This is a genomic window from Tepidisphaeraceae bacterium (assembly GCA_035998445.1).
Lineage (GTDB): Bacteria > Planctomycetota > Phycisphaerae > Tepidisphaerales > Tepidisphaeraceae > DASYHQ01.
This window is the reverse complement of record DASYHQ010000049.1, coordinates 1-57,671: the sequence shown is the minus strand read 5'-3', so window position 1 is coordinate 57,671 and position 57,671 is coordinate 1. Positions and strand designations below refer to the sequence as shown.

Below are 57,671 nucleotides of genomic sequence, written 5' to 3'. Positions count from 1 at the left end.
CTTGGGTGACAGCAGCTTGCCGTGATACCCCGGGAACAGCTCGATGCTGCCGTTGTCGGTGCTGGCGCCGTCGATCGCGACGCTGACCGACAGGATGTCGTCGGCTGCGCACATTTGCCACCACGACTGATCCTGGTGCATCCCGTAGCCGCTCATGCCCGGCAGCTTGAAGATCAGCTTGTCCTTGAACAGCGCCGGCTCGTCCTTGAAGATCGCGCGCAGCGGTGACAGGATGCGCTCGTCGTTCACCACGCTGTTGAAGACCGACGACACGTCGATGATCGGGTCGTAACGCTCGATCATCGGCTTTCCATTGACGACGCGGAACCCGGTGCGCAGGTTGTCGGGGTTCACCAGGTCCAGGCTAAGCAGCCGCTTGCACTCGGCGTCCCACGCGGCCGCCTCGGTGGCCGTAAACAGCCGGCGCAGCACCAGCCAGCCGTTCTTCCAATAGCCCGCGACGTCCTGCTCGCTCACTTGCGACACGCTTGGTTCGGTCACCATGCTCATTGCAATGCCTCTCATGCGATTCCACGACTGGTCGCCTCCGTCCCTGCGACACGCATCGCTTCAGCGGGCGATCATCTTGATACGGATAAGATAAGTCATAGAATCAGGAATAAAATGGACGCAAATGAACCGATGTATGACCGAATTTAGCACCGAGACTCTTGGGTTGCTGGCCGACGCCATCTACGGTGGCCCGAGGGTGGCCACGCGCCTTATCGTGGCGATGCTGGACGAATGGTCGCTCGCACTGCCCGTAAACGTGATAGCGGTGGATTGGCCCGCCAGCGGCACGCCCGCTCCGCGGCTCGGTCGGCGGTCGCGCGTGTTGCGCGTGCATCCGGGCATAGCCTACGTCCTGGTCGGCGGATCGGTGGACGCGGCGCTCACTCAGTTGCGCGAGCGCGGCGCCGTTACCGGCGACCCACAGCAATGTGCCGCTGCCGACCGGCTCGTCTGGACGATCCAGGAGGCGGTGCTCTCGCTAAGGCGGCGACAGCTCGGCCCAGAGCATCACGAGCTCACGCACCTGGCCGAGGTGCAGGCGCGCGCGCTGGCCCTGCACCGATTGCGCACCGGCCATGCCGCCGCGCCGCAGGCGCTGGACGCGTGGAGCGGCATCGTCCTGTCGCGCCACCGGAACCAGCTCAACACCGTTCGGCGGAAGTTCGTCGAGGCGCTCTGCCTGCTCACGCTCGACTCGGACAACAGCGCGATCGGCTACCCGTTCCAGGCCCGCCTCGCGCAACTGCTTCAAACCTTCAGCTTGCCCGCGACCGCCGACGTGTTTCGCGCCATCGTCGCCGAACTATTGCCCGTGCTGCGCCGCGACTCGGCCCAGCTGCAGGCCGGACTCGTCGGCGACGCCCAGCGGTACATCGCCGAGCACTTCACGCGCGACATTGGGCTGGCGCAGGTGGCCAAGCATCTCGGTTGCTCGCCAACGCACCTCTCCCGCGCGTTCCGCCAGCGGAACGGACAGACCCTCACGCACTACCTGCAATCGCAGCGCGTGTCGCGGGCAAAGGCGTTGTTGCTCGAGACCGACTCACCGCTGCGCGTCATCGCGCCGGCGGCGGGATTTCAGAGCATAAAGCATTACCACCGCACGTTCCTGAAGCAGACCGGCCTGACGCCGCAGGCGTTTCGGGCGTTGTGATTCCCAGGCAGTCGCCCAGCTTGGCATAGTGCTTCTCGCTACTGCCAATGCTCCCATGGGATTAGCGAGAAGAACACGACTGCACCCATGGCGGCAAACCATTCGATACCGGGACCGGAGGCGACGTTCACTCGGACGCGCGACGAAGCGATGTTAATGGATTGCGGAGATCGGCGCGATCAACGCGATTTGGCACTTCGATCCCACCACGGCTGGCGCCACGGTCCGCATCGCCGCCAGGGGGAATGAGCGACTACCTTGGTTTATCGACGCGGCGCACCTCACGGCAGATGAAGTTAGCGATGGCTCTCGATGACTCGGTACCTCAAGGCGTCGATTGGAGGCTACGGTCCTGCGACAACGACGGGGACAGCGTGGGGTCCAACAGGGCGAGCCCCATCGAGTGGCAGGATGTCGTTGATCGATCGCGTTGGCGCGTTCGCGCTGAACCTGGGCGGCACGTGCCCGTCCAGGACGGGTACGAGATGATCCGCCGCGTGCGGGCGCTGGGCAAGGGCAACGGGGGCGACATCCCGGCCATGGCGTTGACGGCCTACGCGCGGGCGGAGGACCGCGTGCGGGCCGTGTCGGCCGGGTTCCAGATGCACGCGGCCAAGCCGGTCGAGCCGGTCGAACTGATCACGAGGGTCGCGGGGGCGGCGGGGCGGACGGGACGTTGAGCCCGGGGTGAAGTCTGAGCAGATGCCCGGAGTGTGGTGCCAACTCCCTCAAGCTGACCACCCGCGCATGAAAATGCCGACGGGTGGAGCGGACGAGCGCGACCAGCGCTCGCGCATCGTACGGCTTGGCCACGTGACAGGGTGGTGCCCTTCACGAAAAAGTCCTGCGCGCCGATCTCGCGGGCCTTTTCCATCGTCTCGTAACGGAAGTTGCCGCTGTATATGACCACAGAGATATCGGCGGTCGACGGACGAGGTACTCTTCCGAGCCCTGATGGTCGTCGGTAACGTAGATCATCTACCAACATCGACGTGCCGCAGCTACTCTCGTTGCCTACGACGGCGGCGTTGATTTGACATGCGGAGGGTCAACGTGATGGTTGACCCTTCAACTTCCAAGACTAACGGCGTGTAGATCCCGTTGCGATTGCCGACCTTTGAAGCAAAGCGAGAGTGATACGTGCTGGCGAAATCTACGGTGTACGTCCCACCTGGATGCCGCACCGTCGCGCGGTCTGGCAGAAGATCGACCTTGGTTTCAACGTTGCCATTCGTGTTGAGGAGCGGCACGAAGAATCGCATTCGCTTGACCGGCTGCGACGCACGCACGTCCGCATCGATGCGCAACATTCCTTCGGTCAGCTGGTAACGCTGCCGAATCCGGCTTCCCGTTGACGCGTGTGTCCAGATCACCTCAAACCGCACGTCTTCTTCGCTCTCGTGTTCGACTCGCGTCGCCGAGTCCAGCCCATTATTCAACGCGGCCAAGGTGTGCCACGCGTCGCCGATCACCCATGCCGGGCCGATGGCGAGGTCGGTCTCGGGCAGTAGCTCGCAAGGAACCCGATAGTTCGGCCGGGCGGGAATCGGCATAGACAGACCCAGTTCGAGCGGGACGCCCGCAACGTGGAAGCGGCCGAGACCCGTGGCGTCATAGTGAAGGTCGGCCGCAGTGTCGATCTCGACCTGCGTTCCGTGGCAGACGGCGAAGACCTTATGAAAGGCGCCCTTCAGGTCGAAGACGTACCCGCCGATTTCGCTCGGGCATGCCGCTTCCTCTACGCGTTCGTCTGCAAATTGATATGCCAACGCGAGGCACGAGGCGGTGAAGAGGCTGTAGACGGAGTACTTAGCATACGACTCGCAGCCGTGCTGCGACGCTGGATGGAAGCCGTTTTTAACGTGCCGCATTGGCGACATGCCGACTAGCCAACGGAGCACCGAACGCGTGTGCAGATGACCTTGTCGTTTGAACGCGCCGGCCAGGCTGGGGTTTTCGGTTCGGTATCGCCGTGCCTCGATCTCGCACAGCGCCGTCAGGATTGCTTCCTGCATGTGCAACTGATTCGATCGGCCGCCGTACGGCGCGTAACCATCCGGCGAAACGTACAGCAACTGTGCCAGCGCGCCCCGCCTGATGAGTTCCTCGAAGCGGGCCACACTTGGCGACCGGAACCCGACGGATAGCGCGGCAGCGATCTGAAGGCGCGTCGTCATGTCGTACGTCATTGGGTCGCCGGGATCGCGATACATGCCGTACTCTGTGAAGTGAGTCATCTGCGGCGGCATGTACTTCTCGAAGAACCGTCGGCCCCACACGATTGAGCCGTCGTCATCGGGGGGGCCCAGGCCCGCGACCTCCCGCATCGCTTCACCGGCGGCGGCGTAAACCGTGTAGTTGTGAAGCTCGTACAAACGCGACCCGTCGCGCGAGATCGCCGTGTACGTCGATTCCGGGTCCACTGAACTTAAGTCCGCGGCCCATCGTGCGCGGCGCGATGGGTCGACGTCGGGCAGGTGCATGTAGGCTGTCATCAACTCTCGCATCCAGAAGTCGGGCGACTGCCCCTGGCCGCTGCTGAGCCTTCTGCAGCACCAGTCCATTCCCAACAAGATGCGATCACGCAAATGCTCACCGCGGCCCGCCGATAGCAACACGGCACCGGGCGCGACGAACCGGCAGGAGGTCTGACCGTGTTCAACGCCTGCCACGGGGTCAATGATGGCGCCGCGCTCGTCCTGCCATGGCGCCGCCGCGTCCAGGATCATTGCGATCAAATCCAGATAGGATCGACGGTCGATCCCCGTGGACTTCGGTGGGGCGATAGATGCGCGTTCCAGTACCGTGTCGACCTGTGCGGCTATCGAGCTCATTGGGTCTCCGAATTCACAGATCTCTTTGTTTGGCTTAGCGCACGATCGCCGTGTGACGAGGGTGCTTCACGTGCACGGTCCTAGTGCGGCGCGCGCAACGCCAGCACCCGCCGAATCCAATCGACGAACGCCGGAAGCGCCTCTGCAGGATCTGGCAACTCAGGGTGCCATCGCTTTTCGTGTTCGAACATCAGCCAGCCATCGAACCCGCGCTCGGTCAAGCTGTGAATCGCCAGTGGCAGGGGCACCAATCCTTCTCCGGGTTGAACGAGCTTCGCTGCTGCGACGGTAGGCTCGGTGTACAGCGCATCCTTTAGATGCACGTAACGCACCCAGTCGCCCGCGTTGCGGAGGGTGACATCGGGGGGTTCCTGAGCTTCAACGACCGTCAGCATTACGTCCCACGTTAGCCCGACGGGCGAGTTCGCTCCAGCGCTGGCGAGTAGCTGGGCGCAATGGGATGAATTGCACCAGTCATCGTGCGTTTCAAGCAGCCATTGCACGTCTGACGCCCCGGGCAGCGACAGGATGGCAGCAAGGCAACTCAATGCCGTCTTAGAGGCGCTCTCGCGATCGGACTGGCCGATTCGCCCACCGAACACACGCACGTAGGGACAGGCCAGGCCGCGCGCGACTTCAATCGTCCGGCGGGCCTCTTCGACGTTGGCAGTCTGCCGATCGGGCTCGCACAAGCAGATGCCGGAGCTGATCCCCGAGGTTGCCAGCCCAGCATCCTCCAGCATGCGGCGGGTCTGGTGCAACTGGGGACCGAACGCGGGCAGCGTCGTGATATCCAAGGCCGGCCCCAACCCTCGAAAATCCACGCCGTAGAAACCGGCGGCGGAGCCCTGCTCGCAAATTTGTGCGAGCGTCCAGTCGGGGCAGCCCAGTGTTGAAAAACTCAGTTTCATGTGTATTCCATTCGAGGCATGCGCGGCGATCATATCAACCGACCCTTCGCGACCCACGCGTGACGCGATACGATAAGAGCGGAAGATCGTTCGGTGCATGCCCACACCCCAAGGCATCCCATTGGGAGCCCCTGGGTGAACGAACACCTCTACGTAGGAAGTGTAACACTTGATTCAAGGTAAACGGCCGGCGGTCGACTTTCCTTACCACTGCGAGACGGGCTGCCCGCTCGGCCGCATCTCCTGGTCGGGGCCATACGTGCGCAGCCCGGGGCAGCCCATGCGGGTCATCCCCGATCTGGTCTTCGTCTACGTCACGCGCGGCGTGTGTGAGTACGAGGATGATGCCGGCAGGCGCCGACTGGGACCAGGGGACATGATGGTCCTGCCACCGGGACTTCGTCACCGCTACGGCGCGCCGTCCGGCAAGGAATGGGACGAACGCTACATCACCTGCGATGGACCGCTCATCGACATGTGGCAGCGTGAGGAATTGGTCAAACGCGATGACGTGATCTGGCGATTGCTGCCGGTGGAATATTGGGTCAATCGAATGATCAACGTAATCGGCGACGTGATCGCGCCTGGGCCGGATGAATCTCTGGCTCAACTGGGGCGGTTGCAGGCCCTGTTGGCAGACATGCGTCTGGCGCGCCGGGCCGGAACCGTGCATGAGGACGACCGCAGTTGGCTGCACCAGGCGCGCATGCTGCTGGAGGCGCGCGAAGGCCAGGCCCGCACCGAGTTGGAGTCCGCCGCCGTCGCGATGAATTGCGGTTACCACACGTTTCGACGGCGGTTCACGCAGTTGGCTGGCATCGGTCCGGCGCAGTATCGCCTGCAGTCGCAGATCAACCTGGCGCAGGCGCTCATGGTGCAGCATCCCTCGATCGGCAACAAGGAACTGGCCGACCGGTGCGGCTTTGCAGACGAGTACCACTTCTCGAAGCAGTTCAAACACGTCACCGAGATGGCTCCCAGCGCATTCCGCGATCAGTGCCGGATCTCGCGGAACCCACCGACCTCGACTGACTCCTGAACACGGATACCGAATTGCCATGACGGCCACGATTGAGATCCAGACCTCAATCGCATGATGTCGCTATCTCGCGATGCTTCCATACGGATAATCACGTCCGTTGATTTACCCATCCCAATCAACGCGCCTTGTTAAATTTGAGCAGTGAACAACGGCAGTCTCCATCTATGAAAATAAGTGAAACGGAAATCGATCTGTTTGCCAAGATCTTCACATGCGGCCATTAAATGCTCAAATTTGACACAACGCAGGCGCTTTTTGACAAGAAATTAAGTGGAAATAGCGGTTGCTTGTATTCAAAGATGATGTAAGTTTCTAACGAGACTTATGGCGAGTGAAGATTTGACAACTGTGAGGGATCTGGGCCGCCTTGCAGGCTGTTCGATCGCCACCGTTTCACGTGTGTTAAACAACAGCGCCGCGGTCAGCGTTAAGAAGCGTGAGGCTATCCTTCAGGCGATTCGCGAGACCGATTTCCATATCAGCCGGGCCCGGCGTGGTGGCCGGCGCAATGCGATGAAGCCCAGCGAGGATCATGGCGTCGTCGAGATCGTTCAGCACCGGCACTCGCCGGTCGAGCGGCTGACCCTCGAGAGCGGTCAGCTGAATGTCGGTCCCCTAGTCTCCGGGTGGGACAAGCGTCCCTCCGCCCGGTCGCAAGCGCTCGGCAACGCGTTTCACCGCGGGATCGTCGATGGCGCAATAGAAGAGTTAGCGACGTGGGGCTATCGCGCCCAGATGCGCATGAACACCGATCTGCTCGATCCAGTACAGCTGGCAGGGATCAATGCGAACGATCGCAGTGGCGTGCTTCTGATCGGCGAGTATAGCGACGATCTCGCCCGCTTCGTCCGCAGTTGCACGCATCCGGTCGTTCTCGTCGACCTCAACGTCAACGGACAGGCCGACGTCGTGACGACGGACAATTTTCATGGCGTGGGCGAAGCGCTGGAACACCTCTTCGCCCTCGGCCATCGCAGGATTGGGTACGTCGGTCGCGGGCAGCACACGGGTGGGCTGCCGGACGAGCGGTTGACGGCCTTCAAGCTGAAGATGACCGAGCGCGGCGTGCCGATCCGGCCCGACTGGTTGTACGACGGGTACGACCACATCGAGGAAACGGCCCGCGGCGTCGAGTTGATCCTGCGTCAAGCGGATCGGCCGACCGCGCTGATGTGCGGCAACGACTGTTACGCGCTGGGCGTCGTGCGCGCCGCGAGCAGGTTGGGCATCTCGATCCCCGACGGGCTGAGCCTTGTGGGCTTCGACGACGTCGACTTCGCGTCGTTGATCACGCCGCCGCTGACGACGGTACGTGTGCCCGTCCAGGAGATGGGCCGGCAGGCCGTGCGACAATTGATGATTCACATGAAGGGCACCATGCGTCCGCGATCGAGCGGGTGCCGCGTGCGCCTGCTGCCCGAATTGGTCGTCCGCGAATCGACGGCTGCGGTGACGATGGGTGGTTAAGAGACATCTCGGCAGGCGTTGGATCGTACGAGAGACAAATGTTGATGAGGTCGCGGCGAACCCGTTCGGTGCGCCGTGGCATGCAATGGACCCGCCGTGTGGCGGGCGACATGGGTTAGCGCACGTCCGTCCAGATCAAGGAGCGAGTATATGGTGGCGAACACGACGACGAACCGGGCAACGTTCAATGGCATCACGATGGCCTGCGTCGTCGCTGCGACCGTGATGGGCGCAGGCATGACGTCCGTCGCTAAGGCGGCGACGGTGCCGTTCACGAACAACTTTGACGGTACCGGCAACAACGTCGACTTTAACGCCGGCACGAACGGTGGTACGGAGGTCTTCACCGGCAGCAGCTCCTCGGGTGGTTGGACCGTCGCGGACGGCGTTTACACCGTCGACGTCAAGTCGACGCCGAACGGTAGTGGCGCCAGCAACACCGCAACTGCGGCTTTGTCCATCACGGGCGTCGACACGGCCGACTGGACCATGTCGAGCCAGTTTACGGTCAACTCCGTAACCTCGCCGGGATTCAACAACCTGGGGCTGACGATCGGATTCGGCGCGTTCGGCTCGACGTCGACGTTCAGCAACGCCAGCCCTAACAAGTACTACCTCGCCGATCTGAGCTACCGCAACTTCACGGCCACCACGCAGGGCACGCTGCGCATACTCGAGATCGGGACGAGCAACACGACGATCGCCACCAACTCCAATGCGGTGGCCGATGCCGACCTCGTTAACGGCACGACGTACACCCTAAAACTGTCGGGCACCTACAGCGGCGCGCCGGGCGCCAGTTCGCTCACGATGACCCTCGGCCTGTACGACGCGACCGGCGCAACTGCGATCGGTTCGAGCGTGACGGGGACGGACACAACGCCGCTGACCGGCACGAACTTCGGCTATCGGCTGAACTACAACGAGAACAACAAGAGCTTCAACGCGTCGTTCGACAACTTCGTCGTCACCAACGCTGCCGCCGTACCCGAACCGGCCGCTGTCTCGCTGCTGGGCCTTGCCGGACTGATCGCGTTGCGTCGCGCCAAGCGGTCGATCTAAGCCGACCAGGCGCGGCATGTCGTCGATTGGTGAGCGATCGGTGCGATCACTTCTTGCTACGGAGCACAAATGAGGACCAAACAATTAAAGCCTTGTTCCCTGGGGTTCACGCTAATCGAACTCCTGGTGGTGATCGGGATCATTGCCCTCCTGATCTCGATGCTCCTGCCGGCGCTGAACCGGGTACGCGTGCAGGCCAAAACCGTGGAATGCGCATCGGGCCTTCGGCAGATCGGCACCGCCTGGCTGCAGTACCAGAACGACAACAAGAGCTGGATCGTGCCGATGGGTGCCCGGTGGAGCGACAGCTGGGCCACCAACATTTCTGGTAAGTACACGGCCCCGGTGCCCACTGCGCCGGTCGCGGAGGGCGACTACGTCTGGTACCACTTCCTGAAGAAGTACACGGCGACGTACAAGATCTTCAACTGCCCGACGGCAAACATCGGCAACCCCGCCTACACCCGTTCAGGATGGGAGACGCAGGTGAAGTCCGGAATTGGCGATGGAACGCCGGACAGCTTCAACATCGGCTACTCACAGGCGGGCGCGTCGTGCAACTATGCCTTTGCCGGCAGCACGTTCGGGGTTAGTTGGCCGCAGCACTTCCCGGCTTGGGTGAGCAGCGACCCGAACTACTCGAAATCGATGGCCCCGAAGAAGTTCGCCACCGCGTCGCGCTACGTGCGGGCATCAGGGGTACAGCCGACCGATGTGGTCGTCATCATGGATGGCACGTGGCGCATCACGACCGCCGGGGCCGATGCGCTCTACGGACTGAATGACCCGAAACGCTACCTGCATGGCAAGCGTACCGCCAATGCGTTGTTCATGGACGGGCACGTCCAGAACGGTCACATGAACGACTTCCAAGGTCGGTGGAGCAACGCGTCGGCGCCCGGTGCGCTCATCGTTCAACTCACCACCGGGAAACATTGACGGTGCGTTGCCTTTCTGCTGTTCCCGAACCGAACGTCCCCAGTGGCTGCCGGTCGCTTCCCTGTTCGTACTAACCGGGTACCCCTGATGATTCGCAACGTGCTGTGCACCGTTGTCCTTTTTGGCTTGTCCGTCGTCACCGCGTCGATCTCGCATGCCGTGGACGTCAAGCTTGGCCTTAACGGCATCGACGTTGATGCCGGTCCGGCCGGCAGCTTCGTGCTGCACTACCCGAAGCTCGCCAAAGGTGAGAAGAAGCTTGCTCCGATCGAAAAGGTGATCGGCGACGCGTCGGCCCTCTTCAAGTACGAGGGCGGCGCGCAACTGACTGTCGAGATTAGAGAAGGCGGCCTTTTGCAACTGCACGTGCAGAACGCAGGGCCGAACGTCGACTCGATTCGTCTCGACATGAACATCACCGGATCGGCGCGCGGGCAACTGAAGTGGGCGGCCAACGGCGGGACGCCCGCAGAGGTACCCGTGACGTACGCGGGTACGCCCTTTCTCTTCAAGGGCGATGCCAAGCGGTTCGAACTCGTCGCCGAGAATGGGGATGGACTCGCGATCATCCAGCCGCACGGGTTCCAACAACTGCAGGACAATCGCGAGTGGAACACCGACACCTGCAGCTGGTTCAGCGTGACCCGCATCCCGTTCAGCCGCCCAGGCGAAGCGTACGTCGTTTACGCGATCGTGAACCCGGGTGACAAGGCCCCGGCGCTCACTGTGAAGCCCTCTGCCGACGACACCACAACGCCGCCGACGGCTACCGCGAAGATCGACCGCTTCGGGCAGTTCATCGCGAAGGACTTCTCGGACAAGGTGAGATCGGTCGAGGAGCTCAAGGCCGACCTCGAGGCCGACGAAGCCTACTACGCCAGCCTCACGTCGCCAGCCACCGACATCTACGGCGGCTTGGCGGACAGTGGCCAGCAGCACGGGCTGCAGAAGACCGGTTTTTTTCACCTCGGAAAGATCGGAGACGCGCAGGTGCTGGTGACGCCGGACGGCAACGCCTTCTTCCAACTGGGCGTCTGCACGGCCCTCATCAACATCGACGACTACACGAAGGTCACCGGCCGCGAGGCCATCTTCGAGCAACTGCCCGACCATCGCGACCTGAAGTACAGGACGGCGTACCGTGATGGCTACAAGGAATATCCTTCGTTCTACATCGCTAACACGATCGAAAAGTTCGACGAGGCATTCTCGCCCGACGCGCACGCACGTCGCATGATCGAACGCTTGCGCAAGTGGGGCTTCAACAGCAGCGGCGCGTTTGGCGTGAACAAGGACAGCGCCGCTGCGGTGAAGGACGCGCAGTTTCCGTACGTCACTTTCCTGCCCCTGGGGGAGGCGCCAAAGCTGCCGTTGAAAGACGTCTGGGACCCGTTCGCTGAGGGTCTGGAAGCGAAGCTTGATGAAAAGTTCGCGCAGCACGTGGCCACGAAGGCGAATGACCCGCTAATCATCGGATATTTCGTCACCAACGAGCCGGTGATCGAAGATGTGCCGAAGATCGTCCCGGGCCTGCCTGCCAGCAAGTACGCCATCAAAGGGCGACTGGTGCAGATGCTGCAGGAGAAGTACCCGACGATCGACGCGTTCAACACGGCTTGGGGCGCAAACTATGGCGCGTTCGACGAGTTGGGCGAGGCCGAGGTGATCATCGCCACGCCCGCAGCCAACGCCGACATGCAGGCGTTCTTCGAGATCTTCCTGGAAGCCCGCTACAGCCTGATTCATCGACTGTTCAAAAAGCACGATCCGAACCACCTGCTTATCGGCGACCGCTGGACGATCGGGTCGGCCAACAACGAGGCGATCGTCCGCATCGCCGGCAGGTACCTCGACGTGATCAGCATCAACTACTACACCTACGGCGCCGATCTCGCGTTCCTCGACCGCGTGCACAAGATGTCGGGCGGGCGGCCGATCTTGCTCAGCGAGTTTCACTACTGCGCTCGCGATCAGGGTCTTACGGGTGGCATTCGCCAGTTGGGCACCCAGCAGGAGCGCGGGCTGGCTTACCGCAATTACGTGGAGCAGGCGGCCGCCACGAATTACGTCGTCGGCGTCCAGTGGTTCTCCGCGATCGACCAGGCCGCCACCGGCCGCTTCTTTGATAACGAGGCAGCGAACATCGGCCTGCTGAACGTCGCCGATCGACCATACAAGGATTTCCTGGCCGAAGTGATGAAGACGAATTACGACGTCTACTCGGTCATTCTCGGGCAGCGGCCGCCGTTCGCTTATGACGACCCGCGTTTCCAGATGAAGGCCGGCGGCAAGAAGATTGTGAACGCGGCCCGCATGGTCAAGCCGTTCGAACTTGATGGCAGCCGCAACGAATGGCCTTTCCTGCCCGCCGAGCGCGTTGGCGCCGAAGGTCTCGTGCTTGGCGAGCATGCTAAGGACTTTGAAGGCACGTTCCGCATCGCATGGGATGAACAGAACCTCTACCTGTACGCCGAGGTGAGCGATCCCACTCCGATGGTCAACAACGGAAGGGCGGACCTCATTTGGGCCAACGATGCAATTGAACTCTTCACCGGAGCCGACGATCTCGACCAGGGGGGCGGCCTGAAGTTCCGCGATCGGCAAGTCGTCATCCGCGGCGCGAAGACGCCAGACGGCATGACACCCGCGAACTTCGTCAACGCCCCCAAGCAGTATGACGTGCGCACGATCGTGTTGCCTAACGCCGACGGGAAGGGCTATACGATCGAGGCCGCGATCCCGATGGAGAGCCTCGGTTTCACGCCACAGGCCGGGCAGGAGATCCTGTTCGACATCGCGTTCGACGACGCGACGATCGGTCGGCGACAGATCGTTTGGAACGGTAGCGATCGCGTGTCGAAAGACCGAAGTGTGTGGGGCAAGCTTGCCTTCACCGAGTGAAGCGGCTGGCGTTGTTGCGGTGTAGGTGTCGCAACGGCGGCGGCAGGGTGTGTTCGTACATTCCAGATCGCTCTTCCCGCTATAATCAAGGTGGACCTGATGTACCGCATTGTAAATCTATCGCTGCTAGCCGCTATCTGTGCCGCAATTTGCGTTGGACATGCCATGGCGCAAACGCCTACGACGTCGCCGGTGGCCGACCCCACGCTGCAGCGTTCGAAGGCATCTCCCAAGAAAAAGGTGCCGGCAAAAGCCTCGGTCACGTCGTTCCCGACCGAGGCGAAGAAGAACACGCCGATCGAGATGGCCGGCGTGCCCAGCACGATCATCTCGCCGCTCGGACGCACAATGACGCTCCGCTTTGCCGACGAGTTCGATGCGGTGACCGATCCGAAGGACGGGCAGCCATACATCGATCGGTCGAAGTGGCAGACCACGTTCTGGCAGGGGTCGAGCGTCCGTACGCTGGGGTCCAATGGCGAGGCCCAGTATTACATGGACAAGGATTACGCGGGCAAGAACAACATCCAGATCGATCAGCGGCCCAACCCGTTCTCGTTTGAACAACCGGGCATCCTCACCATGTCCGCGTTTCGCGTGCCGAAGGAACTGCAGGCGAACTATTGGATGGGGAAGGAGCGTCCCTTCGCGTCGGCACTGCTGATCTCCGACAAAAAGTTTACCTTCCAATATGGCTACGTCGAGGCGCGCTTCAAATTGCCCGCCGTGCGCGGCGCCTGGCCGGCGTTCTGGCTGTTGGGCAACGACCCGCGCATCGGTGATGAGGTGCAGGCCCACTACTGGCCGCCCGAGGCGGACATCCTGGAGTTCTTCGGCCACCGCCCGACCAAGCACAGCGCCGGCATTCACGCGAAGGACGGCAAGAAGGGCAAGACGTTCTGGGGTTTCCATGACGTCGGCTTCGACATCACGCAGGACTTTCACACGTTCGGCTACGAGTGGAACGACAAGGAGACGGTCTTCACCTTCGACGGCAAGATCTGGGGCCGCGGCGAAACGCCACCGTCCCACTGCCGCGAGATGTACATCCTCATCAATCTCGCGGTGGGCGGCAATTGGTACTCCGAGGAGATGAGAGCCGCCGGCACGCCGTACAAGCAGTGGGAAGTCGATGAGTCGACGATGCCGTGGAAGATGCTGGTCGACCACGTGCGCGTCTATCAAGAGTAGATCAAGTTGAACAACGAAAGAAGGCAGTCATGAACCTGAGTTTGCTTCGTAGGCGTTTCGTCCTGCTCTCCGCCTTGTCGCTCGCCATGTTTGCGGCGCCGTTAAGCGCTGCGGACGGTGGTCCCACGCCCTATCCTGATGCGAAGGACGAGGCGGCGTGGCCCGGCAAGGGGCCGATCCGCCTGCACGGGTGGATGGTCGACAACCGCGCGGCCTTCTGGGACCAGCGCGAGAAAGATCAGGGGGCGGTCGTGTTCGCTGGAGATTCGCTGATCGGCGGATGGAAGCCCGAACTGATGAAGAAGGCGTTTCCGAACCTGAAGATCGCGAACCGCGGCGTCGGTGGCGACACCAGCCGTGGCCTGCTGTTTCGGTTTAAGGAGGACGTGCTGGACCTGAACCCCGCTGCCGTGGTGATCTGCATCGGCTCCAACGATCTCAGCGCCCACGGCGATCCGGCGGCGGTCGAAGCCAACATTGCCGAAATGATTGAGATGGCACGCCAACATAGCGCCACAATGCCCATCGTGCTCTGCCTGACGCCGCCGCGTGATTCGAAGGAAGCGCCGACAAAGCCCGGCGCGCATCCCGAACTCAACGAACGCATTGCACAGCTAGCGGAAGGGCGAGAACACGTGGCCCTCGCCGACACCTTCAACCCCATGGCAACCCCCGCAGGCAAGCCGATCCCCGAATATTTCGGAAAGGATCGCGTCCACATCACCGCCGCCGGATTCGAGAAGTGGGGCGAAGTGCTGCGGCCGGTGTTGCATCGTCTAGGCGTCGAGTAAACGAAGTCTGCCACCGCTCATTCGAACCTATCGCCGGAGGCGACGACGCAGGAAGCGCCGCTTGCAACCGTGCCGGCATTGGCCTCGTTATGAAGCAACAGCTGATAAGGGGTCATCGTGCTTTTGCACTGTCGGGAACTGCCGAGCCCGGAAGAGGTGGGAACGCCGACTGGGTGCCCCTGACGATCTGGCACGCGATCGGATCGCGGCATATAAGCCGCCAACGCCATCTTGAGCGTGCGGGGGCATGTTGTGGTGGCGAGCGGGGCATTAGGCCACGTGGCGTCGCGCTCCAATGTGCCCCAACTCGGCGTCGGCATGAACCGGGATGCGGCCGCGCGCTTCTAGATCGCGACTGCGCCTGCACGCCGCCATCGCGGGGCCGATGTGCCGACAATTCCGGGACAGAAGGCAGCCTCATCCACGCTCGCCTCCCAAAAAGCCCTTTTTCACGCAGAGAAAGTCGAAGAGGGTTAGGCACGGGTATCTTCATAACTTATTGTCTGTCAAGGGGTTATATAGTTTATCGCGAACCCTGTTAATTCCAGTTAACAGGGTTCGCTCGTTTTCGGGCTGGTTTTGCGGTATTTTTGTCTCTGAGGCGCTCGGCCGAGAAGGCGAGAGAGAGTGGCCCGGCCGCCACGTCGCACCGTCCCGGCTGTCCGCACCGGGAAACTCTCGGCCTCTCCTCTCTATTTCCGGCTGGCAGTTAGCAACCGCGTCGGGGTCGGGGGGCCGTGCGTGACCCTTCTCAGAAAAGGGTGGGGCGGGTCGCCGCTTGGCTAGTAGGCGGCGGTCTGCAGCGCCTTCCACCGCCAAGACAGCATCGCCACGAGCAGCAGGCACACGATGCCGACCGCCGCGGGGAACAGCACGGTCGTCAGCGAGTAGCGTTCCAGCGCCAGGATGACCAGCCCGTTGCGCAGGGCCGAGAGGGCGAAGTGGCCCGCGTGCTCCTCGCGCGGGTGCCAGTACGCCTTTCGCATGGTGGGCCCGAACCCGAGCAGGTCCACGACCGTCAGCGTCACGACCGCCCACAGCGGGTCGGCCGTCAGGAACCAGACCGGCAGGACGTTCGGTCTCCTCTTCAACGTTGTTTACAACTCTTTGCGGGATCGTACGATTGAGACCTGAATGCCCAGCAGATTTCTTTCCAGAGATTTTATTCGGATGGTGGCCCTGATGGCCTGAGGACACGCCCGTGGAGACGCGAACCTGCCACTCGATCCGGTTGCCCGAGAACGTGCTGAGTTCGGCGACCTCGCGCCGTGCATGGAACGGGGTCAGCGTGGAGGTCACCGAGTTTCATTGCTCGGGGCGCGTAGTGCATCAGCTGCATCAGGGGACCGACGCCCTGCTCAGCGTTGTGCTGGAGGAAATCGGCGGCCGCTCCGAGCCGCGCCTACGCGAGAACCAGCCTTGCCCAATCGGCTACATGCCCAAGCACATGCACTTTGCGCCGGCGGGCATGGAGACGTGGGGCTATACCGACGACATCCGCTACCTGAAGGACGCCAGCCTGACCTTCGACCTCGCAGCGCTGGCCGAGCGGCTGGGCACCGAGTTCGACGCCGATGTGATCGCCACGCCGCGCCTACGCTTCGCGGACGATCGCATCTGGACGCTCGTCAGGCTACTCGCCGACGCGGCGAACGACCCTGACCCGTCGGCGCAACTCTATGGCGACGGTCTGACCGCCGCGATCGCGGCGCAGCTCTTCAACGATGGAACCGCGCCGCCGACCGCGCAGCGCGACCGCGGCCTGGCGCCCTGGCAGCTCCGGCGCGTCGTCGAGTACCTCGATGCGCACCTGCCCCAGCGCATCGAACTGGCGCAATTGGCGACGATCGCGGAACTGTCGCAGTCGCACTTCAGCCGGGCGTTCAAGACCTCGACCGGGATGTCGCCGTACCACTGGCAACTCGACGCGCGCATCCGCCGTGCCCAAACCCTGCTATTCGACACCCACAAGTCGCTCGAACAGGTGGCTCGGTCCACCGGCTTTGCCGACGCCGTCCACTTCGGACGAACGTTCCGCAAGCTCACCGGTGCAACGCCGGCCGCGTGGCGACGCGCCGTCGAAGCGACCGAGCAAGGTCCCGCCGCAGGATCAGACTGACAATCGCAGGATCAGTCAGTGATCTGATAATACCCGACGTCTACTCTCCCTCCAGACAGGCGAATGAACCTCGCGTGTCCGGAGGAAGCAATGACTGACCAGCCCGGCTCGGCCCCCACCGACTATGACAAGCTGATGCGGGCGAACCTTGCGCACGTGTTCAACGAGCGTGATGCCGTGCGGCGCATGGCGGCGATCGGTGAACTGTATGCCGCAGACGCCGTGCTGTTTGACCCGGAGGGCGTAGCGAAGGGGCATGCCGCGATCTCGGAGGCGGTGACGGCGCTGTTGGCACAACTGCCGCCCAGCTTCGTATTCAGCGCGACTGGGACGGCCGTCGGTCATCACGAGGTGGCGCGCCTGCACTGGCGCTCCGGCCCGGCCGAGGGGCCTGTGGCCGTCACGGGGACCGATGTCGCCCATTTCGAGAACGGTCGCATTCGCTCACTTCACGTGTTTCTCGATCCCGCTACCAGATGAGCGTTCATCTGGCCAACGTTTCTTACGTCTCTTTGAGGAGCCCAATCATGACTAAGACTGTAAAGACCGGTCTCGACGCGCTGCTGCGGCCGCAAGACAGCATCGTGGTGTTGATCGATCATCAGCCGTACCAGTTCGCCAATCTGCAGAGCCACGAATCGACGATTATCATCAACAACGTCATCGGCCTGGCGAAGACCGCCAAGGTGTTCGACGTGCCGACGATCCTCACCTCGGTGACTGAGGATCGCGGCGGGTACATCATTAAGGGGCTGACGGACGTCTTTCCCGATCAGAAGCCGATCAACCGCACGTTCATCAACACGTGGGAAGACCCGAATGTGACGGACATCGTGAAGCGGAGCGGGCGCAAGCAGCTCGTGCTCGCGGGGCTGTGGACCGAGATCTGCGTGGCGATGCCGGCGCTCCAGGCGCTGGGCGAAGGATACGACGTGTTCGTCGTCTCCGACGCATGCGGCGGCGTGACGCCCGAAGCGCACGACATAGCCGTCCGCCGGATGGTCGCCGCCGGCGCGGTGCCGATCAACTGGTTGGCCGTTCTGGCCGAATGGCAGCGCGACTGGGCCCGCGAGCGCACGGCGGCGGCCGTCGCCGGCGTCGTCCTCGAACACGGCGGCGCCAGCGCCGTCGCCCTCGCGTGGGAATTACAGCTTCTCGCGGGCCACGCCAAGTAGGACCTTGGACATCACCGCCGCGTCCTCGACGTGATCATCGGCCGGCTCGGGCGGCCCTAGAAGGTCGCCGGGGCTGGCCACATTCCCCGCTTGGCGCCACGCCATGTCGAGAAACCGCTGTCTCCAGCCACCATTCCCGACAACTCGAAGAAAGGACCATGAAGATGTCGATGGAGCATTTTCCCATCGGACAGGCGATGGACGTCACCTATCCGAATTTCAAAGTGAGCTTGACGCTGCTCTCACTCACGCAGCTGACGTTCGAGATCAAGGAAGGTCCGTTCGCTCGGTCCGAAACGGTCCGTATCCAAATCATACCGCTCGGCAACAGCATCTTCGCCGTCAGCTGGCAGGAGAAGGACGGTGCGACCGTGACGAACCTCCAAGACTATGATCGTGGCGTGATCCACTCGTGGGCCACTCTGCCCGATGGGCAGTTCCTGCGAATGACCGGAACGTTTGCGATCACGCGGCCAGCCGATCGCGTTGCTGACGATCGTCCCCACCGCAACAGGGCGCTGGTCTTGGACGCGTTGACGTCGCTGTTCCAGCGCCGCGACGCCTCGTCGGTGGAGCGGCTCTACGCCGACGACTACATCCAGCACAATCCGGACATCCCTCAAGGTCGGGACGCGTTGCAGGGCCTAGTCGAAACCCTGTCGCCATCCGTCTACTACGAGCCGGGCCTGATCATCGCCGAGGGCGATCTCGTCGCCATCCACGGCCGTATCCGCGGCTGGGCGAACGAGCCTCAGGTTGTGGTCGACATCTTCCGGGTCGAGGGCGACAAGCTCGTCGAGCACTGGGACGTGTTGCAGAACGAGTTGCCGGTCACCGCAGGCGTCGCTGGTCTCTCGATGTTCGATCCCGACGAGGGTGCCAACCGCCCCGGAGAGGACTGATGAAGGGCGGGTGGCACAGGTTGGGTATGCTCGCGCGGTGTCATAGATAGAATAACGCTATCACGTCCCTCGCCCGCCATCGTACCGTCTCGGCCGGGAGGGGGGCAGGATGCGGATCGCCAGGCTGGCCATACTGTAAGCGTGTCGCGAAGACGCCTAGGTCCCCACAGTAGCAGGCGCCGGGCCAGACTTGCCGTCCACGCGTGCGGCCGTGGCATCGGCGTCGGCCTTGCGCTTCGCCAGCGTCTCGCGGTACTCCGCCGCCTCGGCGGACTTCACGAACGTGATCTCGCCGTGTAGTTCCTTCACCGCTGCGATGATCTCGTCGAGCGTCACGCGGAAGTACTCGCGGCGGTGGTTGATCAGGTTCACCCGACGGCTCGCGAAGTGCTGGTGCAGCTTGCACTCCAGCCGCGGGGCGTCCTCGCTGTACAGGACGGCGTGGACGTCGAACGGGAACGGCACCGAGGCGTCGCCCAGCTCCTTCACGCGCTCCAGCGGGTCGAGCCGCCGCGTCATGCCGAGCTTGTACATGTCGTCGCCGAACGACCCGACGTTCGACAGCACGTAGATGTAGCCCGACTTCGTCAGCTGCGCCCGCGCGATCGCCTTTGCCTTGCGGTCGATCGCGTCCTTCAACTCGTTCTCCAGCTTGGCGACCTGTACCGCCAGCGCGGCCGTCTGCGCCTGGGCCTGCACGGTCATCGCGACCTGGCCCTGCGTCGCGCGCTCGAACGCCAGCCGCGCGCGGTCCAGCGCTCGCTCGGCGACCTCCTCCTCCTCCTTCGCGGCCCGCTCCTGCGCGTCCTCGATCTCGCGACGCGCCCGTTCTTCCTCGCGCAGCACCTCGCGGATCCGCTGCTGTTCCTCCTTTTCCTGCTGCTGCTTGACGCGGTGCTCGTGCGCCAAGTGCAACTCCTGCAGTTTCAGCTGCAGGAACTCGTCGCTGATCACGGCCGAGTTCGTCTTGCCCAGCTTGTTGATGTGGTCGAACGACCGCTGGATGCGGTTCTCGAGCGTGACCGCGTTGTTGTACCGGACCTTGGCCACCGCGGCGTCGCACTCGCCGTTGAAGGCCCGCAGCATGAGCTTCGTCTGCTCGCGCATCATCTTCCGCCCCTGCGCCTCGCTGCCCTCGACGGTCCAGGACTTTCCTCATCGCACGGCCGCCTCCGCCTTCACCATGGCCGTCTGCCGGTCGCACACCTCGTCGAGCATCTGCTGGTAGCGTGAGGACGAGTCGAAGTCGAAGTGCGGCCGGTAGAAGCCGAACTCCTGCATCTCCAGCGTCTCCTCCACCTGGCGGGCCTGGGCTTGAAGATCCTCCAGCCTCGCCTGCTGGCTTTTGATCCGGGCCTGCAATGCGAACACCGTGTCGGCGCCGCCGAGCACGTCGTGCATCTCGCGGATGCGGGCCTCCAGCACTCGGACCTGCACGCGATAAGCGACAACCGCGGCTTGGGCGGAGCTGCACGTGAGCAGGAGTGCCACGGGCGTAGTCAGACGTTCCATCCATGGACATCTTTTGGACGTGCGCCGCCACAGGTGACTGATCGTGGCTCTCCGCATTCTGCACCACGAGAGCGATCGCGGCAGTATCGGCAATCCTTGCGCGGTGGTTGCTGATAGTCAGCCTTCGAGGTCGATCCCCACCATCCCGGCCAATTTCGCACGCACAGCGGTAGTCCGCTTCTTCACCCTGCGCATCGACGCGCGCGATATGCTGTTCGCTCGGTCGGCCAGCCGCACCGCGTGCATCTCCGTGTACGCGTCGGGCAGCAGCTGCGGGCTGGGGCTGCCAGTCAGGCGGTGGCCCAAGACGGCGTAGCCGAGGTCGCGGGTATACTGGAGGATGGCGTCGGCGGTGGACACAGGGCAAGGTCCTTTCGACGCCGGGCGTGACGCGCGTCAGGAGCAGCTCAATCGCGTACGGCCGCTTGCACCTGCGGCTCGTCGCCGTTGATAGACGTCAGCTATGTCCGCGATACCTCCGTGGACTGAGACCGGTAGCTCTGGTGAACCACGCAGAGAAATGGCTCAATCGCCGAAATCCTTCCCGGTATGCGATTGTCTTGATCGGGTCTGCGGAGTAACGGAGTGCCTCGCGCACGCGCGTGACACGACGCTGCTCTTTGTATCCGCGAGGCGTACACCCTAGCACGTCGCTGAAAAGCCGGTCGAGCTGGCTACGACTGAGCGACAGTCGTCGCGCCAGTTCAGTTATTGACAGGTCTGCACGCTCCAGCAGTGTGAGCGCTGCCTGTACGCGTGAATCAATCGCGTGTTCCACGCCGGCCACGCAGCCCGATTGCTCCAGCGCCGCGGCCCATTCCAAGACAAAAGCGGCAAACACCGTTTCGATGTGCAGGTACTGCCTCGTTGTCACACGCTGGTCCCAAAGCATGTCGCGCACGTCGGCGTGGATGCGGCATGCTTTGATCAGTGCTTCAGCAGAGGTGCGCAATGCGGGAAACTTATTGTCCTCCAAAACGAGAGGAAGGCCCTGGTCGAAGAGTGCCCGTCCGTCGGGCCAGGCATGTACAAAACGTATGGACAGCAGGTGAGTGTCGGGCGCAAATCGTTGCGCGGTTGCGCCGGTTGGTGAAGGGATCATCCATTCCCCTTTGCATGCGCGAAACGTACCGCGTTTGTCGGAAATTTCCGCCCATCCACTGCGAATGTACCACGCGCCGCTACCGCTGAACGGGGCGGGTGAACGGCGGTGTGCCGCGAGTATTGATGCGTCGTACGCCCACCGCAGGCGTCGGTGAAGATGTTGCCACTCTGCAATAACCGGTGGCAGTGAAGGTGTGCGCAAAACAGATAACTCCATGCGGAATGATCATACGCGAAACACCGTGATATTGTGTTGCCCGCCTTTCGGGCGGGGATATATTGAATTGAGCCTTTAGTGAACGTCGCGATGTATCAACAAAACCGGTGGACTGCGATGCTTATCCCGTCTGTCCGGCTGCATTGTGTGTTCAGGATTGTGCCTATCACCTCATTCGCGTCGCGTTCAGTGCCCCAACAGGAGGAATGTCCGTGATCAACTCTTTGTCCGCTAAGCCAGCCGTAGCATTCGCCATTGCCGCCGCATTCGTTTCACTCAATCCAGACGTCAGCAAGGCAGCGACCATTCTGCCCGTGACGATCGATTTTGAAGAATCGACGGACTACGACAGCAATTTTAAAGAGCCTGCGAACGCGGCGAATGATGGAATCTCCTGGATTTCACCGGGTGCAACTCCCGGAAACGGGCGGCTCTCTGTTGGTTCAGGGCTCGTTGCCACGGCTGTCTTCGATACATCGGCAACCGGTGGCGCAGGTGGTGCCGGCGGGTCTGGCGGTGGGGACGTAAACAATGACCTGCTGAATTTCACCGCTTCGGCGACCCTTCGGACCAACGCCCTGAGTTCTAGCAGCCAAGTCGGCTTTTTCGTCCGGCTCGATAGCAATGAAAGCAACGGCTATCTCGCGTTGGCTTCTCTAGACACTAGCAGCGGCATCCGTTTTCGCCTCTTCAGTGCGTCGAGCGCGTCGGCCCCGACGACGGGTACCAACATTTTCGACAATGAATCGACCCGAGGGGCCGGTGGCGACATCGCCGCAAACACGAACTATCGATACCAGTTCACGGCCCAAGGCAACGTGTTCACTTTCAAGCTGCTCAGCGCAGATGGAACGACCACATTGCGCGAGGACATCTTCACTGATACGACCAACGGTGGTGCCGGCTACAAGGTAACCGCGGGCCAGCTCGGGCTGCGCATGCTGAACGATTCCGCCACGCCCGGCTCTGCCACTGTCGTCGATAACTTCAGCGTGCAGGCCGTTCCTGAGCCGACAGCAATCGGCGCTGCGGCCGTTGGCGGGCTGTTCTTGATGCGTCGCCACCGCACGCTCGCCGACTTCAGGTGAGATCGGCATGTCCCATCCAATGAAGCTCGGTGCGACCATGAAGTCGGCCATTCAGAGGGCACCAGATGAAGAAGCATCTCATTTCGCTGACGCTCTGTCGCAGAAGCGTTTGTGGTCTCAAGTCCGCTTTCACGCTCGTCGAGCTCCTGGTCGTCATTGGGATCATCGCCGTCTTAATTTCACTGTTGCTGCCAGCTCTCAATCAGGTTCGCAGCGCAGCACGAACCCTGCAATGCGCCACGAACATGCGTCAGATCGGCATTGCCTTGACGATGTATGCGAACAGCAACAAGGACCTGTACCCGCCGGCACTCATTTCCTTCAACTCCGCCTCGCCAGGTTACGCTCCATTCTACGGAGCGGAGACAGCGGCCGACCTGCCGGGAAAGTGTATGTCGTGGGACGATTTCCTTGCACCTTACCTCGGTCTGAAGGTGCCGGAGGCGGATCTCGTGCGTGGGGCGAACCCTATTCGCTCGCCTTTGATGGAATGTCCTCAAGACTTTGAACGGGGGGGAACCGGGATTGGCGGGAGGTTTGCCATGCGCTCGTATGCGGCGAACCGGAACTACCACAGATCGCTCCCGCCCGGTCAGCAGGTTCTGGGGATGTTCGACGGGCTAATTATTCCGGTTACGGACGGCCATCTCGATAGCTCCGGCGCGACTCCAAAGTGGCCGCAGGCGATCAAGGTGAGCCGTGTGCGGCGATCCAGTGAAGTGCTGTCGATCGTTGAACGTCCTGACCCTAACAATGCCCTCGGCAGCCCGTCAGCCGCCTACGTCGACAATGCACCGGACCAAATTTATTATGCTCCCGCGGCCATTCCTGTGAGGCCGATGCCGGGGAGGCATCGGAAGCGCTACAACTACCTATTCGTAGACGGACACGTTCAATCATACGAACCCATTGAGACCATTGGAGAGATCACTGCCATTTACGGTTGGCCGTACAACCCCCGAAAGTATTGGACACGTCAAGACACCGATTGAGCCGACGGTGCCGGTAAGATCATCGTATCCTCGTCTGCCGACCCCGGCGAGCTAGCGCCGTCGTTTGAAGGAATTCCGCCAAATGTCCATGTGTTTCTCCGCTTGTAGCGTTGCCACTTCATTTCTGTGGCTGCTGTTACTGTTCATTCTCACGGCGCAAAACACCGCCCGAGCAGAGGAATCAGTTACTGTCGGAGCAGCGACCGTGGGTCCTCGCGGTACGTTCCAAGTCGATAACGTGTCGTTCTCGGTGATCCATTTCGACGACACCTGGCGGACATCGGATCAGGCAACCGCTTTGCGTCCTGCCGAAGGTTCAACCGTTTCGTCAGCGCAGCTGTGGACAACGGAGGGACCGTTCGCGGTCAAATCCAGCGTCGTGCCTTTTGCGTTCAAGCAGACTCTTGCCAAAGTAGGTGACGCCGCCACGCGGTTCACCAGCAGCGTATTCCATCCCGAAGGCGTCGCAACGAACGCGATGTGTCTGGCGGTGTCATTGCCGACCTCTTCGCTGGCGGGACGATCTATTCGGTCGGATGACACGGTTGTCGCTTTGCCGGCTCAATTGGCGGCCCAGCGCGTTTATAGCGGACGCGTCAAAAACGATCTTGAGATTCCGACCGCGGCGGGTCGACTAAAGATAGCGGGGCAATTCAACTACCACGTTCAGGATGAGCGGCGGTGGCAGCGCGACGCCTTCACGCTGCGAATTTTCTTCACGTCAACGCAAGCCGACCTGATGAAGGACGGGGCGTTGGATCTCGAAATCAGTTACACCGCCTATGCAAGCCATCCGATCAATCTCGCGCCGGCTGCGAATATGGGATTCCATGACGAAGCGGCCGACGATCAGACCGGCGGCTGGACCGACCAGGGGCCGAGCAACGACCTGCGCGGGATTTCTCCCGGCGCCCTTACCGCCGGCGGCGTTCGGTTCGAAATTATCGACCCTGTGACCAACGGCGGAAAAAGCTGCCTCGCTTTTGCCGTGCCGGATCGGCCGTATCTGCTGAAGTCAGCGACGATTCCACTCGCCGATGCGCCAGCATTTGCTAACCTTTACCTTCTGCACGCCACCGCCTGGACCCCGGTGAAAAACGTGCCCGTCGCGACACTCATGGCAGTTTACGTAGACGGCTCCTCGACGCGACATGAGATTGTCGCTCATCGCGACGTCGACAATTGGTGGCAACCTGAGCCCGTCATCAACGCAGCCGTGGCTTGGCGCGGCGAGAACAAGAGCAGCGAGATCGGGTTGTATGTCTCGCGATTCGCCATCGAGCGGAAACCCCTCAAGGAACTACGGCTCGAGGGCAACGGCCAAGCCGTATGGCTAGTCGCGGGGATATCAGGCTCACCCGATGACATTCAGTTGCCGATAGCCATTCCCAATGCGCCGGTCGTCTCGGCGGCAGATGATCAGTGGCGACCTTACGAACACAAGATCGACGTCATACCCGGCGGACCGCTCGATTTCTCCTTCCTGCTCGACGCTCCGGCTGGAAAATATGGACCGATTCGCATCACCCCCGCAGGACACTTTGAATTCGCAAACCGGCCAGGCTCACGCGTGCGATTCTGGGGCACGAATATCTGCTTCTCTGCAAACTTCCTTGCTCACGAACAAGCGGACGCCTTGGCCGACCGTCTCGCACGTAGCGGCTACAACTCAGTTCGCCTTCACCATTACGACGAGATGCTGATTCGAAGGGGCGGCAAATCATACGAATTTGATGCCGAGCAATTGGATCGTCTCGATTACTTATTCTCTGCGCTGAAGAATCGCGGAATGTACATCAGCATCGACCTGTTTACGACACGTCCATTTGGAGTTGATGAAGTACCCGATCTTGGCGAGACGGTGCGACCGTCGCCTTTCAAGGCGCTATTGCCATTCTCAGACGCGGCCTTTGAGTCATGGCGGAAATTTGCGCGAAATTTGCTGACGCACAAAAATCCCTATACCAATCTGGCTTGGGGTGAGGACCCTGCACTGGTCGGCATCTGCCCCGTTAACGAAGACACCTTGTTCGACATCATCAGTGGTAATCCTGCTATCCGTAAGTTGTACGATGAGCGTTTTCAACAATGGCTCACAACAAACAAGATCGCACCGCCTGCAGGAGCGGAACGGACCGCAGCCTTCAATCGATTCGTGACCGAAACCCAGATCCGCAACGACGATCGCATGCGCCAGTTCCTGCACTCGATCGGCGTTACCGTGCCCCTCACCGGCGTGAATCGCCGAACAACCCAAGCGCAGGCCATCATCCGTGCGCGATATGACTATGTCGACGATCACGGCTATTGGGATCATCCATCGTTTCCCGTCAATGATTGGGCATTGCCCTACAAGTTTCATGGCAAGAGTGTCCTTGGGGCGGCCGCGGAGATGCCTCGACGCCAGATGCCCGGCCGCATCGTGGGCAAGCCGTATACATTTACCGAGTTCAATTATGTTTACCCGAATCCTTATCGAGCTGAGGGCGGTCCGGTGATGGGTGCCTACGCGGCGCTGCAAGACTGGGATGCCGTCTACAACTTTGACTTTGCCCATACGCAGGGAACCTCTACGGGCATTGCGCCCACCGGCCTTTTCGATGCGAACGCCGACCCCGTCGCCCGCCATGCGGACCGCATCAGCGCATTGCTGTTCCTCCGCGGCGACGTGACGGCGGCACCGGGCTTCGTTCCCTTTGCCGTTTCTAATCAAGATGCGTACATGGGTCCGCGCGCAAGTCCTGTCGATTTCCCTGACGCTTATTCACGGTTAGGCCTCATCACCCGCGTCGGCAGCGTTACTGAGGCATCGGTCGCTGCGTCGCCGCCTGGACTATCGCAACAGCTGGGTGTTCGAGCTGTTGTCGCGTCCGACCCGTCAGCCAGGAATCTTTGGCCGGACCTGACTGCCTACGCGCCTGCCGACGACCTTCTGCTTCGCCTCGTGAAGGACAAGATCCTGCCGCCCGCCGTAATTGATGTCGCACAGAAACGATTTCGCAGTGAGACGGGCCAGATCGAACTATTTACCGATCAACGTTTGTTCAAGGTGGTTACTGACCGGAGCGAGTGCTTTGTGCTTCCCGCTAACGGTAAGGCCTCTGGAAAATTCGCCACCGTGTCGAATGGGTCGGACGGACCCGCTGTGATCTTCCTGACCGCATTGGATGACCAGCCCTTATCGCACAGCCGTCGCATGCTGGTGCTGCACTTGTCCGATTCGCAGAACACCGGCGGCCGCTTCGGCAATCGCGATCGCACGCTGATTGAATCATTTGGTTCGCTTCCACACCTACTTCGCCGCGGTACGGCCACGTTGTCTCTCACTGGTGCAGCCCCTGTAGAACTAAAGGCGTCGGCACTCGACGCAACAGGTGCACGCATAGTGGATATCACCCCTACGGCCGAGGGGGACGCCGTCATTATCCCGCTCTCAACCCTCCACATTCAAGGTGGATGCGTGGCATATGAACTGAGCCGCGCCGTCCCAGCATCACCAGCCAAAGCCCTGTAGAAGATTGCGGGCTTCGGAAGCAGACGAACGTCCTGGAAGGTCAGAGCAAGTCCTTCCTGAACATCTGTAGCAACGTCGCGTAAAGGTCACCACGCCGATGGTTGAAGCGGGAGTTGGTTTACTTCAGGTGCAGGTAAAACGCAGGCACGTTGTTGAACTTGGCCCGGCAGCGTTTCGCGTAGCCCCAGAAGCTCTCGATGGCGTTGATGTGGTGGTCGCCCCGCGACAAGTGGTTGCCGGGGCTCCTCACGTCGCGCGTGATGAAGGCGGGCGTTCCGCAACTGGCAAGGCGTGCGGCGTGGCTGGGCTGAACTGAAGAGCAAGAAGTTCGAGTGGGCGATGACCCACCGGACATTCCTGGGCATCACGCGGATCCGCGGCCACTACTAGTCTAGCTGCGCACGCCGCGCCACGAGACTTCCTCAGCTGGTGCCGGCGGGGGTGGGGGCGGTGGTGGCTTTCCAAGGACGCGGTCCCGTAACAGTACGCATCCGCGCCGGATGCGACGTCAAAGACCGAATCAAAGCCGCGGCCAGCACCGCGCCCGCTTCATGTACCGGCAATGCTGGCCCTTCCGCAGCGAGGCTGCCCGTTCCAGGCACAGCTCCCGCGTCGCCCGCAGGTGCTCTGGCGTCCTGAGGAGCGTGCGGCCGTCGGCCGGGAGCCTTGTCCGCATCCGCGCGTACGCCAGCTCGAGGCACCACGAAAAACCTTGGCGCAGTCGAAGGAGGGGAGGGCCACGAAACGGTGTAGTTGCCCCAACGGTGCCGGCCGGATGGATGCAGCCGCTGGCAAGGTGATGCTACCGTCTCACTCGCTATGAAAACTCTTGTGAAGTTAGCGATGCAAGGTGTCGAGCATGGACCGGAGCGCTGCATCGATCTCTCCATTCAGAGCCACTGGCACGTCCCAGGTCATCGCGCCACCCTGCTCATTGATGAGCGCTGTGTAACCGCCCGCCAGCGTCGCTGACATGCGCGGCGGTCCTTCGCCCCACCAAGTGCCCATGTAGGACAAAACGTGCAGGCGCGCGTCCCCCCGCTGTCGAGACCATGGTCCGTACTTGAATGGCATGGCCAAGGAGTCCGTCTCGCCGGCCGTATAGTCGTCGAATGGATTGTCGCTGACCATGTGGGTCCGCACGCCGGTGTTGAACGTCAACGCCGATTGAGGATTACCGGCGCGTAGCGCCTCGGCCAGCGACCGGAAGTTCGGGCCTTCCGCGTGGCGGTACATGCGGTCGGCGAAGTAGCAGCCGTCGACCCACCAGCCGCTGACCGAATCGCCCCAGCGGACGGACCACTCGCGCAAGACCGCCGCCCAGCGACGCTGAAACTCCGACAGCCGATCGTCCACTGGCTCGGTCCGGAGGTAGGTGCCGGGGCGCAACTGCCAGCGGCTGGCGTCCCACTCGGGCGTGCAGCGGAGTGCCTCGACGGCCGCACGGTCGTTGGCCGGGGCGGCCGACGAAACGTATGCGATCAGCCGCACGCCCGCCCGACGCAGCGCCGTGCCGAGCTCGCCGACGAGGTCGCGGCGCGACAACCGGCTGTGCGCGGTGCCCACGATCTCGTCGTACGTCGCGTTCGGCGAGCAGTAGAAGCCGCTGTTCTGCCCGAGCGTGAACATCACGTATTGAGCGCCCGCGCTGGTCACCTGCGTGGTAAAACGCGGGACGTCGAATCCGTCCACGCGGCGGTTCCAGTCGTCGCTCGTGATCCTGACGGCTGACTTGCTGCTGGCCGCGTCAGCAAGGTAGTGGCACATGATGCCAAAGCCCGTCATCCATCTCGCGTCGACCCGTTGCCAGCCTTCGTGGCCGGCATGATCCGTTGTCGTTGTACCCACCGGATTGCTCACCTTTCTGAAACAGGGTGCGGCGGTCCCGTGAGCCGCGGGCCCGAACCGTTGTATCTGGGATGCGTGCGGTCAAGAATTCTCCTGCCCCGCACGTGTCGAGCATAAGGTGACGGGTTGCTGCGCGACCGCTAGGCGGACGCGTGGCGTTGCCGCCGACGAAGGAACGCCGACGAGCCTGCGACCAGCAGGACACCGATTGCACCGGGCTCGGGCACCTGGGCCGGCACGTCGACGATCTGCAGCGCGTTGAACGTCCAGCGGGATTGAGGCGAGTTCGTGGTCGGGACGCCGTTCACGTCTGCGACGCCAAGGTCGGTGCGGTCGACTGTAATGTTGATGACCCCGCTCGCGTTGCTGACCGCCTCGATCAGCACGTAATCGCGACCCTCAACGAGGCTCGTCCGGGCGTAGTTCGCCCCGGTAGTGGACTTCGTGACTGCGCCGACCGTGAACTTGGCGTTGCCGCCGAACGCTTCGTACTGGTCGTGGTTCGCTGCGCCGTACAGGTAGAGCGCGTACGTCGCGTTGACCTGTAGCCCACCGACGCTAAATGTCCGTGGGCGGTCGGGCGACTCAAGGCTGCTGCGCGTCAGCGCGTCGTACGCATCGTCGCTAACCCCGCTGGGGCCGATGCCAAACGACGACCCGGTTCGGTAGGGCGAGAGGAAGTAACCGACGCTCGACGCCGAGAAGTCGACGGTGGTCGTTGCGCCGGTCGAGTCGACGAGGTCGTTCACCCCACCGCCCCCGCCGAAGGCTTGCCCGTCGCCGCCACGGCTGGTGCCGCCGAAGAAGTTCCAGGTCGTCCCCGTGTCGGGCGCCGCGCCCGTGCCAGTATAGCGGGGCGACTGCTCGGGGTCGCCGAACTGCAAGTTGACGACGGCGGTGCGCGCGGCCGCTGCGGTCGTGGCCACGGTCGCAACGACGATCGCGATGGCGCTGCGGACATACGGATGACGCATAATTTCTCTTTCTTTGTGCGATGGTTGCAATTGTAACCAGATGTACGAGCGGTGCGTTACTCCATCCCTCCGAGGGATGATCGGCCCTGCCGTCTCAGTCGAGTAGACGTAAGTTCTATCGTCGCGCTGCCCTCACGATCGGTCCGTGGTTGCGTCGCGCCCGACCGCGCGTTAGCGCGGCCGGGCGGCAGCCACCGCCGCCGTGACCTAACGTGCCATCCCCGCTGGCGCCTCGGGCGCGAGCGGCAACGGTCCGACCGTGTCACCCTCGAAAAGCGAGAATGGAAGGGACACTGAGGGCACGGAGGCTGTCGGGTTTGCAATCCGATCGACCAACATTTGCGCAGCGGCCTCGCCCATCTCGCGGACCGGGATCTCCAGCATGGTCATGGCGATTCCCACGGCCGATGGCTCGTACGACCCAATGCCGACCACCGACAGGTCGCGCGGCACCCGCAGCCCAGCCCGCATGCCCGCGAGCATGGCAGTGGCACCCTCGAAAAAGCTATAACCCACGATCGCGGTCGGTCGGTCGCCGGGCGTCGATGCCGTCAGCAACTGCTCGAGCCGCGGCGCAGCCAGTTGCCACTGCTGCGGCAGGGTGATGTTCCGCGGCGAGAAACCCGCCCCGGCCATCGCCGCCTGATAACCGGCCAAGCGGTCGACCTTGCTGTAGTGAGGTTCGCTGAACGGGACCGCCTCGGTGCTTGCATAGGCGATGCGCTGGTGCCCCATGCGCAGCAGCAGTTCTGTTGCCCGCCGGCCGGCGTTGAGGTCGTCGGGGTAAACGCTGTTGAACCGACGCTTGCTGTTGGGCCACACGACGGGCAAGCGGTGCTCGTCGATCAGCGTCGCCATGTGTCGCGGTAGGTTGTGCGTGTAGTTGATGATCAGTCCGTCGCTGGACAGTTCGCGCAGCAATTGCGGAACGTACGCGACGTCGTCGAGCTGCCGGTCGTCCATTGTGCCAATCAACACGCCGAAGCCTCGTCGGCTCAACGTCTGCTCGATGTGCCAAGTCAGGCGACCGCCGAAGTCGTGCGAGGTACAGTCGTTCGTCCCGCGGATCAAGCCGATCGAATTGAATCGCCCGTTGGCCATGTTGCGAGCGGATATGTTTGGGCGGTAGCCCAACTCGTCGGCGATACGATGGATCTCGGCGATCCGCTGCGCGCTGCCAGGGCGGCTGCCCTTGATCTTGCCGTTCAGCACGCGCGACACCGTGACGGCCGACACGCCAGCGCGTTTGGCGATCAAATGGATACTCGGTCGTTGCCCAACCATTCCACAGCCTCTCCAGGCGGCCAACCAGCCACTAATATGTTACCGATTAACTATCGCTCATAAATGCACGCGTGTCAAACCTCAAAATATTCCGTCATTGGGCTGGCATTTTACGGATTATGGGGTATACGTTAACCGGTAACACATCGGTGGCGGCGAATTGGAGTAGTTATGTCTCGTCTGCGTTTATTGCGTGGGTTCACGCTCGTCGAACTATTAGTCGTGGTTGGGATCATCGCATTGTTGATATCAATGCTCCTGCCCGCGCTGAACAAGGCGCGTCAGTCGGCGAACACCGTCGCGTGCGCCAGCAACCTCAGGCAGATCATGCAGGCGAACATGCTATACGCGAACGATAACCGAGGGTACGTGATCGCCACGTGGCTCCCCGAGCCGATGTGGAAGTGGCGCGAGGCGTTGTCGAAGCTGTACATGGGTAAGAAGGATTCCAGCGACCCGATCAGCAAGGTGTTCACCTGCCCGTCGGCCAACGAGAACGAGAGCAGCTACGCTAAGAATCAGTCGATCAACCCCGACTTCCGTTACCCCAACGCCACCCCCGCCAGCCCCGGCAACGAGAAGTATTACATGGTCTCGCACTGGTGGAAGATCGGTCAGCTCAAGGGACAGGTCATCTTCGCCGCCGACTTTGATAAGGGCGAGGAGCTTTGGCCCAATCCCGCACCGAACGGCCTAACGTTGCGGCACAGTAAGAAGACGAACATCGCCTATTACGACGCCCACGTCGAGCTTACCGACGTCTCCGCGAAGACGCCGAAGCTGTGGCTCGGCAACGCGTACTTCGAGATGCCCTGGCAGCCGCACAACCGGACTTGGATCACCCCGTAGATCGGCCAGTCGGGTTCGAAGGGTGTACGGCCTCACGACGGCCCCGGGGTCGTGATCAACCAAACTCGCGGCCCCCTATCCGCAACCCCTCATTGTCTGTTACCGAAGTTTCAGGAAGGATCCCTCGTGAATCGTCTAGCACGTCTTGCGCTTGTCATATTGTGCTGTGTTGGCAGCCCCAACCACCTTCCCACAAGTCTAGCAGCCGATGCCGGGGATGCATTTCCCGAAGGGCGCTTCGTCAAGGCGGCGTCCGACGGGATGCCCGAAGGCTGGCGCATACCCGACTACCTCAAGGCCGCAATCACGGTGAAGGAGGAGGCCGGCACGCGGTTTCTTCATTGTGACTGGCCGCACGTGGGTTACGTGACGCCCGAGTGCCACATCGAGGTTACCCCTGCATGGCAGACGGTAAAGGTCGGCGTCCGCGCGCGCGTTCCCGAATTGAAGACCAAGGCCGACGAGGCGGGTTCGTTCGAATTCCGCTATGACTTCCTTGATAAGGACGGCAAGACGATCGACGTCTACAAGGACTGGCCGAAGTTCGAGCAGGCGTCGCCCGCATGGTCCGACCTTCGCTCCAGTTGCGACGTGCCGGCCGGTGCCGCGTACCTCAAGTTCTGGCCCGGCTTCATCAACGCTGGTGGGACGTTCGATCTTACCGACCTGACGGTCGCGGTGACGACAAAGGACAACGCGCCCGCCGGTGCGATACGCGTCGTACCGCCAGGGGCGGCGGCGGAGCCGAGGTCGCCAGACCCAAAGGCCGTCACACCCGCGGGCGACGTGGGTGCGGCGGACGGGGCGGTCGCCGCCGGTCGACAAGATCCGGCGTTCGAGAACGGAGGCTTCGAGGGGAACTATGTGCTCGTGCCAGCGAGCACGTCGACGTCGAAGGCGCAGATCGATGGCGAGATCGCGGCTGGATGGAATGACGACTCGGCCTGGGCCGAGGTCTCCATCGCCTATGCCCGCGAGACGGCCAACGCGCAAGCGGGCCAGTCGGCCCAGCGAATGGAGGTGCGGTCGATCGGACAAGGTGCCCCGCAACTGAGCCAGACGGTTTCGCTGCGGAAGGGGCACGTTTATCACCTCTCGGCCGAACTACGCTCGGCCACCAACATCGGTGGCGAACTGTTCCTCCGACAGGCGGGCGCCCCTTATGCGATCTACGGGCGCGCGCAGATCCGCATCTCGCCCGAATGGCACCGATACGAGCTGTACGCTCGCGTGCCGGTCGACGTCGAGGCACGCGTCCTCTTCGTCCCAAGCGAGCCAGGCACCTATTGGATCGACGACGTCAAATTCGCCGATGTGACCAACGTAACGAGTTCCTCACAGACAATGCGGCAAGGAAACTTGTTCGCCAACAGCTCCTTCGAGGCCGGGCTGTCCGACGGTTGGCACGTCCGAGTGGGGGGGTTCGACAACGCGCCCTTATGGGCGACGAAGGCACATCGCGACCCGCGAGGTCGAATCGATCCACAGACGGCTGCCGAGGGTAAGCAGTCGGTGGCCGTCACGATCGACGACTGGTCGGTTGCATTCTTCACGTCGTCGTTGACGACCGTCTCATTCGGTCAGACCTATACGGCGTCGGTCGCGTTGAAGGCCGACCGACCGATGACGGTCACCGTCTCGCTCGACGACACCAGCGCGACGCAGGACGTGCAAGTCGGGACGGACTGGAAACGCTACACGGTCTCGGGCATCGCACAGCTTGGGACGCAGACGCGCTTACGCATCCGCTGCGTGGCACGGGACGTCGGCGGGCCAGTCACGTTCTGGCTCGACGCCGCTTCGCTTGAGGAAGGGGCAAATGCCACGGCTGCCTATCGGCCCGCGTTTCCCGCCGAGGTGAGTTTGAGCGTCCCGAGACCCGGCAGCATCGTGTTCGACGGCGAGCCGGCGCCGTTCGAAGTGAACGCGATCGGATGTGATGGCAAGCCGTTGCCCCAAGGCGCAAAGCTGCAGTGGAAGGTAAGCGATCTGTCCGGCCGTTGGACCGACCTGCCGCCGGTCGCGTTGCCAACGACGTCACCGCTCACGGTACAGCCCGACCCCGCGGCGCCTCGCGGCGTGTTCAAGATCCGCGCCACCATCGTCGATGCGACTGGCAAGGCACTGTCTAGCGAGACGGAATGCATCTTCGCCCGTCTACCCAAGCCGCGCGAACTAACGCCCGAGCAAGCCAAGGCATCTTACTTCGGCACGCACATCGACTTTCAACCGGAGAAGTTCACGATCGCCCGGGCCGTGGGCGCGCGTTGGGTTCGCATGCACGACGGCACGTCCGCCAGCACCTGGGGTACGGTGGAGCCGACGCGCGACCGATGGAACTTCAACGACGACGGTGTCAAGGCGGCACGCGAGGCAGGACTGCACGTGCTCGGCATGCTCGGTGGTGCGCCGGGTTGGGCGAGCGCGAATCCCGTCGCTTCGCGGGGATACTTCTCGAATTGGAACAAGCCAGACGCGCCCGGTGCCGCGGAGCGCTGGGAACAGTACGTGAGCCGAACGGTCGAGCACTACAAGCCTTGGATCGAAACGTGGGAGATCTGGAACGAGCCGTACATCAACGGCCCGCGCGACGCGTTCTTCCCCAACGGCACGCCTGAGGAGTATGCCGATCTGATGCGCCGAGCTTCGATCGCGGCGCGTCAGGCCAACCCGCAGGTGACGCTGATCGGCGTCTGTGGGCCGGCCCACGACGTGCCGTGGCTCGACCGCGTCCTGCGCACGGCGGGGCCCGAGTACTACGACTTTATCTCGTTCCATGGGTACGGCAACCGCCTGCAGAGCGGCGCGAAGACCCAGTTCGGCATGTACGCCGACTCAATCAATGAGGTGCAAGCGCGGCATGGCACCCCGAAACCCTTGTGGGACACCGAGGGCGGCCCGAACAACTACTTGTCGTGGTACGGTGAGGACGCATCGGCCGCTCGCTTTCAGATGACGCCGCTAATCCAGATCGACGTCGCGCACCTCGCAAGCGGCGTGCGCAAGTTCTTCCTCTACACGATGCATGGCGACCCGGAGCACCGCGCGGGCACGCACATGATGATGGAGCACGACCGCAGCATCAAACCTGCCGTCGCGGCCCGCGCGGTACTGGCAAGCCTCGTGGATGGTGCCGCGTACGCCGGCTACGCGCAGCCGAGCGAGGGGATCGACGCGCACGCGTTCCGCCAGACGGACGGGAAGCTCGTGCAGGTCTGCTGGAGCGCTGACCCGACACCGCGCACGCTCAACGTGCCCCAGGGCTACGCGGCCCTGGACGTCTTGGGCAACCCGATCGCCGGGAACGCGATCCAAGTGGCTCCGGAACCCATCTATCTCGTTCAACAATAGCACAGGGATCTCAGTGATCCCGTCTCAACGAAACGGAGCCTACTACTCATGGCGGTCGAACTGCTCGAAGAAACCGAAGCGGGCCACCGAGCCCACACGAAATCAGCGGACTCACAGGAAGGGTTGCGCGGGACGTTCCAACGCCCGGTTCACGTCACGTTCCTCGGCGCGGGGTCCGGGTTCTGCCCGACGCTTTGCCGCGACGTGTTGCTGATGCCCGGCGCCGAGCGCGGCGAGATCCGCCTCGTGGACGTGGACGAAGATCGACTCTCGACGATGCACCAGGTAATCGCCCGGTTGATCGAAAACTGCGGTCGCGCCGACGGCTGGACCGTGCGGGCCAGCACGAACCGGCGCGAGGTGCTGCCCGGCACGACGTACGCCGTCTGCTGCGTCGAGGTGAGCGGCGTCGCCTGCGTGGCGTTCGACAACGACATCCCGCTGCGGTACGGCGTCGACCAGTGCATCGGCGACACGCTCGGGCCCGGCGGGCTCTTCAAGGGCCTGCGCACCGTCCCGGTCTTCCTCGACATCCTGCGCGACATGCGCGAGCTGTGCCCCGACGCCATTATGCTGAACTACACGAACCCCATGAGCATGCTCGTGCTGGCCGCCGGCCGCGCGGTGCCCGAGGTGCCGGTCGTGGGACTGTGCCACAGCGTGCAGGGCACAAGCCACCTGCTGGCGGAATACGCGGGCGTGCCGTACGACGAGATGGAGTGGGAGTGTGCGGGCGTGAATCACCTCGCGTGGTTCACGACGTTAAAGCACAAGGGCGCTAACTTGTACAAGAAGGTCCTGTATCAGCGATTTGCCCTTGAGATCGAAGAAGGGATCAAGGAATCCGAGGCCGGTCTTGCCCCCTATAAAACAGATGCCAGCTGGCACTGGGAGGATGCGATCCAGGGGCAGCAGTGGAAGCACGGCGACCTCGTGCGCAAGGACATGTGCATGCACTTCGGGGCGTACATCACGGAATCGTCCGCCCACCTGTCGGAATACCTGCCGTACTACCGTAAGAGCGACGAGGGCCGCAAGCTGCTGCGCACCGCCTATCACGGCGGCAGCCGGTTCTATGCGAGCAACTGGCCCACTTGGCGAAAACGTGCTGACGAACAACGGATGCGCCTGCTCCGCGGCGAGGAATCGATCGAGCTGAAGCGGTCGTGGGAGTACGCCAGCTGGATCATCGAGGCGCGTGAGAAGGATTCGCCGATCCGCATCCACGGCAACGTGATGAACAACAGCGAACGGCCCGGCCGTCGCGGCAGCGGCGAGGGCGGGAGGCTCATCACCAACCTGCCGGGCGACGGGGCGGTGGAGGTGGCGTGCATGGTCGACCGCAACGGCATCAACCCGACACGATATGGTGCATTGCCGGCGCAGATGGCTCACGTGTGCCACAGCCAGATGGCATACTTTGACTTGGCCGCCACCGCCTGCATCGAGAAGAGCAAGGACGCTGCCGTCCACGCGCTGCTGCTCGACCCGCTGACGCAAGCGGTGATGACCACCCGCGAGATCCGTCAGATGACGCTGGAACTATTCGATGCGGAAGCCGATTATCTTCCTGGATTTCAGTGACTGTTGGCAGAGAAAGTTCGAGGATGGTCAGGCACGGGTATCTTCATAACTTCTTCTGTCAAGTCGTTATATAGTTTATCGCGAACCCTGTTAATTCCAATTAACAGGGTTCGCTCGTTTTCGGGCTGGTTTTGCGGTGTTTCCGTGATGGGGCGGATGAGAGAGGGTAGGGGAGAGGGGACGGGACGTGGCTCGTTTTGACGACCGCGGCCGCCTTAGCGCAAGAACTCTCAGACTCTCCACTCTATCTTGGGCTGCCAGTTAACAACCGCGTCGGGAATGGACCCCGAGCGTGACCCTCTGCGAAAAGTAGTGGGGCGATGACACGAGCTACGTGTTGGCGACGAGTGTGCCGCATTCGGGGCAGCACGAGATCATGTACCCGTGGCGACAGTCCTCGCACACGCCGCACCCGTTGATGTGGTAGACGATGACCCGGTCGCCCATGACCGATTGCCTATCACCGGACTCGGGCCCGTCGGCCTGGCTGCAGCGCAGTTAGGCAAGGCCAAGGGCGCGCGGGCGATCATCGGCATCGACATCTCGCCAGCGCGGCGGAGGCTTGCTGAGGGCCTGGGCCTGTGCGACTACACGTTTTACGCTGACGGTCAGGCCCTGCGAAGCATCATGGACGTCACCGCGAACCGCTGATGTGAGGTGAGCATCGACTGTAGCGGGGTTCCGTCCGCGCGCCTGCTTGCGCTGCAGGGGACACGCCAATGGGGTCGGTGTGGTTTCGTCGGCGAGGGGAACACCGTGTCCTTCGACGTGTCTCAGTTGCTCATGCATCAGCAGATCACGCCGTATGGTTCTTGCGTGACCTCGTTGAAGCACATGGAAGATCTCGTGGAGCATCTGGACCGTTGGGGCGTCCATCCAGATATCACCTGCACCGACCGGCTGCCTATTAGTGAGGCCGCACGCGCTTATCAACTAGCGGACGAAGGACAGACAGGCAAGGTCTGCCTCGTGTTCGAGTAGGCAGACGGCCGTACATGGAGCCTGTAAATCGGGTTGATGGGCCACTGATCCACCCGTCTTGTCCGCTTCATAGAGCATGCGCGACGTTGTTTGAGCCTGTGTTGTACCACCCTAATAAGAGCGCTAATCCGCGAAGTAATCCGGCACCTCCAACAGAAGGCGGCCGCGCGAGGGCGGCAGGGCGAAGCTGCCCTCAGCCGTACGTTCGAGGGCTTGGCCCTTGAACGACCGGACGACACGCGCCCGCTCGGGCAGGCGGATTTTTTCGCCGGCGAACGTCGAGGGTTCCTGGATGACGTCGATGTCGATCGCCTTGCGGACCGGAACGTAGTGCAACAGCGTCAACAGTAAGTCTCGTCCGCGACGGCGGGGCACGACCAGTACGGTGCAGGGAAGGCCTGCCCCGGACTGAGGTGGGCCGATGAGCTGCGCGAATGCGGCTGCCACGGCGGCGCGCACCGCGGTGTTGCCCGTTTGCCGATACTCCCGAAAAACGGGATCGGCGAAGTAGATGAAACCCTCACCTGCGAGGGCAGCCGCATACTTGCTGGCGACGGGCTCGGCTGGGGTGTGGAAGTGGGAGCAGAACGTGAGGTCGGTCCGGTTGAAGTAGGGTTCGGCGCGGTCGATCAAGACCTGCACCCCGGCCCCGGCCACCACGTTCAGGCCCGCCGCGTAATGGACGCGATCGCCACCGGCCAACTCTGGCGCAAATCCGTCGCGTGTGCGCCAGAACGTTGGGTGTCGCGCAACGGTTCCGGCCAAACTGAGCGGCATCGACGGTATGACCCAATCGCCTCGGACGTCGGTCGCGCCGCGGAACGACGCAAGCAAACGTCCGCCACCTGCTCGGTAGGTGGCAAGCCGGGCCGCCAACGTATCAGTGATTGTGGAACTGTCGGGCAGGATAACGAGATCGAGTCGGGCCAGTTCGACATCGGTCACGCCGTCGTCGAGCACGACGCATTCGTAGTGCAGTTCCTCACAAAGGCCGACTGCGCCCTCGAGGCTCTTGTCACCCGCGATCGGATCGACATCAGGATGGGTCGGCAGGACGATGCCGACCTGCGGCAGTGCCGACGACCCCGCATAGAACGGCTCGGCGGCGCGGCACTGGGCGTACACATCGCCGATCAACCGATAGGTTGACGCGTCGGGCACGCCCCGGGGATGAAGCTGGTCGCCGACGCTGTTTGCCCCGCCCAGAGCTTGGCTGCGGAAACACTCGAACTCGAGCGCCGCGCGCGGCTTGAGCCCACCGAAGTCGCCCCACATCTTCTGGAATCGTCCGGTCATTGCCAGCCACGGCTTGCCCCAACCGTCGACCGCGCGTGCTAGCCGTGGGAAGTGCTGATATCCCCAGAACCCGCTCGGCAGCGATTCCAGTTCCCAATGCGTCTGGTGCGGGTGGCGACTTTTCACGCCATAGCGCGCATCCACGCTGAGCGGGTTGGGCGTGTTGTAGAAGACGGTCGCGCGCGGCAACAGGCCTCGCACGACGCGCGTGAAGCGTTCCGCGAATGCGGCCTGCGCGATCGACTCGACGCGCGCATGGGTCCCACGATTAGCCTCGCATAGCCCATGCCGCGCTCGCAGTGCGACGGCGGCGGGTGACCAGGCGGCGTCCTCATCGTAGAAGACGATGTCGAAGAAGAACCCGTCGATCGCGTCGCCGTACAGCGCCGCCAGTTCCCGCACGTGCGCTTCGATGTAGTCCAAGTAGTCGGCGTGCGCAAAGTCGTTGAACCGCCACCCGCCGGGCTGGCGCGTGCGACCGTCGGCGCTGGTTGCAAGCTGCGCAAACGTGCCGTCGCGCCGCATCTGCCGCCACTGTGGAAACCGCGACGCGACGTCCTCATCCCAGCCAACGGTCGTATAGACGGGCGTGCGGATGTTCGCTGACCGCAGTGCTTGGAGCTGTTCGCCCAGCAGATCTCGACCGCCGGCGAGATGCGGGTGACGCGTGCCGACGGCGGTCGGGTAGTAGCTCATGCCGTGATGACACTTGGCGAAGAGCGTGACGCTATCGACGTGCGCCTCGCGCATCGTTCGGGCGAATGTGGGCGCGTCGAAGTCGCCAGCGACGCCCTCGATGTATTCCGACGTATGGAAATCCAAATGGACTTGGCGGCGCGCGAGGGCGGGGACGGTGATGTCATCTGCGGTCATGCTGTAGCGGTCTCCACTGACGGGCCTTCGGTCGCCGACGACCGAGCGCGTCGGATGCTATCGTGCCAAGCGGAAGGCGATCGTCATGGTTCCCTGCGTCTCCATCACCGTCACGGTCAGCCGGGTATCGTCGGCGGTTGAGGTCCAGACGACCTTGCTGCTGGCGTAGCCCACGTCGGCCAGCTTTTGTTCGGTGGGCTTGCCGAAGCGTTCGCTATAGGCCTCAAGCACATCGGCCATCGCGGGCGGTCGTGAGAAGGTGGCGATCACGGACTGCATCTTGTCGTCCGCGAAGGCGATCTCGAGGTTCGCCGGTAGGTTGAACAGCGCTTCGGCCTCGGTCAGCAGGATCGTCTTGGCGGCCGCATCTGAGCGATCTTCAGGGCTGATCGTCGTCATGATCATGGTCGAGTTGCGTACGGCCTGGTGGGCGGCCGAGTACGAGTCGGACCAATGGAGGCTGGCAATCGGGTGCCACACCTTGCTCACGGCCGCGTCGCGATTGGACCCCGCGTTTCGGTTCGAATCCTCAGCGACTGCCACGGGCGAGCGGCTGGCCGGGGTGGATTGCGGCGTTTCGACCGTTGCCCCACGGGCCGTGATCTCCAGCATGCCCATGAATAGCGGTAGCCCGTCGGAGCGAACCTCGTTGCCACCCTCGATCGCGCGGTCGTCAATTCGCCGCATGATCGCGTCGTAACCGGTGAACCGCGCGGTGACGTTCGTGGGGAACGCCAGCACGTAAGGCACGCGGTCTTCGACGATAGGTGCGCGGCCGAGCGTGCGAATGGCCTTGGCCTGTTCGACGGGGTCCGTATGACCACCACCGGGCCGGGCGACCGAGCGGTCCATGTCGAAGCCGGTGTTGGTGGCGTCGCGGCGGGCGTTGATGAAGATGCGCTGCGCAGGGTCGGGGCCGACCAGCGGCTTGCCGTCGGCGCTGACGGCGGCAAACGAGACGAAATCGTTGGTGAACGCGCCGACGGACAGGCCGTCACTGAACCGATACCAACCGCCGTCGGCAGGAGGCCTGCCGACGTAGGCCTTTACCTGCGGCGCGTCGATGATCAACCGACCGTTGGGCCAATCCCATGTGATCTGCTCGCCAGAACGCACCGCTTCCGTCACGCGTCCTTGGAATGTATCGGCCGTCGCGCCGCGCTCCCGCACCCCAAAGTCGCCATTGGGCAGGTACCGTAGTCCGGCGCCCCGCTGGAAGGTTGCGCGGCCGATGGACAGGCCGTTCCAGAGGTCGTACCCGGTGATGCCCTTCTTGCCGATCTCGTACGTGACGGGGTCGGGCGCCGGCGCCACGTATCCGTTGATGAACGCGCGACCCGCCAGCGCGATCGCCGAGAGCATCGTGGGGTCGCGCTCGATCTCCACGGCGCTCCAGTAGAAGCCGGGCGACATGTATTGCAGGTCGGTCGCGAGGAACTGCTCGTCGATCCAGGGCTTGCTGTGGTAGTAGTGGTAGAACATCGCATCCCAGTCCTGCCAGCCGGCCAGCGCGGCGTTCATGAACGGGCGCTCGGTGCGGTAGGGGTTGGGGCGCGCCGAGTTCGTCTCGTAGATCACCGTGGGCTTGCCGGCGATCGTCAGCGAGTCCATCACGTAGGTGCTCGGGGGGGCGTCGAGGCTGGGCGTGGTGTTCCAGAAGTACATGCCGAAGTTGTTCACGTCGGCTTGCGCGCCGGCGCTGTAGTTCCACGGGATGTTCGGCCGGAACTGCGTGTCGTACGAGAAGGGAACGACCGCCACGCCCTTGCCTGGCGTGCCGAGCGAGCGGCAGAAGGCCTCGTAGTCCTTGTAGTAGTTCGTGATGAACTCGCTGATGAACGTGACGAACTCCTCGGCCCGCGCTTTGGGATACTTCGTGCGCCGCGGGAACGCCGGCGCGGGCGCCACGCTAGCACCGGCCAGTGATTCGCCGTCGGCCAGTTCGCCCCAGGCAGCGCGCAGCGCGGCGTCGTCGGCGTAGCGGGTCTTCAGCCAGCCGTTCCAGCGGGCGGTCAGCTTGTCCTGAAAGTACTTCGGCCACGTGTCGATGCCGTTGTCCAGCACCTGGCGGATCAGGAAGTGCTCGTTGTGGATCTCCCAGATCGCGATTGATTCCTCGTCGGCGTAGCGCACGCCGGTATACGGGTTCACGCGCGTCAGGAAGTTGACCGCGTGCTGCCGCTGCGCCTTGATCAGACGTTCGTCGAGGGCTTTCCAAAACGTGTGGCCCTTGGCCTCGGTGTTCACGATGGCGGCCTTCCAGTCGGCCCAGTCGTCGCCACCGGCGACGAAGGAACCGTCCTGTGCCAGCAGTTCGCGGCCCATGCCGTTCTGCAGTTGCGGGCACATGATGAACAGGCCCTGCGCCTTGCAGGCAGCGATATATCGGTCGTACTCGTCGAGGTTGTTGCGCTCGCCGGGCTTTAGCGTCGACGTGTCGCGCAGCTCGCCCTTGAGCGTTGATGCCGCATCGTAAGTCGGCGAGCCCTTCTGGCCCTGTCCACCGGGCCCCCAGAGGCGGATCGCGTTGAAGCCCAGGCGAGCGAGGCGTTGCGCGGCTCGCTCATAGTTGCCATCGCCCACGCCACCCGCCACGCCCCAGAGGCGCAGCCGTTTCCCTTCGTAGCTGAGGTGTCCGTCCTGTACCACGGTATACACGCCCGCGGTCGGCCACTGCGGGTTGGTGAAGAGCTGATAGGTAGGGTGGGCGCGCATCGACAGCTCGCCGTTCACCCCCGCCGCCGGCAGGGTGTAACGCGCAAGCCGCTGGCCGGCGGCCGCACCCGGGGCATTGGCGACGGTCAACAGCAGCCCATGATCCTCAAGATCGCCGGACGCGACGCGCGACAACAGCGGGGCGAACCCGTCGAGGCGCACTTCCTTGCTCTTGGGGTCGATCGCCGCGGTGGCCAGTGGCTGCGCGTCGTAATCCTCGCCTGCCACGGGCCGTTGCACCGACGCGACGTCGTACGCGCGCAACAAGCGATGTACCTGCAGGACCGCGGGTGACGGCGCGGCGGCCTTGCCGCCGATCGCCAGTACCGTCCAACTCATCGGTTCGGCCTGGTTCTTGTCGGCCGCCTGCCCACTGCGGATGCTGAGCTGGCCGCTCAACGTATAGGCGCCGGGCGAGGCGGGCTCGAACACGATTGCCGGCGCGAAGTCGAACGCGTCGCCCGCCTGCGACTGGCCCTGGGTGTGGAAGCGGATGTTCCCGTCCTCGCTGGATCGCATGCTGATGCCGCGGCCCTCGGCGATCGTCCACTCGCCGGACTTTTCGCCGCGCACGGCGTCGACTTGCTTCTCGACGATCGGCAGCTTGCCCCGCTTCGACAGTCCGGCGAGGCGGAACGTCCCCAGTTCGGTGGTGACGCTCGGTCGATCCACGAACGCCGGCAGCGCGACGCTTTTATCGTCGGACATGCGCGTCACGCGCAACGCCGACGCTTCGCCGCCCCCGTCGTAGTGCCACTGGTGCCGCCAGACCGCCAGTGCCACGCGCTCGCCGTCCCGCAGGTCGAACGATTGCAGCCCGGGCTGAGCGGCGAACTCGATCTGCTGTCCGTCGGTCGCCAGCGCGCCCGCTAGCGAAATCGCCTCGTTCGGCTTGGGCGGCTGCAGCTTTACCAGCAGTTGGGCCTGCTGGAGGTCGCTGGGCGACAGCCATAGCCGGTTGATCAGCGCCAGGTTCGGCCGAAGCACGACGGACCGCGCCTCGGCACCGCCCAGCACCACGTCCTTGCCGATCGGGATGATCCACTGTGCGGGAAACGTGCTCACGCTCGCCTCACTTGTAGCGGCGGGTTCAGGCTGCGTGCTGCTCTGTTGCGCATTGCAAGCCTGAGCCACCGCCAGCGCGATGACGGTGGCGGAGAGGAGTCGACGCGAGGTAAGTGCAATTGGATTCATGGAAAGCTGCAAGGAAGACTGTAGGTCCGGCTCGGCAGAGGCTAATCGAAAGCGATCGCTCCTCACCAATCCCGAGTTAAGCCGATCTGTTCGCGATCCCACTTGAATTGATTCTGGGCAATGGCAGGCTCCCAGTTTGACGAGAAGCACCAAGCCTGTGGCGATGTCTTGACGAGGTTGGTAGCGACCCATCGGAACGGCTCAACGTGACCGTCGGCCATCAGAAAGTTCGATTGCCGGCGATGCTTCACGTCCCACCCGTACGGGGAGTCGGTCGCCCCGAGGCCATGAGGGCGCTTCGTCGCCTGCGTGCGGCTGGGACTGCCCTGGTAGCCTTCGGTCATCAGGATGAACTGGGCCGCCGGCCGCAGTTGCGCAAGCTTGGACATCTGTTGGACCGGCGAGGCGGGTGTGGTGCCCGAGCCTTTGGGGAATCCGAACGCGAAGACGCTTGGCCGATAGCTCCACATCGTTCCATTGCCCTCGCGGGTCTCGGAGGGGCATTGCATGACCTTCAACCGGCACGATTCGGTCCAGTTTGCTTCGGCCGCCGCACGCGAGATGACGTTGGCGTTGAACATCACGTGAAGCCAGCTGTTGTACGTGATCTCGTCGTCGGCCCCGGTGCCCCCCGAGTTGGTGCCGGCATTGAACCGCGCTGCGCTCATGCAGGCGGGGGGCAGCCAGCCCCGTTGTCCGTTGGCGTACATGTGCAGCGTCAGGCCCAGCTGGCGCATGTTGCTGGCGCACTGCACCTTGTTGGCCGCCTCGCGGGCGCGGTTGAGCGACGGAAGGAGGATCGAGATCAGCAGGGCGATGATACCAATCACCACCAGCAGTTCGATGAGGGTAAACGCGGTTGGACGAGAAATGGATCGCATGAACATCCCTCCTGCGACGTTGCGCCCGGCGTGGGCGGCGTCGCAATGCGTGTGTGGCAAACCGTATGAACTGACTACCGTCGCTGCCGAACGCGGCCTCGAACGATAGGTCATCACCGCCCGATTTATCGATCGGCCCGTGGCGGAGCACAGGTGACGCCCTCGGCGAAGCCGCACGATACCGTCTGCTCGGGCAGCCGAACTTTCGGCTCCTCGATCTTCTTCATCAGCATCTGCGCGCCGCGGCGGGCCACCTCCACGTCGGGCACGATGACCGTGTCGATCGCGATGCCGGTCGAGTCGGCCGGCGAGTAGTGGAACGTCATCACCGACACGTCCTGCGGCACGCGCAGGCCCTGGGCGCACAGCGCCATCATCAGCGGGTGCGCGCTCGTCTCCGAGTAGCAGAGGATTGCCGTCGGCACCGGCTCGCGCGCCAGCCAGGCGCGAATGTACGCGGTGCGGTCGGGCAGCGGCACGGTCTCCGCGGCGCGCACGAGCCGGGGCTTCAGGCTGGCGCTGGTCATGGCGTTCGCATAGCCGGTGGCGCGGTCGACGGCGCTGTAGTGGGTGGACGTCGAGCAATCCAGCAGCACGATGTCTCGGTGCCCCTGCTCGATGAACCGCCGCGTCGCCATTTCGGCGCCAGCCACGTCGGCGGGGCACACGCAGTCGCCACCTTGCTTCGAATTGATCCAGATCGACGGGATCCGGTTGACGTCCACGAGGCCCACCAGCGCCTTGGGGATCTCCTGGAAGTAGTTGATCAATAGGCCGTCGGCCATCGTTTCTTTGAGAATCTTCGGGATGAAGGTCGAGCTCGTCAGCAGTTCGTCGGGCAACCAGGTGATGTTGAGGTGATTACCTCGCTCGGCGACCACGTCGTGCACGCCGCGCATCGCCTCGGAGTTCAGCGAGCTGCGGTTGGGCATCGGGCTCATCAGCAGCGAAATGCAATTAAACCGCCCGGTGGCGATCGCTTTGGCAGCGCTGTTGGGCCGATACCCCAGCTCCCGCGCCGCCGCCCAGACGCGCTCGCGTGTCTCGGGCTTGAACAGGTGCGGACGCGTACCGAGCACGTTACTGACAGTGAAGGTCGAAAGACCACTTCGTGCTGCGATGTCGGCGAGGGTGACTGCCATGGTATGGCGCAATATATCTCATATAAACGCTTGTAAAGCAACCACAATCCCAATTTTAACTCTCACCATCGCGGCGAGGTAGCAGACGCGACCCTATTTCTAGGTCGGCACAACAGTTCTCCGGAAAGGATTTGCTTTACAAGCGTTTATGGTGCATTATAAGCGCTTAGATTGGGCAAGCAGGTTCGTGGATCCCTTGCGGCTCTGGTTTTTTCACGGAACATTTCGACGGCTCCCAATTCTGGGATCGTCTAGGAGGAAGCAATGTGTAAGGTCAGCAAGAAGCGTTTCGGGGCCATCGTTGCGGGAATCACGATGGCGGCGACTTTGGTGTCTAGCGCTAATGCGGCGATCGTTTATTCGGTTGACTTCGACAGCGCGACCTCGGACGGCACCATACAAGGTGTGACGGGCGGCACCGCCACTATTGCGACGACCAGCAATCGGACGACCATCGAGACCTCTCCCACTTTTGGTCCGGAGGGTAACAGGTTCCTGCGCACGATATCGCCCGTTAACAACGCGCAGAACCCGCAAGCGGTGCAGGTCGCGAACCTCGCGCCCAGCGCAGGTAACTCGCTGTCGGTCCTGACCACGCAGATCGGCGGGCAGCGGGTGATGAAAGGGGGATTCGATTTCTTCCTGCGATCGGACATCGCGGTGAACGGTACCACCACGTCGGTGAACACGCTTCGCGTGATCGATGCGGGTTCGAGCAGTGGCAACGGCGCTCGGCTCATCGTCAATAGCGACTCGGGCAGCCAAGACACGGCACTTCAGGTCGACGTCATCACCAGCGGTGGCGCCCTGAAGGTGCGTGCGCCCGAGGCGTTCACGATCGCAGCCAACACGCTCTATCACGTGGCCGTGCTCTACACGAATGACGGTGCGGCGGGCAACACCACGGGGCATCTCTTCATCGTCGAGGGCAACACCGCAATCGACACGAGCGACCTGACCTCCAGCAACCCGGCCCTGCGCGGCACCACGAGCATCAACTTCACGAACGAGGCGTCTAGCTTCAGCGTGCCGAACTTTAACTTCGGCAAGGTCAACACCACCAGCAACGAGCGCCTGCAGGATTTCGACGCGTTCCGCCTTTACGATGCCACCCCCAGCACTTTCGCCGCCATCACCGCGGTTCCTGAACCCACGGTCGTGGCTCTGGCTGGCGTGGGCCTTGCCATGTTGGCGCTGCGTCGTCGGCCCAACGCGTAAGCGCAAGGCCGAGAAGGGGGCGTGGCTCGAGCCGATGAATTGCCGGAGGAATGACCATGATGCAAACCGTTCGCCCCAGCAGGGCAGCCGGGTTCACGTTGGTGGAACTCCTCGTCGTCAGCGGGATCATCGCGTTGTTGATCGCGATCTTGCTGCCGACCCTGAGCAAGGCGCGAGCGGCGGCGCAGACGGTGGTTTGCGCGTCGAACCTTCGGCAGTTCGGCTTGGCCATCAACCTGTACGCGACGCGATTCAACGGCGCGTTGCCGTGGGGCGGGCCGCAACCGAGCTATGAGGGGGCGGTCGGGGCCGACGGTAATGCGTTCGCCGGGTCGTTTACCGGTCTGTACTTTCGCCCGTACGTCAGCGGCACCGGGCCCGACCCCAGCCGCAGTACGATCTGGTCGTGCCCTGCCGACAACCGCTCGTCGCTGCCAAACTTCAACGGTCGGTCCTACATCTGTGCCCGCACGGAGAACCCGACGCCACCCTGGCCGCGCGTGTCGCGATTCAAGCGTCCGGCGCAGCGGACGATCCTCTGGGACACGATCCGCTCGGCTTACCCGTACGCGCAGATGAACAGCGTGACCAATCCCTTCTGGTACCGCTCCGGCCCGCCGTACGACACGGCGACGTCCTTCCCCGCGTTGGAGAACCGCCACCAGCGCGGCGGCAACTTCCTGTTTCTCGACGGGCACGCCGAACGCGTGCCGCAACTCCGGTTGGAAGCCGACTACGCGGCGATCTACTTGTTGACGCTCAAGTACGGTGTTGATTAATCGCTAATCGCGCGCGCTGTTGCCGTGCCGCGGGATGCGCGATGCCGTTGAAGATTGTACGAACATTTCCGTTGACAGCGTGCGCGTCGGCCCGTGCGGAACTTAAGCGTCCGCTACCGAACTGGCAGTCATCATAATGCCCGGATAATTGCTTCTATCGTTTGGCCTCGGTCTGTTTGTGTGACACAGAGTTCGATCGTAACCAAACTCAATCGAGCGTTCGTTTCCAATATCCATTCCGATTGGTGCCAGCCGCGCCGCGCTCAGCATTGGGTCATTTCTGCGTCGTTGATGTCTGTCCCCCTTTCAACTCTTGAGGTCCTCCATGGTCTCTCCAAATGTCCGTGTTCGCCGTGCGATGGTCGATGCCCTTGAACCCCGCGTGCTGCTCGCGGGCGACGGGTTGTCGGTGGTCTATTATGATGGAGCGAACGTCACGCAGGCGCGCGAGGTTCAGGGGGTGCCGCACCCGGCGATCGTCGTCAACCTTGGTGGTACGTCCATCGCCGATGGTGCGTGGGGCGGTGGTAGGCCCGCAGCCATGGCAACCGGCGACTCGGACACGTGGTCGGCTCGCTTCACGGGTGAGGTGGAGACGCTACACGGGACCGGCTCATCCACGTACACGTTCCGCACCTACAGCGACGACGGCGTGCGGGTCTGGGTCGATGGGCAGCTCGTCATCAATGCGTGGAACGATCACGGCCCCCGTTACGACTCCGGCAGCATCGCGCTGGCGGCGGGACGGAAGTATCAGCTGCGCGTCGAGTACTACGACAACACGGCCTCCGGCACCCTGCGCCTGGAGTGGAACCGTCCGGGAATGGCGGCCGGAACGTACGAGGTCGTACCGCAGGCGAACTTTTACAGCGGGCGACGGGTCTTTCCCGCGAACCTGAACCAGGTGAACGTGAAGGACTTCGGCGCGGTCGGCGACGGCATCGCCGATGACTGGGCCGCCATTCAACAGGCGATCAGCTCTGTGGCCGGCAACGCCAACACCGTGGCCAGCAAGGTCGTCTACCTGCCCGACGGTACCTACAAGGTCAGCAAGCAGCTGGAATGGCGCACGTACAAGGTCGACAGCGCCACCAACCAACTCGTGCCCGACACGACCTCCTGGGGCGGGTGGCGCGGCTACATCGTCCTGCAGGGCGAGAGCCGTGGCAATACGGTCGTGAAGCTGGCCAACAACACGTTCACGTCCACGCCCGACGAAGACCCTGCGACATGGTCTCCCAATGCTGTCCTGTACACCGCCAGTTCGGACAGCATCCACAAGTACAGCGACGTGAACGGGGCCGGGAACATGGCCTTCCTCAACGGCGCACGTGACCTCTCGATCCACATGGGCAGCGGTAACACTGGGGCCGTTGGCATCAGCTACCAGACGAGCAACGAGGGGCAGCTGCGGGACGTGAACATCCTGTCCGACGGCGCCGCGGGCTTCGCAGGCCTGCGCATGGCCCGCGACGACAATGGCCCAGGCCTCGTGAAGGACGTGCTGATCACCGGGTTTCAGTACGGCATACAGGGGCCCGCCTACTCGATGTACAGCAACATGAACTTCGAGCACGTGACGCTTCGCGGCCAAATGACCACTGCGATCAACAGCCCTGGCTGCGGGCCGACCTGGTCGTTCCGCGACCTGCGCAGCATCAACTCGGTGCCCGGACTCACCTTCACGCGCAACGCCACCAACAACATCCGCCAGGGGAACGTCGTCTTGGTCGACTCCAGCTTCACCGGAGGTGCCGCCGGCACCACGGCCATCAGCAGCCCGGACGCCTCGGCCCTGTTCATCCGCAACACGACCTTTGGTGGGTACGGCACGTCGATCAGCAGCACGGTCGCCGGCGTGACGACCACCCGTACCGGCAACGTCGGCGAGTTCGTCTCGCATGCCGTCGCCAAGAACTTCCCCGACGCGCCCGGCACGTCGCTCAACCTGCCCGTCAACGAGACGCCCGAGTACGAGAACCTGAACGTCGCCAGCGACTGGGCCTACGTGGGCGCGCCCAGCGGTGGCGATGACACGGCGGCCATTCAGTCGGCGTTGAACTCGGGCAAGCCGGTCGTCTACTTCAAGGGATGGGCCTGGTACCGCATCAGCACCACCCTGACGGTGCCCGCGACCGTCCGCAAGATCGTCTTCGACCACGCGACGATCGCGGCGGCCACCACCGGCAGCATCTTCACCAATGCCACGAGCCCGGCGCCGTTCCTGAAATTCATGGGCGCGACGGCAGAGCCGGTCATCGTGGACCGCGCGCAACTGCGGCTTCACATAGACACGCTGACGACCGCCGGGGCGCAGGGCTTCCTGCACGACACCGCACGCCCGCTCGTGTTCACCGGGCTGCTCGTCTTCACGCAGGCCGCCACGCAGGCCTACCTGCCGACCGCCAACGCCGGCGACGTTTACTTCGAGGACGCCGCCATCAGCGGCATGACCTTCCGGCGCGGACAGAACGTGTGGGCGCGCAGCCTCAACCCCGAGGGGAGCCAGGCGGTGAAGATCACGAACGACGGCGCCAACCTCTGGATCCTTGGCCTGAAGATCGAGCACCCCACGACCGTGCTCCAGACGCAGAACTTCGGCCGCAGCGAGGTGCTGGGCGGCCTGCAGTTCCCGAACTTCAAGGGGGTGGTTGGACAGGGTCCGACCGCCTCGTCGCCACCGGCGTTCGTCAACAACCAGGGATACGTGTCCATAAGTTACGGCTCGCTCGCGTACCCGCCGAGCGGCACCAACTCGGGCACGTTCGACTGGTACACCCACTTCCGCGAGTCGCGCGACGGTTCGACGTACGCCAACCTCATTGCCAGCAGCCTGCCTGGCCGCGGTGGGGGTAAGAACGTCGCGCTCTACCGCGGTGGGGCGACCCTCGTCCGCACCGAAACCAGCGCCCGCCCCACGGCCAGTGGTGGAGCGACGCACGGCGAGTTCGCCGATGCGCAGGCGTCTCTGGGCTACACGAGCAACTACGCCGCCACGGGGGTGGGCGACTACGTGACGTACGCCGTTAACGGGGTGCCGCCCGGCGATTTCACCCTGAAGGTGACGTTCAAGCGACGTCCCAATGCGCCGATCGTTCAGGTCGCGGTGGCGACCTCGCTCAACGGCCCCTACACGAACGTCGGCGCGCCGCTGGACCTCTACAGCGCCAGTCCGTCCTTTCAGCGCCTGACCGCCGGCTCCATAAGCACCAGCGCCAATAGAACCGTCTACGTGCGGCTCATGGTATCCGACCTCGGGGCCGCCAGTGGAGGGTGTCTCGTGCAGACGGACAAAGTCGAACTGGAACCCGTTCTGTAGCCATAACCCTGTTTCATCAATGAAAAGCTGGCGAAGGCACGGATTGTTGACACAGTTTACACAAATGGAGATCCGCCGGCACCGACGGCGGTGAGACCCTGTAGATTGGCTACGGCACCAATGCGGTGACACTGCATGCCTAGGCATTTACCGCGAACCCTGTTAATTCCAGTTAACAGGGTTCGCTCGTTTTCGGGCTGGTTTTCCAATGTTTTCGAGTTGGACGCTCTCAGCTAAGAAGGGGAGAGAGCGACGCACGAAGGCCGCGTCCGACCGTTCCGGCCTCCCCTGGCCAAGAACTCTCGGATTCTCCGCTCTATTTCCGGTCACCAGTTAACAACCGTGCCGGGATCGGGGGGCGTGTGGGACGGGGTGCGGAAAGTACAGCGGCTAGCATCCTCCTCAGGGGGCCATCATGCGTTTGTAGCACAGCGACATGCCCAAGAGGAACAGCAGTGCCACTGCGACGGCGGGCGCCGGGTGGGTAAAGCTCGTGTAGCCGATGACCGGATGGATGGCGATCGCCGTCGCGAAGCCGACCGACCCCGCCCACAGCAGCACCTGCCAGAGGCTGCGGCTCGGCCGGCTGCACCAGATGCAGAACAGCACCGCGATGCCGGCACTCAGCAGCCCGCCACCGAAGCCGGCACGGTCGTGGGCGATGTACGTTGACCTCCACACCACATCGATTTCGTGCCTGCCCAAGCACCTCGGAGAAGTCGTCGTGAGACGTGAGATAAGGCAATGCGAGCGGAACAGGCCCACGATGTAGACCGGCAGCAGGGCGAGCGTGGCGGCCAAGTGCCACTGGTCCAGGTAGCCGTAACCGAGGTAGGCGAGGAAGCTGCCAAAGCCGGCGAGGCCGGTCAGGACGAACAGCCACCACGCCCACGGCTCGCCATGACGCAGCGGGAACTCGGCAAGCCACATGTACAGCGAACCGAGCGCGACCAGAACGCCGCCGAAGCTAACCCGGTCGTGGAACATGAAGTGGACGATGCGGCACTGGTTCATGCTGCATAGCGCCTCGCTGGTCATGCCGAGGTACTGCACGTCCTGCGGCAGGAAGTGGCCGGTGGCCGACTGGAAGATTGCGAAGGTGCCGGAGAGAACGAGCGCCAGGCCGGTCAACGTCAGGAGTGGCCGACCATCGCCCACGAGCGCCGCCAGGAACCCCCGCTGATCATCGACCGCTGCCGTCATGCACAAGGATCATAACCGGTAATCTGACGAGGGGCGGCTATCGCTAGAAGCCGAGCACGATCGGTCGCAGTCCGGCTGACTTGAAGACCGGGTCCAGCCGCCGCGCCAGTTCCGGCCAGTTGTGATGCGGCACCATGGGGTACAGGTGGTGCTCGAGGTGATAAAGGTGCTCCATCGCGACGATCGAAGCGAGCTTGCCGCGAAACAACTTCGTCTGCAGCAGTGCCGTCGGACCGTCAGGGTTATGCGGCAGGTAGGACGTGACCAGTGGGATCACCCAGCCGCCCATGACCATCAGCACCGCGTACACCGGGAGGACCGGCGTCCAAGGCAGCGTTGCGATGCAGGTCACGAGCAGGACCAGCGCCATCGTCACTTCGATCGCCACCAAGTACCGCAACTGATGCTTGTGCCGCAGCGCCCACACCATGATGCGAGGCTGAAAGATCACGCCCTCCAGCAGCGTCCGTGCAAAAGACATCTTCACGGCCGCGCCCTCGATGTCGTCGTCGTGCGTCAACCGCTGGCGGATGGGGCGGCGCGGCGTGGCGGCGGGGGGTGTGCCGACAATGCGGCTACGATCTTCGTGCCACGCCGGAGCGGTGTCCGGAGTGCGGAGTGCGGGAGCGAAGTGATGTCATAGCACGTCGTGCCTCGAGCTGGTGACGGTCCGGTCGAACGGTGTGCTGCTCAACGACGCGACGAGATCAATCATTGGTGCCAGGAGTATCTTCCACTGGCACGCGGTGGCAAACCGCAAGGACCGGCGAGCCAGTTCGTCACGCGTCGCCCGGTCCTGGTAAAGCAGATCTAGCCGATCTGCGAGGTCGGCCTCATCGATCAGCGACCGTACCATGCCGTTGGCATGCATCTCTGTACCGCGCACGCGGATACGCTGCAGCGGGTGGGGCAATAGTTCGCTGCAGGACGAGCAGTCAGTGGCCAGCGCCGGCACGCCGCATGCTTGGCTTTCGAGGATGGGTAGCCCGAAGCCTTCAGCCATGGTCGGAAGCGCGAAGACGTCGAAGCTGTTGTAGACCGTCGCCAAACCGACGTCGCTCAGGCCGTGAAGTGCGTCGTAGTGCACTGTCGCGCGCGTGATCTCGGTGATGCCGAACCGTTCGATCAGCGGCTGCAGATCGAGCTCGCCAACGATCGGCGTGTGCAGGTACAGCACCACGTCATCCTTGCCGCGCGCGAACCGGGCGAAGGCGTCGAAGAGGGCCGGCAGATTCTTGCGCCGCTGATTTGCTGCGACCGTGCCAACGACGAACTTATCGCTTACCCCCACGCGTGCCTTCGCGACGATCGGGTCGGCAGGGAAGAACCTTGCGGTATCAACGCCGTGCGGAAGAATGATGGCATCCACACTAGCTTGTGATCGGACGGCGTCCGCCGCGTATCGGCTGAAGACCATCACTCCGTCGGCCGAACACATCCATGCTTTCCACAGATCCGGAATGGGAACGGAGTCGATGGGGAAGCAGGCGAGCCAACGGGAAAACGGATGTGCCCGTCGTACGGCCGGCATGTCGTCGAACATCCACGGATCGCCGATCGTCAGGACCACCTGTGGCGCCACTTCTTCCACGGCACGTCCGATCGCGGTCGTCAGCCCCGGGAGCGTCGCGGGCATGATTGGGATGCCCTCCGCGTGAGGCGCACCGTCATAACCCGCACCGACGGCATAGACCGAGAAGCCGGCCCCAGATAACGCCGCGATAAACTCGCGTGTGACGCGGCCGTATCCCGTCGTGAGCGTCGGGCTGTGGCTGGCGATGAGGATTCGTCTCATGGAAGTTCCTTGACAGCGTCGTCGGCGACCGATTGTAATGGCTGCCGCTGGGTCTTGAGCAGGGGGCCCGTCTCAGTGTTGCCAATTCATTCAGAGTAAAACATGACGAATGCACTCGGCCGGACCGGATGTACGGTGGAGACTCTGGAATCGCGCCAACTCCTGACGAACTTCGTCGTCAGCACGGTCGCGGACAGTGGCGTGGGCTCGTTGCGACAAGCGATCCTAGACGCCAACAGCACCCCGGGCGCCGACGCGATCCACTTTGCCATCGGTGACGGCGGTGCCGCTACGATCAGGCCGCTGAGCGCGTTGCCGGACGTTGGGTCTGCCGTCACCATCGATGGAACGACGCAGCCTGGCTTCGCGGGGAAGCCGCTGATTGAGATATCGGGGGAGCTCATCACCCAGTCGGCGAGCGGGCTTCGGTTGTTCGGCGGCTCGGTTGGCACGGATGCCACCGTCGTGCGGGGGCTGGCGATCAATCGGTTCCGCGGCATTGGCGTGTTCATCAACGGCGTCGGCATGCGCGTCGAAGGCAATTACATTGGCACGAACCTCGCGGGGGACGCCGCGGCAGGGAGTGCATATGGCGTGTTCCTCTGGGGCACGCAGCACACGATTGGCGGCACGGTCGCCGCAGCGCGCAACGTGATCTCGGGCAACTCGACCGGCATCGCCTTCGGCACCGGTTCGGCTGAGGGCATCCAGATCCAAGGTAACTACATCGGCATGAACGCCTCCGGCACCGATGCGGTCCCGAACCAGGTCGGCATCTCGCTCTCCAACGGCGGAGTGACGATCGGTGCACCCGATGGCTATGCGCAGGGCGGGAACCTCATCTCCGGTAACGTGCAAAGCGGGATTCGTATATTGGGCGGGTACTACAACCTCCCGGTGGCAATCCTGAACAACCGGATCGGCCCGGGCGTGAACGGCGAACCGCTCGGCGCGGGCAGCGCGGGCGTCGTCGTCACGAACAGTGGCGGCACGCCGTCGCCCGTTAACATCACCGGCAACGAGATCGCCTTTGCGGGCGCCGGCGGGATTGCGGTCGGGCCGTCCGACGCGTCAACTCACGTTCTGGCACGGGGCAACTTCCTCCATTCGAACCAGCACCCCCCGACCCTGCGGACACTCAACATCGACCTTGGCGCACCTGGACCTGACGCAAACGACCCGTACGACGCCGACGCCGGGGCCAACGATCTGCTGAACGCGCCGGTCTTGACCGGATTCGGTGGCACTCTGACCAGTCCGACGGCGGTTGGCACGTACCACGGATTGCCCTCGACCTCGCTCGTGCTCGACGTCTACCGCGTGGGCAGCGGTTGGCGCGGTGAGCCCGTCGGCACCGCCAGCATCACGACCGATGCCAGTGGCAACGCGTCGTTCGAGATCCCTCTGAACGTAGACCGCAGCGACGGCGGCGCCATCGAGGCGACGGCCAGCCTGCTGGACGCGGCGGGTGGCGGTGGCGTTACCTCCGAGTCGTCCGCCGTGCTGCCGATGGGCGGTGGGGCGATTCAGGGAGTCGTGCAGGTCAGCGGGGTGAACACCGCAGGGCGGGTCGTCTATATCGACCGCAACAACAACAGCGTCTTGGATGAAGACGAGCGGCGGGTGACCACGAATGGCGATGGCTTCCGGCTTGACGGTTTGCCGAGCGGATCCTACCGACTGCGTCAGGTCGTTCCTGCTGGTGAGGTGCAGGCGCAGCCCTTCTACAGTACGAACCAGTGGCAGGCCGCATACGAGATCCAAATCAACGGGACGCACGTCGTGAACGTAACGTTCGCCACAACCTTAGGTCCCGTCGTCGGCGGCCTGATGCCCAGCCAATTTGCGGTCTCGCCGGGCCAAACGGTCTCGCTTCGCGCGTCGGCAACTCCTGGCGCGTCGGGAAGCGCGGTCAGTGCCGTTCGCTTCTACAAGGAGAGCAATGGCACGCTTGGCCTGCAACTCGGGGCGGGCGGAGACGGCTTCATCTCGCAGCAGACGACGCCAGCCAGCTCGAGCAGCAATGTCTACGAGACGCAAGTGCCGCATTCGGCCTTGACCGGTGGCATCAACACGTTCTACGTGCAAGCCACAGATGCCCTCGACGCGGTCAGCAACGTCACCCAGAAGGAGGTCCTGTATCGAGACGAATTGACGATGATCAGCGGCGTAGTATTCGTTGACACGAACGGAAACGGCAACCGCGACGCTGGCGAAGATACGAAGGTGAATGGCGCGGTGGTCTACATCGACCGAAACTACAACGATCGGTTCGACGCCGGCGATCTGCAATCGGGCACGTCAGCATGGACGGATGGCTCCTACACGTTCGCGTCGCTGCCCGCGGGAACGCATCGGATTGGATTGTTCAGACCCACGGGCGACTACGTGCAAACTTCGCCCGCCGCGTTCGGACTGCTCACGGTGACGGTTGCTCCGGGTCAGGTCCTTACGGGTGCCGATTTTATGGTCAAATCGCAGCCGCTGGCCCTTGTTGCAACGCCAGCCAGCGGAACCCTCGCGGTGCCGGAAGGGGCCACCGCGCAATTCTCGCTTTCGCTCAATCGTCGTCCGTGGTGGAACGTGGCGGTGAGCGCTGCGACTTTTCCCGGTTCGGACCCGGATCTGCAGCTAGAGGCGTCGCTGCCGATCACGTTCACCCCCGACAATTGGAACGTGCCGCAGACCGTGGCGATCCGCGCTGCGCAGGATGCAGACCTGACCTCGGATAGCGCAACGTTCCGATTCTCCTCAACTGAGATTGCGGTGCCCTTGGAGATCACCGCTACCGAGATCGACGACGACCCTGCCGCGCCGGTCGTCCTGCAGGCGGAGGACGCGACGCTGGGTGGCGGGACGGCCAAGTCCTCGCAGCACGCCGGCTACACCGGCAGCGGCTACGCGGACTTCGCCGGCAGCGGCTCGTCGGCCCAGTGGACCGTCACCCGCACCGCCGCC

General features: G+C 63.1%; 45 protein-coding genes and 1 pseudogene (1 of these 46 running past the window's edge). 25 read left to right on the top strand and 21 right to left on the bottom strand.

What is annotated here, in order from left to right; translation table 11 throughout:
* Positions 1 to 510, bottom strand: partial view of a phytanoyl-CoA dioxygenase family protein gene (locus VGN72_18290; GenBank protein ID HEV7301319.1) — the 5' portion only. The gene continues 276 nt to the left of window position 1, outside the view; the window shows 510 of its 786 coding nt (coding positions 1-510); its start codon is at positions 508 to 510; its stop codon lies beyond the left edge, outside the window.
* Between the two features lie 136 nt (positions 511 to 646).
* On the opposite strand from VGN72_18290, the gene VGN72_18285 reads away from it, so the two are divergent.
* Both VGN72_18285 and VGN72_18280 read left to right on the top strand, forming a co-directional pair.
* Positions 647 to 1,666: an AraC family transcriptional regulator gene (locus tag VGN72_18285; protein ID HEV7301318.1), complete on the top strand. Its 1,020-nt coding sequence runs from the start codon at positions 647 to 649 to the stop codon at positions 1,664 to 1,666.
* Positions 1,667 to 2,127: 461 nt separating this feature from the next.
* Positions 2,128 to 2,346, top strand: a complete 219-nt coding sequence (locus tag VGN72_18280; GenBank protein HEV7301317.1) for a hypothetical protein — start codon at positions 2,128 to 2,130, stop codon at positions 2,344 to 2,346.
* Between the two features lie 321 nt (positions 2,347 to 2,667).
* Here VGN72_18280 and VGN72_18275 read toward each other — a convergent pair whose 3' ends face one another.
* A complete protein-coding gene (locus VGN72_18275; GenBank protein HEV7301316.1) occupies positions 2,668 to 4,500 on the bottom strand; it encodes a hypothetical protein in 1,833 nt (610 codons plus the stop codon).
* 80 nt (positions 4,501 to 4,580) lie between these two features.
* Positions 4,581 to 5,444, bottom strand: a complete 864-nt coding sequence (locus tag VGN72_18270; protein ID HEV7301315.1) for a sugar phosphate isomerase/epimerase family protein — start codon at positions 5,442 to 5,444, stop codon at positions 4,581 to 4,583.
* A gap of 136 nt (positions 5,445 to 5,580) precedes the next feature.
* On the opposite strand from VGN72_18270, the gene VGN72_18265 reads away from it, so the two are divergent.
* The 7 genes from VGN72_18265 (at position 5,581) to VGN72_18235 (ending at position 14,804) form a co-directional block, all read left to right on the top strand.
* The gene (locus VGN72_18265; GenBank protein HEV7301314.1) at positions 5,581 to 6,450 is read left to right on the top strand and encodes a helix-turn-helix domain-containing protein; all 870 of its coding nucleotides are present in this window, start codon (positions 5,581 to 5,583) and stop codon (positions 6,448 to 6,450) included.
* Positions 6,451 to 6,777: 327 nt separating this feature from the next.
* Positions 6,778 to 7,920, top strand: a complete 1,143-nt coding sequence (locus tag VGN72_18260) for a LacI family DNA-binding transcriptional regulator (protein HEV7301313.1) — start codon at positions 6,778 to 6,780, stop codon at positions 7,918 to 7,920.
* Between the two features lie 150 nt (positions 7,921 to 8,070).
* Positions 8,071 to 8,982 (top strand): hypothetical protein, encoded by a 912-nt coding sequence (locus tag VGN72_18255; protein HEV7301312.1) that lies wholly within the window; start codon positions 8,071 to 8,073, stop codon positions 8,980 to 8,982.
* A gap of 69 nt (positions 8,983 to 9,051) precedes the next feature.
* On the top strand, positions 9,052 to 9,921 hold the full coding sequence (locus VGN72_18250) for a type II secretion system protein (protein ID HEV7301311.1): 870 nt from the start codon (positions 9,052 to 9,054) through the stop codon (positions 9,919 to 9,921).
* 87 nt (positions 9,922 to 10,008) lie between these two features.
* Complete coding sequence (locus tag VGN72_18245) at positions 10,009 to 12,822, top strand: sugar-binding protein (GenBank protein HEV7301310.1); 2,814 nt, start codon at positions 10,009 to 10,011, stop codon at positions 12,820 to 12,822.
* Between the two features lie 165 nt (positions 12,823 to 12,987).
* Positions 12,988 to 14,013 (top strand): glycoside hydrolase family 16 protein, encoded by a 1,026-nt coding sequence (locus tag VGN72_18240; GenBank protein HEV7301309.1) that lies wholly within the window; start codon positions 12,988 to 12,990, stop codon positions 14,011 to 14,013.
* Between the two features lie 29 nt (positions 14,014 to 14,042).
* Positions 14,043 to 14,804, top strand: a complete 762-nt coding sequence (locus tag VGN72_18235; protein ID HEV7301308.1) for a GDSL-type esterase/lipase family protein — start codon at positions 14,043 to 14,045, stop codon at positions 14,802 to 14,804.
* Between the two features lie 782 nt (positions 14,805 to 15,586).
* Here VGN72_18235 and VGN72_18230 read toward each other — a convergent pair.
* The gene (locus VGN72_18230; GenBank protein HEV7301307.1) at positions 15,587 to 15,895 is read right to left on the bottom strand and encodes a hypothetical protein; all 309 of its coding nucleotides are present in this window, start codon (positions 15,893 to 15,895) and stop codon (positions 15,587 to 15,589) included.
* A 110-nt stretch (positions 15,896 to 16,005) separates the two neighbouring features.
* Here VGN72_18230 and VGN72_18225 point away from each other — a divergent pair, with 110 nt between their 5' ends.
* The 3 genes from VGN72_18225 to VGN72_18215 all read left to right on the top strand — a co-directional run bounded on the left by VGN72_18225 (position 16,006) and on the right by VGN72_18215 (position 18,098).
* Complete coding sequence (locus VGN72_18225; GenBank protein HEV7301306.1) at positions 16,006 to 16,923, top strand: AraC family transcriptional regulator; 918 nt, start codon at positions 16,006 to 16,008, stop codon at positions 16,921 to 16,923.
* Between the two features lie 90 nt (positions 16,924 to 17,013).
* On the top strand, positions 17,014 to 17,403 hold the full coding sequence (locus VGN72_18220) for a nuclear transport factor 2 family protein (GenBank protein HEV7301305.1): 390 nt from the start codon (positions 17,014 to 17,016) through the stop codon (positions 17,401 to 17,403).
* Between the two features lie 47 nt (positions 17,404 to 17,450).
* On the top strand, positions 17,451 to 18,098 hold the full coding sequence (locus VGN72_18215) for a hydrolase (GenBank protein HEV7301304.1): 648 nt from the start codon (positions 17,451 to 17,453) through the stop codon (positions 18,096 to 18,098).
* On the opposite strand, the gene VGN72_18210 is transcribed toward VGN72_18215, so the two are convergent.
* Complete coding sequence (locus VGN72_18210; protein ID HEV7301303.1) at positions 18,069 to 18,203, bottom strand: hypothetical protein; 135 nt, start codon at positions 18,201 to 18,203, stop codon at positions 18,069 to 18,071. The genes VGN72_18215 and VGN72_18210 overlap by 30 nt on opposite strands.
* A gap of 53 nt (positions 18,204 to 18,256) precedes the next feature.
* On the opposite strand from VGN72_18210, the gene VGN72_18205 reads away from it, so the two are divergent.
* The gene (locus VGN72_18205) at positions 18,257 to 19,000 is read left to right on the top strand and encodes a nuclear transport factor 2 family protein (GenBank protein ID HEV7301302.1); all 744 of its coding nucleotides are present in this window, start codon (positions 18,257 to 18,259) and stop codon (positions 18,998 to 19,000) included.
* A gap of 156 nt (positions 19,001 to 19,156) precedes the next feature.
* Here the strand turns inward: VGN72_18205 and VGN72_18200 are convergent, their stop codons facing one another.
* From VGN72_18200 to VGN72_18185, 4 genes are all read right to left on the bottom strand, one after another.
* Positions 19,157 to 20,110 carry a DUF4041 domain-containing protein gene (locus tag VGN72_18200; GenBank protein HEV7301301.1) on the bottom strand — a complete coding sequence of 318 codons (954 nt, stop codon included), beginning with the start codon at positions 20,108 to 20,110 and terminating at the stop codon, positions 19,157 to 19,159.
* Between the two features lie 45 nt (positions 20,111 to 20,155).
* Positions 20,156 to 20,512: a hypothetical protein gene (locus tag VGN72_18195; GenBank protein ID HEV7301300.1), complete on the bottom strand. Its 357-nt coding sequence runs from the start codon at positions 20,510 to 20,512 to the stop codon at positions 20,156 to 20,158.
* Between the two features lie 117 nt (positions 20,513 to 20,629).
* Positions 20,630 to 20,872, bottom strand: coding sequence for a hypothetical protein (locus tag VGN72_18190; protein HEV7301299.1), 243 nt, complete (start codon positions 20,870 to 20,872; stop codon positions 20,630 to 20,632).
* Positions 20,873 to 20,969: 97 nt separating this feature from the next.
* Entirely contained in the window at positions 20,970 to 21,833 is an 864-nt protein-coding gene (locus VGN72_18185; GenBank protein ID HEV7301298.1) for an AraC family transcriptional regulator, read from the bottom strand.
* A gap of 212 nt (positions 21,834 to 22,045) precedes the next feature.
* On the opposite strand from VGN72_18185, the gene VGN72_18180 reads away from it, so the two are divergent.
* The 3 genes from VGN72_18180 to VGN72_18170 all read left to right on the top strand — a co-directional run bounded on the left by VGN72_18180 (position 22,046) and on the right by VGN72_18170 (position 27,427).
* Positions 22,046 to 22,921 carry a hypothetical protein gene (locus VGN72_18180; protein ID HEV7301297.1) on the top strand — a complete coding sequence of 292 codons (876 nt, stop codon included), beginning with the start codon at positions 22,046 to 22,048 and terminating at the stop codon, positions 22,919 to 22,921.
* A 65-nt stretch (positions 22,922 to 22,986) separates the two neighbouring features.
* Entirely contained in the window at positions 22,987 to 23,913 is a 927-nt protein-coding gene (locus tag VGN72_18175) for a DUF1559 domain-containing protein (protein ID HEV7301296.1), read from the top strand.
* Positions 23,914 to 23,995: 82 nt separating this feature from the next.
* Positions 23,996 to 27,427: a hypothetical protein gene (locus tag VGN72_18170; protein ID HEV7301295.1), complete on the top strand. Its 3,432-nt coding sequence runs from the start codon at positions 23,996 to 23,998 to the stop codon at positions 27,425 to 27,427.
* 40 nt (positions 27,428 to 27,467) lie between these two features.
* Here VGN72_18170 and VGN72_18165 read toward each other — a convergent pair.
* From VGN72_18165 to VGN72_18150, 4 genes and pseudogenes are all read right to left on the bottom strand, one after another.
* A pseudogene (locus VGN72_18165) lies at positions 27,468 to 27,653 on the bottom strand (IS1595 family transposase).
* A gap of 611 nt (positions 27,654 to 28,264) precedes the next feature.
* Positions 28,265 to 29,275 carry an alpha-L-fucosidase gene (locus tag VGN72_18160; protein ID HEV7301294.1) on the bottom strand — a complete coding sequence of 337 codons (1,011 nt, stop codon included), beginning with the start codon at positions 29,273 to 29,275 and terminating at the stop codon, positions 28,265 to 28,267.
* Positions 29,276 to 29,415: 140 nt separating this feature from the next.
* Positions 29,416 to 30,249 (bottom strand): PEP-CTERM sorting domain-containing protein, encoded by an 834-nt coding sequence (locus VGN72_18155; protein HEV7301293.1) that lies wholly within the window; start codon positions 30,247 to 30,249, stop codon positions 29,416 to 29,418.
* 207 nt (positions 30,250 to 30,456) lie between these two features.
* Positions 30,457 to 31,506, bottom strand: coding sequence for a LacI family DNA-binding transcriptional regulator (locus VGN72_18150; GenBank protein ID HEV7301292.1), 1,050 nt, complete (start codon positions 31,504 to 31,506; stop codon positions 30,457 to 30,459).
* A 198-nt stretch (positions 31,507 to 31,704) separates the two neighbouring features.
* Here VGN72_18150 and VGN72_18145 point away from each other — a divergent pair, with 198 nt between their 5' ends.
* From VGN72_18145 to VGN72_18135, 3 genes are all read left to right on the top strand, one after another.
* A complete protein-coding gene (locus VGN72_18145; GenBank protein ID HEV7301291.1) occupies positions 31,705 to 32,382 on the top strand; it encodes a type II secretion system protein in 678 nt (225 codons plus the stop codon).
* A 261-nt stretch (positions 32,383 to 32,643) separates the two neighbouring features.
* Entirely contained in the window at positions 32,644 to 35,733 is a 3,090-nt protein-coding gene (locus VGN72_18140) for a hypothetical protein (protein ID HEV7301290.1), read from the top strand.
* Between the two features lie 48 nt (positions 35,734 to 35,781).
* Entirely contained in the window at positions 35,782 to 37,317 is a 1,536-nt protein-coding gene (locus tag VGN72_18135; protein ID HEV7301289.1) for a hypothetical protein, read from the top strand.
* Between the two features lie 330 nt (positions 37,318 to 37,647).
* On the opposite strand, the gene VGN72_18130 is transcribed toward VGN72_18135, so the two are convergent.
* Positions 37,648 to 37,764, bottom strand: a complete 117-nt coding sequence (locus tag VGN72_18130) for an alcohol dehydrogenase catalytic domain-containing protein (protein ID HEV7301288.1) — start codon at positions 37,762 to 37,764, stop codon at positions 37,648 to 37,650.
* A gap of 6 nt (positions 37,765 to 37,770) precedes the next feature.
* Here VGN72_18130 and VGN72_18125 point away from each other — a divergent pair, with 6 nt between their 5' ends.
* Positions 37,771 to 37,968, top strand: a complete 198-nt coding sequence (locus VGN72_18125; protein ID HEV7301287.1) for a zinc-binding dehydrogenase — start codon at positions 37,771 to 37,773, stop codon at positions 37,966 to 37,968.
* A 105-nt stretch (positions 37,969 to 38,073) separates the two neighbouring features.
* A complete protein-coding gene (locus VGN72_18120) occupies positions 38,074 to 38,298 on the top strand; it encodes a hypothetical protein (protein ID HEV7301286.1) in 225 nt (74 codons plus the stop codon).
* A gap of 123 nt (positions 38,299 to 38,421) precedes the next feature.
* On the opposite strand, the gene VGN72_18115 is transcribed toward VGN72_18120, so the two are convergent.
* The 4 genes from VGN72_18115 to VGN72_18100 all read right to left on the bottom strand — a co-directional run bounded on the left by VGN72_18115 (position 38,422) and on the right by VGN72_18100 (position 46,399).
* Positions 38,422 to 40,467, bottom strand: a complete 2,046-nt coding sequence (locus VGN72_18115; protein ID HEV7301285.1) for an alpha-amylase family protein — start codon at positions 40,465 to 40,467, stop codon at positions 38,422 to 38,424.
* Between the two features lie 57 nt (positions 40,468 to 40,524).
* Positions 40,525 to 44,247 carry a hypothetical protein gene (locus VGN72_18110; GenBank protein ID HEV7301284.1) on the bottom strand — a complete coding sequence of 1,241 codons (3,723 nt, stop codon included), beginning with the start codon at positions 44,245 to 44,247 and terminating at the stop codon, positions 40,525 to 40,527.
* 191 nt (positions 44,248 to 44,438) lie between these two features.
* Complete coding sequence (locus VGN72_18105) at positions 44,439 to 45,257, bottom strand: DUF1559 domain-containing protein (protein HEV7301283.1); 819 nt, start codon at positions 45,255 to 45,257, stop codon at positions 44,439 to 44,441.
* A gap of 125 nt (positions 45,258 to 45,382) precedes the next feature.
* Entirely contained in the window at positions 45,383 to 46,399 is a 1,017-nt protein-coding gene (locus VGN72_18100) for a LacI family DNA-binding transcriptional regulator (GenBank protein HEV7301282.1), read from the bottom strand.
* 264 nt (positions 46,400 to 46,663) lie between these two features.
* On the opposite strand from VGN72_18100, the gene VGN72_18095 reads away from it, so the two are divergent.
* The 3 genes from VGN72_18095 (at position 46,664) to VGN72_18085 (ending at position 51,715) form a co-directional block, all read left to right on the top strand.
* Positions 46,664 to 47,617 (top strand): PEP-CTERM sorting domain-containing protein, encoded by a 954-nt coding sequence (locus tag VGN72_18095; protein HEV7301281.1) that lies wholly within the window; start codon positions 46,664 to 46,666, stop codon positions 47,615 to 47,617.
* Between the two features lie 56 nt (positions 47,618 to 47,673).
* A complete protein-coding gene (locus VGN72_18090; GenBank protein ID HEV7301280.1) occupies positions 47,674 to 48,396 on the top strand; it encodes a prepilin-type N-terminal cleavage/methylation domain-containing protein in 723 nt (240 codons plus the stop codon).
* A gap of 358 nt (positions 48,397 to 48,754) precedes the next feature.
* Positions 48,755 to 51,715, top strand: coding sequence for a glycosyl hydrolase family 28-related protein (locus VGN72_18085; GenBank protein ID HEV7301279.1), 2,961 nt, complete (start codon positions 48,755 to 48,757; stop codon positions 51,713 to 51,715).
* 402 nt (positions 51,716 to 52,117) lie between these two features.
* Here VGN72_18085 and VGN72_18080 read toward each other — a convergent pair whose 3' ends face one another.
* From VGN72_18080 to VGN72_18070, 3 genes are all read right to left on the bottom strand, one after another.
* On the bottom strand, positions 52,118 to 52,918 hold the full coding sequence (locus tag VGN72_18080; protein ID HEV7301278.1) for a hypothetical protein: 801 nt from the start codon (positions 52,916 to 52,918) through the stop codon (positions 52,118 to 52,120).
* A gap of 43 nt (positions 52,919 to 52,961) precedes the next feature.
* On the bottom strand, positions 52,962 to 53,399 hold the full coding sequence (locus tag VGN72_18075; protein ID HEV7301277.1) for a fatty acid desaturase: 438 nt from the start codon (positions 53,397 to 53,399) through the stop codon (positions 52,962 to 52,964).
* 156 nt (positions 53,400 to 53,555) lie between these two features.
* Positions 53,556 to 54,509, bottom strand: coding sequence for a glycosyltransferase (locus VGN72_18070; protein ID HEV7301276.1), 954 nt, complete (start codon positions 54,507 to 54,509; stop codon positions 53,556 to 53,558).
* A 306-nt stretch (positions 54,510 to 54,815) separates the two neighbouring features.
* On the opposite strand from VGN72_18070, the gene VGN72_18065 reads away from it, so the two are divergent.
* Positions 54,816 to 57,671: hypothetical protein (locus VGN72_18065; protein ID HEV7301275.1), on the top strand; the 2,856-nt coding region annotated here is incomplete at its 3' end.

Excerpts from the sequence above, each read along its gene's own strand:
- VGN72_18240 (HEV7301309.1), top strand. The coding sequence starts at position 12,988 with ATGGCGCAAACGCCTACGACGTCGCCGGTGGCCGACCCCACGCTGCAG.
- VGN72_18145 (HEV7301291.1), top strand. The coding sequence starts at position 31,705 with ATGTCTCGTCTGCGTTTATTGCGTGGGTTCACGCTCGTCGAACTATTA.
- VGN72_18275 (HEV7301316.1), bottom strand. The coding sequence starts at position 4,500 with ATGAGCTCGATAGCCGCACAGGTCGACACGGTACTGGAACGCGCATCT.
- VGN72_18250 (HEV7301311.1), top strand. The coding sequence starts at position 9,052 with ATGAGGACCAAACAATTAAAGCCTTGTTCCCTGGGGTTCACGCTAATC.
- VGN72_18235 (HEV7301308.1), top strand. The coding sequence starts at position 14,043 with ATGAACCTGAGTTTGCTTCGTAGGCGTTTCGTCCTGCTCTCCGCCTTG.
- VGN72_18090 (HEV7301280.1), top strand. The coding sequence starts at position 47,674 with ATGATGCAAACCGTTCGCCCCAGCAGGGCAGCCGGGTTCACGTTGGTG.
- VGN72_18255 (HEV7301312.1), top strand. The coding sequence starts at position 8,071 with ATGGTGGCGAACACGACGACGAACCGGGCAACGTTCAATGGCATCACG.
- VGN72_18080 (HEV7301278.1), bottom strand. The coding sequence starts at position 52,918 with ATGACGGCAGCGGTCGATGATCAGCGGGGGTTCCTGGCGGCGCTCGTG.
- VGN72_18205 (HEV7301302.1), top strand. The coding sequence starts at position 18,257 with ATGAAGATGTCGATGGAGCATTTTCCCATCGGACAGGCGATGGACGTC.
- VGN72_18210 (HEV7301303.1), bottom strand. The coding sequence starts at position 18,203 with ATGGCGTGGCGCCAAGCGGGGAATGTGGCCAGCCCCGGCGACCTTCTA.
- VGN72_18215 (HEV7301304.1), top strand. The coding sequence starts at position 17,451 with ATGACTAAGACTGTAAAGACCGGTCTCGACGCGCTGCTGCGGCCGCAA.
- VGN72_18095 (HEV7301281.1), top strand. The coding sequence starts at position 46,664 with ATGTGTAAGGTCAGCAAGAAGCGTTTCGGGGCCATCGTTGCGGGAATC.
- VGN72_18105 (HEV7301283.1), bottom strand. The coding sequence starts at position 45,257 with ATGCGATCCATTTCTCGTCCAACCGCGTTTACCCTCATCGAACTGCTG.
- VGN72_18245 (HEV7301310.1), top strand. The coding sequence starts at position 10,009 with ATGATTCGCAACGTGCTGTGCACCGTTGTCCTTTTTGGCTTGTCCGTC.
- VGN72_18115 (HEV7301285.1), bottom strand. The coding sequence starts at position 40,467 with ATGACCGCAGATGACATCACCGTCCCCGCCCTCGCGCGCCGCCAAGTC.
- VGN72_18260 (HEV7301313.1), top strand. The coding sequence starts at position 6,778 with ATGGCGAGTGAAGATTTGACAACTGTGAGGGATCTGGGCCGCCTTGCA.
- VGN72_18135 (HEV7301289.1), top strand. The coding sequence starts at position 35,782 with ATGGCGGTCGAACTGCTCGAAGAAACCGAAGCGGGCCACCGAGCCCAC.
- VGN72_18085 (HEV7301279.1), top strand. The coding sequence starts at position 48,755 with ATGGTCGATGCCCTTGAACCCCGCGTGCTGCTCGCGGGCGACGGGTTG.
- VGN72_18140 (HEV7301290.1), top strand. The coding sequence starts at position 32,644 with ATGCCCGAAGGCTGGCGCATACCCGACTACCTCAAGGCCGCAATCACG.
- VGN72_18170 (HEV7301295.1), top strand. The coding sequence starts at position 23,996 with ATGTCCATGTGTTTCTCCGCTTGTAGCGTTGCCACTTCATTTCTGTGG.
- VGN72_18100 (HEV7301282.1), bottom strand. The coding sequence starts at position 46,399 with ATGGCAGTCACCCTCGCCGACATCGCAGCACGAAGTGGTCTTTCGACC.
- VGN72_18220 (HEV7301305.1), top strand. The coding sequence starts at position 17,014 with ATGACTGACCAGCCCGGCTCGGCCCCCACCGACTATGACAAGCTGATG.
- VGN72_18155 (HEV7301293.1), bottom strand. The coding sequence starts at position 30,249 with ATGCGTCATCCGTATGTCCGCAGCGCCATCGCGATCGTCGTTGCGACC.
- VGN72_18075 (HEV7301277.1), bottom strand. The coding sequence starts at position 53,399 with ATGTCTTTTGCACGGACGCTGCTGGAGGGCGTGATCTTTCAGCCTCGC.
- VGN72_18270 (HEV7301315.1), bottom strand. The coding sequence starts at position 5,444 with ATGATCGCCGCGCATGCCTCGAATGGAATACACATGAAACTGAGTTTT.
- VGN72_18195 (HEV7301300.1), bottom strand. The coding sequence starts at position 20,512 with ATGGAACGTCTGACTACGCCCGTGGCACTCCTGCTCACGTGCAGCTCC.
- VGN72_18200 (HEV7301301.1), bottom strand. The coding sequence starts at position 20,110 with ATGATGCGCGAGCAGACGAAGCTCATGCTGCGGGCCTTCAACGGCGAG.
- VGN72_18285 (HEV7301318.1), top strand. The coding sequence starts at position 647 with ATGACCGAATTTAGCACCGAGACTCTTGGGTTGCTGGCCGACGCCATC.
- VGN72_18130 (HEV7301288.1), bottom strand. The coding sequence starts at position 37,764 with ATGGGCGACCGGGTCATCGTCTACCACATCAACGGGTGCGGCGTGTGC.
- VGN72_18185 (HEV7301298.1), bottom strand. The coding sequence starts at position 21,833 with ATGGAGTTATCTGTTTTGCGCACACCTTCACTGCCACCGGTTATTGCA.
- VGN72_18175 (HEV7301296.1), top strand. The coding sequence starts at position 22,987 with ATGAAGAAGCATCTCATTTCGCTGACGCTCTGTCGCAGAAGCGTTTGT.